This is a genomic window from Pseudoalteromonas sp. NZS127_1 (assembly GCF_015864295.1).
Taxonomy (GTDB): Bacteria; Pseudomonadota; Gammaproteobacteria; order Enterobacterales; family Alteromonadaceae; genus Pseudoalteromonas; species Pseudoalteromonas arctica.
Genome location: NZ_JADYXO010000014.1, coordinates 1 through 57,671 on the forward strand (window position 1 = coordinate 1; position 57,671 = coordinate 57,671).

At 40.0% G+C, this 57,671-nt stretch carries 43 protein-coding genes (1 of these 43 running past the window's edge); 19 read left to right on the top strand and 24 right to left on the bottom strand.

Annotated features, from left to right (window positions below; translation table 11 throughout):
• Positions 1-326 precede the first annotated feature (326 nt).
• The 9 genes from I6F50_RS13085 to I6F50_RS13125 form a co-directional block, all read right to left on the bottom strand.
• Positions 327-575: a DUF3297 family protein gene (locus I6F50_RS13085; protein WP_002963088.1), complete on the bottom strand. Its 249-nt coding sequence runs from the start codon at positions 573-575 to the stop codon at positions 327-329.
• A 231-nt stretch (positions 576-806) separates the two neighbouring features.
• A complete protein-coding gene (locus I6F50_RS13090; protein WP_007580429.1) occupies positions 807-1,016 on the bottom strand; it encodes a cold-shock protein in 210 nt (69 codons plus the stop codon).
• Between the two features lie 187 nt (positions 1,017-1,203).
• Entirely contained in the window at positions 1,204-1,413 is a 210-nt protein-coding gene (locus I6F50_RS13095; protein WP_010554515.1) for a cold-shock protein, read from the bottom strand.
• 187 nt (positions 1,414-1,600) lie between these two features.
• Positions 1,601-1,810, bottom strand: coding sequence for a cold-shock protein (locus I6F50_RS13100; RefSeq protein ID WP_010554515.1), 210 nt, complete (start codon positions 1,808-1,810; stop codon positions 1,601-1,603).
• Positions 1,811-1,996: 186 nt separating this feature from the next.
• Positions 1,997-2,206: a cold-shock protein gene (locus I6F50_RS13105; protein WP_006792548.1), complete on the bottom strand. Its 210-nt coding sequence runs from the start codon at positions 2,204-2,206 to the stop codon at positions 1,997-1,999.
• 425 nt (positions 2,207-2,631) lie between these two features.
• Positions 2,632-3,636, bottom strand: a complete 1,005-nt coding sequence (locus I6F50_RS13110) for a YeiH family protein (RefSeq protein WP_197176444.1) — start codon at positions 3,634-3,636, stop codon at positions 2,632-2,634.
• On the bottom strand, positions 3,636-4,631 hold the full coding sequence (locus I6F50_RS13115; protein ID WP_197141798.1) for a TauD/TfdA family dioxygenase: 996 nt from the start codon (positions 4,629-4,631) through the stop codon (positions 3,636-3,638). The genes I6F50_RS13110 and I6F50_RS13115 overlap by 1 nt, the downstream gene beginning before the upstream one ends.
• A 9-nt stretch (positions 4,632-4,640) precedes the next feature.
• Positions 4,641-5,603 (bottom strand): aldo/keto reductase, encoded by a 963-nt coding sequence (locus I6F50_RS13120; protein ID WP_197119534.1) that lies wholly within the window; start codon positions 5,601-5,603, stop codon positions 4,641-4,643.
• A 215-nt stretch (positions 5,604-5,818) separates the two neighbouring features.
• Positions 5,819-6,568, bottom strand: coding sequence for a GntR family transcriptional regulator (locus I6F50_RS13125; RefSeq protein WP_024589596.1), 750 nt, complete (start codon positions 6,566-6,568; stop codon positions 5,819-5,821).
• Positions 6,569-6,748: 180 nt separating this feature from the next.
• Here I6F50_RS13125 and I6F50_RS13130 point away from each other — a divergent pair, with 180 nt between their 5' ends.
• From I6F50_RS13130 to I6F50_RS13170, 9 genes are all read left to right on the top strand, one after another.
• Positions 6,749-7,516: a sulfite exporter TauE/SafE family protein gene (locus I6F50_RS13130; protein WP_331458729.1), complete on the top strand. Its 768-nt coding sequence runs from the start codon at positions 6,749-6,751 to the stop codon at positions 7,514-7,516.
• A gap of 107 nt (positions 7,517-7,623) precedes the next feature.
• Positions 7,624-9,684, top strand: a complete 2,061-nt coding sequence (locus I6F50_RS13135; RefSeq protein ID WP_197176446.1) for an alpha-xylosidase — start codon at positions 7,624-7,626, stop codon at positions 9,682-9,684.
• A 102-nt stretch (positions 9,685-9,786) separates the two neighbouring features.
• Entirely contained in the window at positions 9,787-11,526 is a 1,740-nt protein-coding gene (locus tag I6F50_RS13140) for a solute:sodium symporter family transporter (protein WP_197141785.1), read from the top strand.
• Between the two features lie 207 nt (positions 11,527-11,733).
• Positions 11,734-14,169, top strand: a complete 2,436-nt coding sequence (locus I6F50_RS13145; protein ID WP_197176448.1) for a TonB-dependent receptor — start codon at positions 11,734-11,736, stop codon at positions 14,167-14,169.
• A 184-nt stretch (positions 14,170-14,353) separates the two neighbouring features.
• Entirely contained in the window at positions 14,354-14,716 is a 363-nt protein-coding gene (locus I6F50_RS13150) for a hypothetical protein (RefSeq protein ID WP_165729361.1), read from the top strand.
• Between the two features lie 209 nt (positions 14,717-14,925).
• Entirely contained in the window at positions 14,926-16,515 is a 1,590-nt protein-coding gene (locus tag I6F50_RS13155) for an alkaline phosphatase (RefSeq protein WP_165729362.1), read from the top strand.
• A gap of 11 nt (positions 16,516-16,526) precedes the next feature.
• Positions 16,527-18,317: an alkaline phosphatase gene (locus I6F50_RS13160; RefSeq protein ID WP_197176450.1), complete on the top strand. Its 1,791-nt coding sequence runs from the start codon at positions 16,527-16,529 to the stop codon at positions 18,315-18,317.
• A gap of 139 nt (positions 18,318-18,456) precedes the next feature.
• Positions 18,457-19,170 carry a hypothetical protein gene (locus I6F50_RS13165; protein WP_197176451.1) on the top strand — a complete coding sequence of 238 codons (714 nt, stop codon included), beginning with the start codon at positions 18,457-18,459 and terminating at the stop codon, positions 19,168-19,170.
• 304 nt (positions 19,171-19,474) lie between these two features.
• On the top strand, positions 19,475-22,135 hold the full coding sequence (locus tag I6F50_RS13170) for a TrlF family AAA-like ATPase (RefSeq protein ID WP_197176452.1): 2,661 nt from the start codon (positions 19,475-19,477) through the stop codon (positions 22,133-22,135).
• Between the two features lie 99 nt (positions 22,136-22,234).
• Here the strand turns inward: I6F50_RS13170 and I6F50_RS13175 are convergent, their stop codons facing one another.
• The 10 genes from I6F50_RS13175 to I6F50_RS13220 form a co-directional block, all read right to left on the bottom strand.
• Positions 22,235-24,124 carry a monovalent cation:proton antiporter-2 (CPA2) family protein gene (locus tag I6F50_RS13175; RefSeq protein ID WP_197176456.1) on the bottom strand — a complete coding sequence of 630 codons (1,890 nt, stop codon included), beginning with the start codon at positions 24,122-24,124 and terminating at the stop codon, positions 22,235-22,237.
• 121 nt (positions 24,125-24,245) lie between these two features.
• Positions 24,246-25,139 (bottom strand): hypothetical protein, encoded by an 894-nt coding sequence (locus I6F50_RS13180; RefSeq protein WP_197161081.1) that lies wholly within the window; start codon positions 25,137-25,139, stop codon positions 24,246-24,248.
• Positions 25,140-25,348: 209 nt separating this feature from the next.
• Positions 25,349-27,352 (bottom strand): methyl-accepting chemotaxis protein, encoded by a 2,004-nt coding sequence (locus I6F50_RS13185; protein ID WP_197161082.1) that lies wholly within the window; start codon positions 27,350-27,352, stop codon positions 25,349-25,351.
• 296 nt (positions 27,353-27,648) lie between these two features.
• Positions 27,649-30,180, bottom strand: coding sequence for a TonB-dependent siderophore receptor (locus tag I6F50_RS13190; RefSeq protein ID WP_197176457.1), 2,532 nt, complete (start codon positions 30,178-30,180; stop codon positions 27,649-27,651).
• A 268-nt stretch (positions 30,181-30,448) separates the two neighbouring features.
• Positions 30,449-31,294 carry a DUF4198 domain-containing protein gene (locus I6F50_RS13195; RefSeq protein ID WP_165729368.1) on the bottom strand — a complete coding sequence of 282 codons (846 nt, stop codon included), beginning with the start codon at positions 31,292-31,294 and terminating at the stop codon, positions 30,449-30,451.
• A gap of 34 nt (positions 31,295-31,328) precedes the next feature.
• Positions 31,329-31,838: a DUF2271 domain-containing protein gene (locus I6F50_RS13200; RefSeq protein WP_024589611.1), complete on the bottom strand. Its 510-nt coding sequence runs from the start codon at positions 31,836-31,838 to the stop codon at positions 31,329-31,331.
• Positions 31,838-32,470: a PepSY-associated TM helix domain-containing protein gene (locus I6F50_RS13205; protein ID WP_165729369.1), complete on the bottom strand. Its 633-nt coding sequence runs from the start codon at positions 32,468-32,470 to the stop codon at positions 31,838-31,840. Before I6F50_RS13205 ends, I6F50_RS13200 begins: the two co-directional genes overlap by 1 nt.
• A 124-nt stretch (positions 32,471-32,594) precedes the next feature.
• Positions 32,595-32,990 carry a YbaN family protein gene (locus tag I6F50_RS13210; protein WP_007580453.1) on the bottom strand — a complete coding sequence of 132 codons (396 nt, stop codon included), beginning with the start codon at positions 32,988-32,990 and terminating at the stop codon, positions 32,595-32,597.
• A gap of 127 nt (positions 32,991-33,117) precedes the next feature.
• The gene (locus tag I6F50_RS13215) at positions 33,118-34,443 is read right to left on the bottom strand and encodes a hypothetical protein (protein ID WP_007580455.1); all 1,326 of its coding nucleotides are present in this window, start codon (positions 34,441-34,443) and stop codon (positions 33,118-33,120) included.
• 99 nt (positions 34,444-34,542) lie between these two features.
• Positions 34,543-35,025 carry a MarR family winged helix-turn-helix transcriptional regulator gene (locus tag I6F50_RS13220; RefSeq protein ID WP_010554531.1) on the bottom strand — a complete coding sequence of 161 codons (483 nt, stop codon included), beginning with the start codon at positions 35,023-35,025 and terminating at the stop codon, positions 34,543-34,545.
• A 427-nt stretch (positions 35,026-35,452) separates the two neighbouring features.
• Here I6F50_RS13220 and I6F50_RS13225 point away from each other — a divergent pair, with 427 nt between their 5' ends.
• From I6F50_RS13225 to I6F50_RS13240, 4 genes are all read left to right on the top strand, one after another.
• Positions 35,453-36,307 (top strand): D-hexose-6-phosphate mutarotase, encoded by an 855-nt coding sequence (locus tag I6F50_RS13225; protein WP_197176458.1) that lies wholly within the window; start codon positions 35,453-35,455, stop codon positions 36,305-36,307.
• Between the two features lie 21 nt (positions 36,308-36,328).
• Positions 36,329-36,862 (top strand): PH domain-containing protein, encoded by a 534-nt coding sequence (locus I6F50_RS13230; RefSeq protein WP_165740438.1) that lies wholly within the window; start codon positions 36,329-36,331, stop codon positions 36,860-36,862.
• Positions 36,855-38,402 (top strand): PH domain-containing protein, encoded by a 1,548-nt coding sequence (locus I6F50_RS13235; RefSeq protein WP_197176459.1) that lies wholly within the window; start codon positions 36,855-36,857, stop codon positions 38,400-38,402. Before I6F50_RS13230 ends, I6F50_RS13235 begins: the two co-directional genes overlap by 8 nt.
• Before the next feature lie 122 nt (positions 38,403-38,524).
• Positions 38,525-41,341, top strand: coding sequence for a PD40 domain-containing protein (locus tag I6F50_RS13240; RefSeq protein WP_197176461.1), 2,817 nt, complete (start codon positions 38,525-38,527; stop codon positions 41,339-41,341).
• Between the two features lie 29 nt (positions 41,342-41,370).
• Here I6F50_RS13240 and I6F50_RS13245 read toward each other — a convergent pair whose 3' ends face one another.
• Positions 41,371-42,531 (bottom strand): lipopolysaccharide assembly protein LapB, encoded by a 1,161-nt coding sequence (locus I6F50_RS13245; RefSeq protein ID WP_165740432.1) that lies wholly within the window; start codon positions 42,529-42,531, stop codon positions 41,371-41,373.
• Between the two features lie 316 nt (positions 42,532-42,847).
• Between I6F50_RS13245 and I6F50_RS13250 the strand changes: the two genes are divergently transcribed.
• Entirely contained in the window at positions 42,848-43,567 is a 720-nt protein-coding gene (locus I6F50_RS13250; RefSeq protein ID WP_007580474.1) for a DUF6445 family protein, read from the top strand.
• A 483-nt stretch (positions 43,568-44,050) separates the two neighbouring features.
• Here the strand turns inward: I6F50_RS13250 and I6F50_RS13255 are convergent, their stop codons facing one another.
• Positions 44,051-45,187, bottom strand: a complete 1,137-nt coding sequence (locus I6F50_RS13255; RefSeq protein ID WP_197161092.1) for a PepSY domain-containing protein — start codon at positions 45,185-45,187, stop codon at positions 44,051-44,053.
• A 290-nt stretch (positions 45,188-45,477) separates the two neighbouring features.
• On the opposite strand from I6F50_RS13255, the gene I6F50_RS13260 reads away from it, so the two are divergent.
• Positions 45,478-46,092 carry a PQ-loop repeat-containing protein gene (locus tag I6F50_RS13260; RefSeq protein ID WP_197176482.1) on the top strand — a complete coding sequence of 205 codons (615 nt, stop codon included), beginning with the start codon at positions 45,478-45,480 and terminating at the stop codon, positions 46,090-46,092.
• 72 nt (positions 46,093-46,164) lie between these two features.
• Positions 46,165-46,953, top strand: coding sequence for a PhzF family phenazine biosynthesis protein (locus tag I6F50_RS13265; protein ID WP_165740522.1), 789 nt, complete (start codon positions 46,165-46,167; stop codon positions 46,951-46,953).
• Between the two features lie 69 nt (positions 46,954-47,022).
• Here the strand turns inward: I6F50_RS13265 and I6F50_RS13270 are convergent, their stop codons facing one another.
• The gene (locus tag I6F50_RS13270) at positions 47,023-49,530 is read right to left on the bottom strand and encodes a zinc-dependent metalloprotease (RefSeq protein ID WP_165740521.1); all 2,508 of its coding nucleotides are present in this window, start codon (positions 49,528-49,530) and stop codon (positions 47,023-47,025) included.
• 287 nt (positions 49,531-49,817) lie between these two features.
• On the opposite strand from I6F50_RS13270, the gene I6F50_RS13275 reads away from it, so the two are divergent.
• Positions 49,818-50,996: an efflux RND transporter periplasmic adaptor subunit gene (locus I6F50_RS13275; RefSeq protein WP_007580481.1), complete on the top strand. Its 1,179-nt coding sequence runs from the start codon at positions 49,818-49,820 to the stop codon at positions 50,994-50,996.
• 12 nt (positions 50,997-51,008) lie between these two features.
• The gene (locus tag I6F50_RS13280; RefSeq protein ID WP_010554540.1) at positions 51,009-54,131 is read left to right on the top strand and encodes an efflux RND transporter permease subunit; all 3,123 of its coding nucleotides are present in this window, start codon (positions 51,009-51,011) and stop codon (positions 54,129-54,131) included.
• A gap of 91 nt (positions 54,132-54,222) precedes the next feature.
• Here I6F50_RS13280 and I6F50_RS13285 read toward each other — a convergent pair whose 3' ends face one another.
• Complete coding sequence (locus tag I6F50_RS13285; RefSeq protein WP_197176464.1) at positions 54,223-54,675, bottom strand: cytochrome c; 453 nt, start codon at positions 54,673-54,675, stop codon at positions 54,223-54,225.
• Between the two features lie 90 nt (positions 54,676-54,765).
• Positions 54,766-55,236, bottom strand: coding sequence for a DUF2721 domain-containing protein (locus I6F50_RS13290; RefSeq protein WP_121953461.1), 471 nt, complete (start codon positions 55,234-55,236; stop codon positions 54,766-54,768).
• A 234-nt stretch (positions 55,237-55,470) separates the two neighbouring features.
• On the opposite strand from I6F50_RS13290, the gene I6F50_RS13295 reads away from it, so the two are divergent.
• Positions 55,471-57,671: the 5' portion of a S8 family serine peptidase gene (locus I6F50_RS13295; RefSeq protein ID WP_197176466.1), read on the top strand. 1,270 nt of this gene lie beyond the right edge of the window; 2,201 of the gene's 3,471 nt are visible here — the first part of the coding sequence; its start codon is at positions 55,471-55,473; the stop codon falls past the right edge of the window.

The window sequence follows — 57,671 nt, forward strand, 5'->3', positions numbered from 1 at the left end:
TTTTTCACCCAAATTTGTATGCTTATTAGCATAACATTTCTTTCTTAATGGGTGGCCAAAATCACTGTACCACTACAAGTGAGAACGGAGCGCCAATGCGCTTAAGTTCGCGTCCCATGCCGCCATCTAAAATTGTTACCTTTTTCACTTATGGACTTCTATATGTCTAAATAATATGGCGCTATTCAAACATATTTTTTAAAAAATCATAATGAAACTTCATCAGGTTGAGCATGAAAAAAGTTCAACCTATTAAATACGCTATAAAAACGCACAAAAAAAGCGACACCTCATTAGGTAGTCGCTTTTTAGTAAGTATGATTAGCTTACTTATAAAAGGCTTCAACAGTGCCTTTTCTTGTAAGTAAAAGGGGTTGTCCGCGACGATCAAGCCCTTTTGGAGATGCAAACTTTATCCAACCTTCACTGATGCAGTATTCTTCAACATCAAAACGCTCTTTGCCGTTGAACGTGATACCAATATCGTGTTCAAAAACTTCTTCCACATGATGTGGGCTGCGTGGATTAATAGAAAGGCGATCTGGTAAAGCAGGTTTTGCGGTAGTGTCGTTCATGGTCATATTCTATATTGAATGAAGTATGCGCTATTGTAGGCAATACAAAGCTTTCGCTCAAGAGAGATAGTAGTAAATGTGTTTAAAAATGTACTAATTAATGAGTTGTGTATACAAATGAGATTGTGCTGGGGAAATATTTACAGAAGGGTTTTTGAAGATATTTGACTAAAAAATTATAAAGATAAATATATTAATGGGTTATTTCTAACCCACTAAATTGTTTAGCAATTAGATGCTAACAATGTTCTCGGCTTGTGGGCCTTTTTGACCTTGAGTAACAGTAAACTGTACACGTTGGCCTTCAGCTAGAGTTTTGAAACCGTCGCCAGAGATTGCGCTAAAATGTGCAAAAACGTCTGCGCCAGATTCTTGTTCGATAAAACCAAAACCTTTTGCTTCGTTAAACCATTTTACTGAACCAGTAGTTGTATTAGACATAATATGTATCCTAAAAAATTAATATAAGTGTGCCTGAAAAGAGGCGATTGAGCCGGAAAAAATAGTTAACTTGAGGATATCGCGTAGGATTATTACTAAAACAACTCGGTACTAACAAATAAAACAGAACTTCTTTCAAACTAGTATTCAAAATGGGTTATTGCTAACCCATCAAATTGTTTAGCAATTAGATGCTAACAATGTTTTCAGCCTGTGGGCCTTTTTGACCTTGAGTAACAGTAAACTGTACACGTTGGCCTTCAGCTAAAGTTTTAAAACCGTCGCCAGAGATTGCGCTAAAATGTGCGAACACGTCTGCGCCAGATTCTTGCTCGATAAAACCAAAACCTTTTGCTTCGTTAAACCATTTTACTGAACCAGTAGTTGTAGTAGACATAATATGTATCCTAAAAAATTAATATAAGTGTGCCTGAAAAGAGGCGATTGAGCCGGAAAAAATAGTTAACTTGAGGATATCGCGTAGGATTATTACTAAAACAACTCGGTACTAACAAATAAAACAAAACTTCTTTCAAACTAGTATTCAAAATGGGTTATTGCTAACCCACTAAATTGTTTAGCAATTAGATGCTAACAATGTTCTCGGCTTGTGGGCCTTTTTGACCTTGAGTAACAGTAAACTGTACACGTTGGCCTTCAGCTAGAGTTTTGAAACCGTCGCCAGAGATTGCGCTGAAATGTGCGAACACGTCTGCGCCAGATTCTTGCTCGATGAAACCAAAACCTTTTGCTTCGTTAAACCATTTTACTGAACCAGTAGTTGTAGTAGACATAATATGTATCCTAAAAAATTAATATAAGTGTGCCTGAAAAGAGGCGATTGAGCCGGAAAAAATAGTTAACTTGAGGATATCGCGTAGGATTATTACTAAAACAACGGGGTACTAACAAATAAAACAAAACTTCTTTCAAACTAGTATTCAAAATGGGTTATTGCTAACCCATTTTAACGAAAGCAATTAGATGCTAACGATGTTTTCAGCTTGTGGACCTTTTTGACCTTGAGTAACAGTAAACTGTACACGTTGGCCTTCAGCTAGAGTTTTGAAACCGTCGCCAGAGATCGCGCTGAAATGTGCGAAAACATCAGGACCAGATTCTTGCTCGATAAAACCAAAACCTTTTGCTTCGTTGAAAAATTTAACTGTACCAGTTGTAGTATTAGACATAATAGTATCCTAAGAATTAATAAAAGTGCGCCTTAAATTAGGCAATTTAACAGGAAGAAAACATACATTTAACTGAGGATAACGCGAAGGATTATTACTAAAACAACGTGGTACTTACAAATAAATAGGGTTTTCTGTCAACCCGATGGCAAGCAGGATAACAGTAAATTAAGTCATATACCAAGCCCTATTGTAAATTTATTTTAGAGTAAGTGCTTTATTTGTTTGTTCGTTTTTTAACTAACTAGTTATGATTGAGATGATCTTTTTAACTTATAAATTAAAGTTAAGTTTATTTTAATCAAAGCTTTACGCTTATTTTTGTACACGGTTTTAGAGTAGGTAAAATACAGGTTTTAACTGGTTAAAACATGACCTAATTACCTACTAAATTTTTTGATATATATCTTAAATAACGTGATTCATTAGCCCCAAATTACAAATCCAAGTATTAATAATGCAATCCAAAGTGTTTCAGCAACAATTAAAATAATAGGTTTTATACCTACTTCGGTAAGTTTTCCTAAATTAGTTTTCATACCAATGGCTGAAATAGCCGCAATTAAAAAGAACTGCGAAAGTTCGTTAGCGGTTTCAAGCACTATTATAGGAAGAGAAAAGCAGCTATTTATTATCATGAGTATGACAAAGCCAATTAAAAACCCAGGGACTTTAGGTAATTCTCCGTGTTTTTCTTTATTTGAGCGATTAATAACAACCATCATAATAAGTACAACGGGTAGCAGCATAGCAACACGTACAAGTTTAGTTAGGGTTGCTATATCGCCAGTCTCAGGTGATACCGAATAACCAGCACCTACTACCTGCGCTACGTCGTGTATTGTGCCGCCTAAAAATACGCCTGCATTATGGGCGTCAAACTCAAGGTAATTAACCACAATAGGGTAGAGGATCATAGCAAGGGTCGACATGGCTGTTACGCCAATAACCGTAAGTAAAGTATCGCGCTCTTTATGTTCGCTGTTTGGCATAATAGAGGAGATAGCTAGCGCAGCAGACGCTCCACAAATAGCAACTGAGCCGCCTGTAAGTGCACCAAAGCGTTTTTGTAAGCCAAATGCGCGCGCAAGTACTACGCCTAAAATAATAGTAGTAAATATAGCGCCCGCTAACATAAGTGCGGTTTGCCAACCTAGTGTTACTAAATCTCCCAGTGCTATGCGTGTGCCTAGCAGCACTATACCTACGCGCAAAACCGTGGTGCCGGTAAAGTCGATACCTTTGGCGCAAGGGCTATCGCTTTGATATAAAAATGAGACTGCCATACCCAGTAACAAAGCAAACAGCATGGCTGGCGCGCCGTAATGCTCACTTAAAAATAAAGCGGCAAGGCCAGTCATTGCAGTAATGCTGGTACCTTGCCATAAAGGTGATATTTTACAGCTTAATTTACTACTTAAGCGCTGCATTACGCTTTAGCTGCGGTAAGTGCTACTAACACTTGGCGTTTACGTTCGCCTGTAAAAGGGCGGCGACCATGCATAGCCATTTCGTTATCAACTAAAGCTACATCGCCATCTTGCCATGCAAGATCAAAGGTAAATACTTTTGAAAGCTCAACAATTTTATCAAGTCCAGCTTTAGGAATAGCACTGCCATCGCCAAAGGCAATAGCAACCGATGGGTTTTCGCGTACGCCTTTCCAGCCCATGTAAGCGGCAATCAGTTGGTTATAAAAAACCTGTACGTTGTTTTCAAGAGTTACTACAGCAGGAAGTACCGGTGTAACGGCTTTTAGTGAGCCGTCTTCAAGCCATTCCCACTCGTAACCCAGTTCGGTTAATTTGTTATGTGCTTCGTCTTTGGTTTCAACGCTTAGTGTACTTTTCCAGCTTCGGCCTTGGCCTGATGTTGCATCGTCAGCGGCTGGCATATAGGTGGTGTACTTTAGGCCTTTGTGTTCAAAGTCATGGGCAAGTTTACTGTCGTATTCTTTTAATGCGCTAAATAACTTATCTGATCGACAAAGAGGTGTTGCACCACCTTCTTCTGCGGCCGATTTACAAAAAAAGAATAACTTACTTGGCGAAATAGGCGTTTGTGCCATTTCGTGGTGTAAGTATATTTCTACATCTTTTGGCGCTTCGTTAGCTGTAAATACACGCTCGGTAAAATTAATACGCACCGCGTTTGAAAGCGACTCTTTATAAGTAAAATTGTCGTAATCAAACCCAGCTGAAAACGTATCAAATGTTTCGGCGCTATTTACAGGAAAGCCACGAAACAACACAGCTCCTGAGCTGCGAAGTTTTTTAGCTAGTTCGCTTTTATTGGCGCGAATGAAAGCTACCGCTTCTTCAACGGTGCTGGCGTTATTGTTATTAACCACAATGCACGGAAAAACCGAATCATCGAATGTTAATTGAGTTGGCACTGAGGCGTAGTTAATTTCGGTAGCTGACATTGTATGTTCCTAATCGTAAATTGGGTGAAAACGGTTAAAGGCAACTTCACAAAAGTGCCCAGGGTCGTTAAATCGGCGATTACTGTTAAGCGCAGAAATTTGCGCCATTTCTTGCTCTGTTAATTCAAAATCAAACAGTGCGAGGTTTTCTTTCATGCGTTCAAGTTTTGAAGTTTTTGGAATAATGGCAGTGCCACGTTGCACGCCCCAGCGAAGTACGACTTGTGCTGGCGTTTTGCCATGATTGTGTGCAGCCGCTTTAACAACGCTTTGCTCAAGAACCGATTCAGTTTTATCTGCCATTTCAAGCTCAAGGTACGAAAGTGCACCCAGTGGCGAAAACGCAGTAACCGGAATATCGTACTGCTTTGCGAGTCTTACTAATCGCTCTTGCGTTAAATAAGGGTGCGATTCAATTTGCAGCATGGCAGGCTTAATATTTGCGTAGGTCATTAAATCGTGAAGCAGTGCGCTTGAGTAATTACATACCCCAATGCGTTTTGCTTTGTTGTTGTGTACTTGTTCTTCCATTGCTTGCCACGTTAAATAAAGTGGTACTTTTGCAAGCTCCATTTGTGGGTTTTGTGCGTCTGGGTCAACAAACCATTCTGGTGGATAGCGGGTTTCTATTGGCACAAATGTTTGCGCAATCGGAAAATGAATTAGGTATAAGTCTAAGTAATCTAACTTTAAGTCACTTAGTGTTTTATCTATCGCGAGGCCAACATGCTCTGGTGCATGAAAGGTATTCCACAGTTTTGATGTTATCCATAATTCTTCGCGGGTACATAAGCCATCGTTTATTGCTTGGGCTATGCCATCGCCTACTTGTTCTTCGTTACCGTAGTCTGATGCGCAATCAAGATGGCGGTAACCTGCCTTGATGGCTTGGTATACCGTTTGTGCACAATCTTCTTGCGCTACTTTCCATAAACCGAACCCTACTGAAGGGATATTATTTAATGAACTCATTGGGAATTCCTGTTAAAAATGCATAATGACTTAGGTCTTGTATAAGACATAAGTTATTATACGAATCAAACAGTGTCAATACTGTGTTAACAGCAAAGCAGTAAATGAATGGGTTAAAAAACCTGCAGGCAGCAAAAAGGCAGCGTTTGCTGCCTTTAAAAAATATTTAATTATTATGCGCTAAAGTGGGTTGTTAGCACTAAATTGGCTCTTAATCAGTCGAGCTCAATTTGATAGTGGTAATGATCGCTACGGCATTTGCTCTGGCGGTATTCAATACGCTTACCTTCGATTGATTCGGTAATGCGTGATACCAGCAGCAGTGGGTCGCCAGCTTTAATAGCAAGCATTTTGGCATCATCCATTGTAGCAAGTACGGCTTTAATACTGTCTTGGGTTTTGTGTACAGTTTGGTTAAATTTGGTCTGATAGTAATGGTACAATGTATGCGGAATATCACTACTTTGATGTATATCAGGAAAGTAGCTTTGCGGTAGGTATATAGTTTCGCTCATGCAAAATTCGTTATCAAGAATACGCCTACGAACAAGCTTAGTAACTTTGTCTTTTTTATTGAGTTGTAACGCTTCTATTACTTCAACTGGCGCTGCACAAAGCTCAACCGATAGCAGTTCAGCCTTTGGTAAATCGGCACCTTTACCGTCGGCTTGTAACGGAAAAAACCTAAATAAGGCATCTTGCGCAGTATGTTGCGATACAAACGTACCAACGCCTTGGCGACGAGTTACTATTTTATTGTCGGTTAATAAGTTTAGTGCTTTACGAACCGTACCTTGGCTTACGTTAAATTCTTCAGCAAGGCGAAATTCGCTTGGTAGTGCTTCGCCAGGTACCCAACGTCTTTCAACAATGAGCTGTTTAATATAATCAGCCACTTGTAAGTAAAGTGGTTGAAAAGCCAAGCTTGGGCCACTTAATTTGTGATCAAACATAGAGTTACTCATTATTATTTACCATTAAATTTAATCCACCTGTAGTTATAGCATAGGTGAAACCTTTTACGCATATTTGCGCTAGCTCAATTAAACGTGAACTACTGCTGTAATGTTTAATAGGCGCAAAATATACATTATGCCTAAAAACAAATCGTTACACTACAATAGCTCACCCTTAGGAAATTAAAAGTGCTTAGTATTTCTTTTGAACTCATTTTGCTTATGGCGCTGTGCCTAAGCCTTGCCACTATTATGCAAACTCTTAGCGGGTTTGGCTTTGGGTTACTAGTGGTTGCAAGCTTTACATTGCTTGATGTATTGCCGCTTACAGCAACTACATTTTTAGTGAGCTTATTGGGTTTGGTTAACTCTACAACCGTGGTGGTTAAAAACCGCAGCTCGGTAAAAGTACCCGAGCTAAAACTTATGTTGTATACCGGTATTCCGTTAATGCTGGTAGGTTTTGTGCTGCTTGAGTTTATGTCGTCGCATTTAACGCACTATTTAAACTTTATTTTAGGCGTAAGCATTCTATTGTGCTGCGCTTTAATGCTGATTGGCCGCGATCGTGCTAATAAACAAAGCCGTCCTCGTTCGTTTTTAATAGCCGGTGGGGTAAGTGGATTACTTGGAGGGTTGTTTTCAACCTCTGGGCCACCGCTTGTGTTTCAGTGTTATAAGCAAAGTTGGTCTATTGAAGCTATTCGCAGTACGTTATTAGCGGTATTTACTATTGGCGGGCTAGTACGTGTAGGTATCGCTTTATTTGGTACTTTGCCAGAGCTCGACATTATGTTTTTAATTGCAGCGGCTATTCCTTTAGTGTTGCTAGTTACGCATTTTGCTCGTAAATTAACGCCCTACGTAGACGCTAAATGGATACGCATTATAGCTATTACGCTGCTAGGACTGAGCGGCGTATCGCTGGTGGCTACATCGGCGCCGGGTATATTTTAAAAATCGCGATGTAAATAATTCATCTTAGGGTTATTTACATTGACATGGGGATTACAATTATTTAACTTGTGTCTTATACAAGACTAATAATTGGTTAAGGAACTCCCATGAATGTATTTGAATTACGTGAGCCAGACTGGAACGCAATAGAGCCAGCACGCTTAACCGCACCGCCAAAGTTACAAGGTAATGTGCTGGTTTTGCCCACTCAGTTTGGTGATATTAGCGTAACGATAAGCCAGTTTGGTTTACGTTTAAATGCAGGCACCACACATGACGAGCAGTTTAAAATATTAACCACAACCCCATCAGAATATCCCCTTACACTTAGCAAAAACAATAATGATTACAGTGTAAGCGGTGGCGAATACCGCCTAGAATTTTACAGCGACCCTTTTCATTTCAAACTTTATAAAAACGATGAGCTAGTACAGCAATCAGCAACTGATGGCCACTTTGTACGCCAGCACCGTTTACCGCCACTAGCTAAAACCGATAACGGCTGGATACTAAGCCTTGAGCTTAACTACGATGAGGCAGTGTATGGTCTTGGCGAAAAGTGGGGCAAGCTTGATAAACGCGGCCAACTTATTCGTTCATATAACCACGATGCGCTGGGTGTTAACGCCGAAAAGTCTTATAAAAATACCCCGTATGCATGGAGTCCAGAAGGCTGGAACTTATTTGTACATACACCCGCGCCTGTTACCCATGGCGTAGGTTATGCATTGTGGTCGCAACGCGCTTATGTATGTTTAGTTGAAGATGACGCGCTAGATGTCTTTTTATATCAAGAACAAACACCTGCTCAAAGTATTAACCGCTATTGTGAACTAACAGGTTTTGCACCGGTGCCACCGCAGTGGAGCTTTGGTGTTATTTTATCAAAAGCGTATTACAAAGATGCCGACGAACTACTTAGTGTTGCCCGCGAAGTACGCACTAAAAAAATGCCGTGCGACGTAATTACCCTTGATGGCCGAGCATGGCAAGACACCGACACTCGCTTTGCCTTTGAATGGGACCCAACACGCTACGCCGACCCAAAACCAGTGCTTGATGAACTTAAAGCCATGGACTTTAAAATTTGTGTGTGGGAATACCCGATGATCTCGGTAAATAACCCATTGTTTGCTAAAGCGGCCGAAAACGGCTGGCTTATAAAAGACAAACGCACAGGCAAAGCGTATCAATACGAGTGGGATTTAAGTCCATTTGGCGAAGTACTTACGCCGCTGCCAGAGTCGGGTATTTTAGATTTTACTCATCCCGACGCTTACGAATACTGGCTTGAGTCGCATAAGCCTTTGTTTGAGCTTGGCGTAGATATGATAAAAGCAGATTTTGGCGAACAGCTAGAAGACGAAAATATGGTATCGCACAGTGGCGACAGCGGTATAAGATTACACAACGTTTATAGCATGTTGTACAACCGCTGCGTTTATGAAGCCGCCGAAAAATACTGTAAAACAGGGCCATTTTTATTTAGCCGCTCAGCATGGACGGGCAGCCAACGCTTCCCTGCACAGTGGGGCGGTGACCCACAAGCCGATTGGCAAGGTTTAGCGGCGAGTATTCGTGGCAGCTTAGCGTGGGGTATGTCGGGCGGACCGTTTTTTGCAACCGATATTGGCGGTTTTTACAAAGACACTCGCGACGCAGAGCTTTACGTGCGCTGGGCGCAAGCCTCAGTATTTAGCGCACACATGCGCTTGCATGGTATTGGCCCTCGCGAACCGTGGTCTTATACTGAGCAAGCAAGTGACGCGGTATTTGCAGCACTTAAACTACGCTACCAACTTATTCCTTATTTAGAACAAAGTGCAGAGCAAGCGCAGCAAACCGGTTTGCCGATTCAGCGTGCAATGGCACTGGCATTTCCTGATGATGTGCTAGCGCATAGTTTTGATCAGCAATTTATGTGCGGTGAAAAATTACTGGTTGTGCCATGTGTAGTACCAAACGGTAAAGTGAAATTTTATTTACCACAAGGCCGCTGGATTCGCTTTCCTGATAAACAAGCTTACGAAGGTGGTAAGTACTACGAGCACACACTCGCACTTGAAGAAATGGCAGTATTTATGCGCGAAGGCGACAGCCTAATGCTTGGCCCAGAGGTTCAACACACAGAACAAGACATGAGCCAATTAACGCCATGGCCTAAATAAAACTCGGCTTAATAAAAAACACACAACACACACATAACACACACAATAATAAAGATATTAGCTTACTTTTTACCGAGTAAAGTAAGCTAAAAGGGGCGCAAGATGGAAGGTATGAACATTACCATGACACTGCTATCGTGCTTGGCGTTTATGGCGCTGGTGGGATATATCTCGTACCAAAAAACCAAAGGGGAAGTTAACACCCAAGATGGCTACTTTTTAGCGGGTCGTGGGTTAACAGGTACATTTATAGCAGGGTCGATGATCCTTACTAACTTATCGGCCGAGCAACTAATTGGCCTTAATGGCTCAGCTTATGGTTACAACCTAAGCTCAATGGCGTGGGAAGTAACCGCAGGGATCTCAACCATTATTATGGCGTTGATCTTTTTGCCTCGTTATTTAGCGGGCGCGTTTTCTACCTTACCTGAATTTTTACGGGATCGTTTTGACGATACCGTACGACGCATGACGGTGATCTTATTTATGGTAGGGTATTGTTTTATAACGATCCCTTCTGTTTTGTACTCAGGATCAATTGCCGTACTTAGACTTTTTGATGTACCCACCTTATTAAATATGAGCTACCAAGCAAGCCTAATTGTGACCATTATTACAGTGGGTTCAGTTGGGGCTATTTATGCTGTATTTGGTGGTTTAAAGGCGGTTGCGGTATCAGATACCATTAACGGTGTTGGGTTATTAATTATTGGTATTTTAGTGCCAACACTGGGCTTAATTGCATTGGGTGATGGTAGTTTTTCAGAAGGGTTAAGCACCCTAGTAAACACCGACACAGAAAAGCTCAATGCTATTGGTAGTAGCGATGATCCCGTGCCATTTGGCACTATTTTTACAGGGATGATCTTAGCTAATTTGTTTTATTGGGGCACTAATCAGTATGTGATCCAGCGTACATTGGGCGCTAAAAACTTAGTTGAAGGTCAAAAAGGGGTGTTGTTTTCAGGGTACTTTAAAGTGCTAGTACCGTTTATGATGATGATCCCAGGCGTTATTGCTTACCATCTTTATAAACACGAAAGCCTGCCAACTATCGATTTAGCTTACCCACATTTGGTAAAAGAAGTACTTCCACAGTATTTATCTGGCTTCTTTTTGGCCGTATTGCTAGGTGCTGTATTTAGCTCATTTAACTCATTGCTCAATAGCGCGGCGACCTTATTTTGTTTAGACGTTTACAAACCAATGAAAAAAGACAAAGTAACAGACAGCCAACTTATAAAAGTGGCTAAAATTACCAGTATTATTATTGCCGTATTATCGTTTATAACCGCGCCATTATTGATGTTTGCACCTGAAGGCTTATGGCACATAATTCGTGTATTTACAGGTTTCTATAACATTCCGGTCATCACAATTGTATTGGTAGGTTTGTTTACTCGAAAAGTGCCTGCACTGGGCGCTAAAGTCGCGATTATATTCCATATTATTGCCTACACCTTGCTTAAATTTGTATGGGATGTAGACATTAACTTTATTCATATTTACGCCATTTTGTTCATAATTGAATTGGCAATAATGCTGGGTATTGGTTACTACAAACCACTTAAAACACCATGGCAATTTACACGCAAAGCCGAGGTAGACCTTAATCCTTGGAAGTACGCATTGCCTTGCGCCATCGTATTAGTAGGCTTGATTGTTAGCTTATATATATTGTTTTCTCCGCTCGGATTAGTGGGTGGAACCAGTGTGTACTTTGTACCAAGTTTAGTTGCTGTTTGGTCTACTGTTTTAGTGCTTAGCTGGTGGAGTGTACGTCGTTGGCAGGTTCGTTACGAAAATAGCTTAGCGCGTATTGGGGCTAAAAACGCCGCATAACGTGCGGCTATATTCTATACACCAAACTTAAATCACATTTAATTCACATAATGTTTGCATTAGTAAGATAGTTTGTTTAAATTTAAAGCTCTTATATAAGATATAAGAGCTTTAAGGAAAGTATCACACACACTGACACCGCTTTTTAGCAACTCACACAATTGCTAGCGCGGTACCACACAGCACACGCACAATATGGAGAATGACATGAGAGCTAAAAAGTCCGTCTTAAGCTTGGCAGTCACGTTAGCAATGACAACCGGTTTAGCGCTTAGCGCGCAGGTACATGCACAGCAAGAGCAAACCGAACAAGAACAACAAAAAACAGAAACAGCTAAAAACGATACATTTGAAAAAATAGTCGTTACTTCACAAAAAAGAACGCAAAGTTTAAACGAAGTACCTGTTGCGGTATCGGTACTTAATAGCGATCAAATTAATTCAGCTTTTGCTAATAACATGGAAGGCTTACAGTCACTTGTTCCTTCGGTTAGCTTTAGAAAAGGCACCACAACACGTAACTCAGCGCTAACAGTGCGCGGTATTGGTACTATTTCATTTAGTATTGCTGCCGAGCCAAGTGTGGCAACTGTTGTTGATGGCGTGGTACTTGGCCGCTCGGGTCAAGCCTTTGCCGATTTATACGACGTAGACCGCATTGAAGTATTACGCGGGCCACAAGGTACGTTATTTGGCAAAAACGCCTCAGCAGGTGTGGTAAATATTACCACTAAAGATCCGTCGTACGACACAACCGGCAGCGTAGAAACCTCGTTTTATCAAGATAACGAATACCGTTTTAAAGGTGTTATAAGCGGCGGTTTAACCGACGATTTAGCCGCTAGCTTAACGGTATTTAAAGGCAAGTTTGACGGTTACATTGATAACGTTTACAACAACGAAAAAGTAAACGGTTATGACCGCGAAGGTGCACGTGCTGTATTTAAATACGAGCCAGAGGACGACTTAAGCGTAAAATTTATAGCTGAATTTTATAACGCAGACGACGATTGTTGCGCCGACTTAGAAGCCCTGCCAAGTGGTCGTAATCCTGATTCAAAAGCAGCGCCAAACAGTAATGGTATTGTTGATGGCGTAGCCGATATTGACCTAGACCAACGCAAAGTAGACCATGATTACGAGTCGCGCACAATTGACGAACATAGCGCGTTTTCGGTGCAAGTTGATAAAACAATTGGCGACTATACGTACACGTCAATTACAGCGCAGCGCTCATGGGATAATACCGAATACCGCGAAGGCGACTTTACCTCTATTGCTGGCGACAGCAGCGAGCCAGTATTTGCCGCGCCGTTTCAACTACATGATATTGGTGCACAGCAATGGGATCAGTTTTCGCAAGAGTTTAGAGTTACATCAAACCTAGCAGGGCCATTTAACTATGTTGCTGGTTTATTTTACTGGAACATGGATTCACAACGTAACTTTACTCGTGATGCAAGTTGTCAAAACAATGGTGGCCAGCTTGATAGCGCAATGGCTTTTTACGCGCAAAATAACTTATCGGGCGCAGAGCTTGATGCCGCACTTGCTGATTTAGAAGGTTACACACAAGGGCTAGGCGTTAGCTGTAACGCAAACGATATTGTATCGGCCACTGCTTTTATGAGCACAGAATTTAACAACTGGGCAGCCTTTGCCGACGGTACTTACGATTTATCTGAAGATTTACGCGTATTATTTGGTATTCGTTACACCGACGATGAAGTGTCTTACACGCATCGCCGTGTAAGCAATGATGTATATGGCCGCACCGGTGTAGGCGTACGCCCAGCAACACTAAATACCGATGACGAAGGCAAAGCAGAAGAAACCAACGTATCGGGTCGTTTAGGTATGCAATACGATTTAGGCGATGGCCAAATGGTATACGGTACCTACTCGCAAGGTTACAAAGGGCCTGGTTTTAATATTTATTACAACTTTAATCCAGACACCGACAGCCGCGAAATATCGCCAGAAGAGTCTGATGCTTACGAAATTGGCTACAAATACGCAAGCCGCGAGTTTGTGTTTAACATGGCACTTTTCAGAACAGAAATTGAAGGTTTTCAAGCTAACAACTTTGACTGTTCAGACGGCACCTGTATTACCCGCTTAACAAACGCGGGCGATGTAAGCACACAAGGTGTTGAAGTTGACTTTATGTGGGCTGCAACAGAGTCACTAACGCTTACCGGTGGTGTCGCTTATATTAAAGCCGAAATTGACGAGTTTAATTGTCCGGCAGAAGTAGCTGCAGGTTCGTGTACTGACCGCTCTGGCTTAGATGTTCCATTTTCGCCAGATTTAAAATACTCACTAACAGCTGACTACTTTATTGAAACTGAGCATGGCTTTAACGTACACATAAATAGCTCATACATTTACACCGACGAGCAATACTCAGACTTGCCAGATAACGTAGGCGAGTTTAACCCAGCGTCGTTACTGCCAGATTACGGCATTTTAAACGCAAGTGTTGGCTTATCGTTTAAAGATGATGCGTTTAGAGTATCGCTTATTGCTAAAAACTTAACCGACGAAAGCTACGCAACTACCTACAGTGGCGATAACTTCCGTTACCAAATACCGCGTGATGCAGAGCGCTACTTTGGCGTATCGTTTAAGGCGCGTTTTTAATATTTAAATAATTACATTTAATAATTTCCCTGAAAATAAGCGCAACGTTTTACACGTTGCGCTTTTTTAATCAAAACAATCCTTTTGTATGCTTTTTAGGTTTTTTTTGTAAATTAATTGTACAGGTGGGCGTTGTTGTTCTATCTTTTTTGTACCTATTTAGGTTCAATTATTAAGGATAAAAATGAAAACTATATTAATTACTACAGGTATTATTTTGGCATCTATTTTTTCTGCACAAGCGAGTGCAGACCAAATGGAATGTTACGTAGATACTCAAGCATATGACCAATTTACTCCTAATCATTGTTTTGCTGTGATTTATGGTAAAAGAACAGCTACAGCAGTATTCAGAGTGGTAGGTAATGGCTCTGACATTGATAGTGTTGTTTGGTCAAATGCTGCGTCGTCTTGTGGCGTATCGGGTACATCATGCTCATTCTCGATAAAATCATTTAAAAGTAATAAAGCAGAAGCAACGGTATTATATACAGATGGTACTTGGAGCAAAGTTTCTGCAACGGCTTCGTTTGAAGATGGTCGTTAATAAAAATAATAACGTTTATTGAATGAATAAGCGCAACGTTTAACACGTTGCGCTTTTTTATTTTTGTGACTTATTTTTGTAATAGTTTAGTCATTTTACTTTCATCAAAATTACCTTTATCAGTCACATCTGTTTTCTATAGTGCAGCGGTTGATCTTTTTTGTGTTTACACATTTCAAAAAATAACCACTAAACAATGGGAATTACGGATGAAAATTAAAAAAGTCGCTGCGGCAATCGCGCTAACGTTAACGTTTAGCGCAGTGAGCCATGCTGATGTACTACCGCAAAGCCAAAAAGACAGCAGCTGGTATAGCGCTGCGCAAACTAAACTAACAACAAAAACAGCACAAGCGCAGGCTACACAAGCCACTAAAGCTAAAAACGTCATTTTATTTGTGGGCGATGGTATGGGTATTTCTACACTTACCGCCGCGCGCATTTTACAAGGGCAGCGTAATAACCAATCTGGCGAAGAAGGTTATTTAAGCTTTGAAGAGTTCCCATACTCTGCACAAGTTAAAACGTATAACGTAGATGCTCAAACTCCTGATTCAGCAGGCACGATGACGGCTATTATTTCGGGTGTAAAAACCGATGTGGGCGTTATTGGTGTAGACGAAGATATTGAACGCGGCGTGTGTTCAACAGTGGCAGGTAACGAGCTAATTACCGCGACTGAATTGGCTGAAATTAAAGGGCTATCTACCGGTATTATTTCTACAGCACGTATTACTCATGCAACCCCTGCTGCCACATATGCTAAATCGGCTGACCGTAACTGGGAAGACGTATCAGATATGCCAGAAGATGCAGTAACGGGTGGCTGTGAAGACATTGCATCGCAACTGGTTAACTTTGAAAAAAACCTAGAAGCACGATTTGTAGGGACCGACGTAGACGGCCTTGATTTTGTAATGGGGGGCGGTCGTCGTCACTTTTTACCAAAAGACGAAACAGCTAACTCAACAGATGCAGTAAGTGCTATAGAAGGCGACCGTACTGACGAGCGCAACTTAGTAACTGAGTGGCAAACACAATACCCAGATGCTACGTACGTGATGGATCAAACAGGCTTTGATGCAATAAGCGATGACGCCACTAAAGTATTTGGTTTATTTAACGAATCCCACATGCAATACGAAGCTGACCGCGCAAACGATGTAGCGGGCGAGCCTTCACTTACCGATATGACCACTAAAGCAATTGAAGTGCTTGGTAAAAACGATAATGGATTTTTCTTAACGGTTGAGTCGGGACGAATTGACCATGCGCACCACGCAGGTAATGCATACAACGCGCTTAACGACACCATTGAGTTTGCTAAAGCCGTGCAAGCAGCGGTAGATAACACAAACCCAGAAGAAACCCTTATTTTAGTAACCGCCGATCACAGCCATGTATTTACTATTGCAGGCTACCCTAAGCGTGGTAATCCAATTTTAGGTCAAGTAGTTGCAGTAGGTGCAACAACACCAAGCTTAGCCGCCGACGATATGCCGTACACCACCGTAGGTTACGCAAATGGTTTAGGTTTTAGAAACTTAGGCAGTGAGACCAACGCTGATGCAAGTTACACAAGTGCCGCTATTGCAGGGCGTGTTGAGCTAAATGGCGTAGATACAACAACCCCAGGCTTTCACCAAGAAGCAACTGTACCAATGGGCTCAGAAACACACGCGGGTGAAGACATATCTTTACATGCAAAAGGTCCTGGTGCTCAGCTAGCACAGGGCGTAATTGAACAAAACGTTGTATTTCATTTAATTAATCAAGCTCTTGAACTAACTCAGCAATAATGGCGGCTAACATGAACAAATTAACGGTACTTTCTTTGGCAGTAATGGTCGCGCTAGCAGGTTGCTCGAGTGACGATAACAAAAATGAAAACAATATTATCGCAGTAGATAACGCTATTGCAGTGGGCTCTGAGCAGTGTATTAATGGCGGTGTAGAGACGCAAGTAGGCGCAGATACCAATAATAACGACGTGCTAGATAGCGATGAAGTTAACTCAACTAATTTAGTGTGTAATGCACCTGCAACGTCGTTAACAAGCGAGCAGTTAGCCTCACTCACTAGTAATACTTGGTTTAGTGAAGCACAAACAAAATTGGGTGCAGCACAAACAGCCAGTAGCAACATTGTTACAGAATCAGGCAAAGCGAAAAACGTTATTTTATTTGTTGGTGATGGTATGGGTATTTCTACCATAACCGCAGCACGTATTTTAGCGGGTCAGTTAGAAGGTGAAATGGGTGAAGAACACCAGTTAAGCTTTGAAACTATGCCTTTTTCGGGCTTTGTAAAAACATACAACGTAGATGCGCAAACGCCAGATTCGGCAGGCACTATGACCGCAATGGCATCGGGTGTTAAAACCGACGCAGGCGTTATTGGTATTGATGAAGCGGTTGAACGTGGTAATTGTGCATCAGGCAAAGGGCACGAACTTGTTACCTCGTTAGAGCTTGCTGAAATTGCAGGTAAAGCAACAGGGATTATTTCTACAGCGCGTATTACTCACGCAACACCCGCTGCAACGTATGCTAAATCGGCAGAGCGTAACTGGGAAGATATCTCTGATATGCCAGAAAGTGCTGCAACGTGTGAAGATATTGCATCGCAACTAGTTAACTTTGAAGCCAACCTAGAAGCACGCTTTAGTGGTGTTGATGTAGACGGTATTGACGTAGTAATGGGCGGCGGTCGTCGTCACTTTTTACCAAAAGATGCCGCGTTTAATTCAGCTGATGCAGTGAGTGCTGTTGAAGGTGATCGAACAGATAACCGCGACTTAACCGCAGAGTGGAAAACGCAATATCCAAATGGCACGTACGTAATGGATCAAACCGGTTTTGATGCAATAAGTGACGACGCCACTAAAGTGTTTGGCTTATTTAACGAATCCCACATGCAGTACGAAGCTGACCGCGCAAACGATGTAGCAGGCGAGCCTTCGCTTTCACAAATGACCGAAAAAGCAATAAACGTACTTGATAACAACGAGCAAGGTTTTTTCTTAACGGTTGAGTCGGGTCGAATTGACCACGCGCATCATGCGGGTAACGCTTATAACGCGTTAAACGACACTATTGAGCTTGCTAAAGCCGTTAAAGTGGCAATGGAAAACACCAACCCAGAAGAAACATTAATAGTTGTAACTGCCGATCACAGCCATGTATTTACCATTGCCGGTTATCCTAAACGCGGTAACCCAATTTTAGGTAAAGTAGTTGCAGTAGGCGCAACTGAGCCAAGCTTAGCTGCCGACGATATGCCTTATACAACGGTTGGTTACACCAATGGTGGTGGCTTTAGAAACCTAGGTAGCGAGACTGATGCCGATGCAGGTTATGCGTTTGCACCGGTTACAGGGCGTGTTGATTTAACAGATGTTGATACAACAACACCTGGTTTTCATCAAGAATCACTGGTACCAATGGGCTCTGAAACACATGCCGGTGAAGACGTAGGCGTTTATGCAATGGGACCAGGTGCACACTTGGTAACAGGCACAAACGAGCAAAGCTTTTTGTTCCATGTAATGGACTTTGCAGCTGACTTTGTAAAAGCAGCAGACGAAAAACTAGCGCAATAAATATCGTCTAGTTATAAATTTAGTTAAATATATCTAAATAAAAAACCCCGCCTACTTTGCGGGGTTTTTGTCATTAAACTGACATTTATAATCGTTATGTTATTGCCATAAACTTGAAATATAAATAAGAGATAGCTAAATGAAAAAAGCGTTATTAATAATTGCCACGCTTGTGAGTACAAGTAGCTTTGCCTCGCAATGTGATATTGATGCTAAGCATTTAAAAGCGGATTATAAAATTACCAACAGCCATAAAGCGCAGCAAAATAGCGAGTCACTTACCCTTTGGCGAAACAATCAGCAAGTAGCGCATCAAAGTGAAGTAATAACCGAACTTTGGCAGCACTTAGCCAATAATCAAATACGACCAATACGTTATTTTAATGCCCAGCAACGCGGCATTGAATATCAACCATCTGAGGTACGCGGCGTACAAAACTGGAGTGCTAAAAGTCAGCTGGTGGATAATCACCTAATCGAAAAAATGACGTTAGTAAGCACACAAGGCACAGGCTGTGATGAAGTAAAAAATTATACGTTGAGCGAAAATGGCAACGACTTTAACCTCGCCTTTTATACGCATTCAAAATTAGTTAAAACATTTAGCATTAGTAATAAAAAAAGCCAAACAAGTACATTGCTAAGCCTTAATAAAGTAAGTACAGATGTGCTATTAATTACCGCTCAATTTGCACAGTGGGATCGTTTTCAAACCACCGATTACGCCGACATTGGCGATAACGAAGGCGACCCGTTTTTAGCTAAAATGATAAACCTTGGTTTTATTGAGCACAGCGCAACAGGTTTTTATAACCAGCAGGGCGAGGCTATTCAAGGCGGGCACCACCACTAGGTTTTGGAGCTTTTAAATGCTGTAGCTTATAGCTGGAAGAATGACAGTTATGAGCTACAAATAGGTATTTAAAAAGTAGATTAATTTAAGCCATTTCCACCCAAGTAATACAACAAACACTTTTCCATTTTATAAAACACACCATCAGCCGCATAAGATTTATAGTTGGTAATAATTTACACTATTTGATATTAATAGAAGTTCACACAATAGGGACATTTTGTGAAGATAAGGAAATGTCCTCAGATAAAGTTGTAAGGCCCTATGCAAATACTTGGTATTGGCTGAAACTCAAGGAGGTTACATGATTGGATCGATTTGGAGTAAGTGGGATTTACACATTCATTCTCCATACACCCATCAAGCTAATGAATATGGATCATCTACTATAGATGAGTTTGTTGATAAGATAATATCTTCAGAACTTAGCCTAACAGGAATTACTAACTATTTTTTCTTTAAAGATAACGAACTAGAGGAAATTAGAGATAAATTTCAAGAAAAAGGTATTGAGCATACAGTCTTAGGCAATCTAGAATTTCGTATTGATCAGCAAAACAAAGATGGTGAGTGGATCAACGTTCATTGTATATTTTCGGAAAATATAACTACTCAACGAATAAATACCATTTTATCTACTCTCCCTATCTCTAACACAACTGCTGATGGCAAGCATATCTATTGTTCCCAACAATCTCTTACCGATTCACAAACTAAAACATCTGAAGCTGTTGTAAAGTTTGATTCATTGATAGCTCACCTAAATAATAATTTAAAGTTCGGGATCGATTTTTTAATAGCAGCTTGTCCAAATGGATATGGTGGCTTTAGACCTGATATGAAAGAAGGTAGATCACTAGCTGTTGCACTAGAAATAGAGAAAAGGTGCCAAATTATTTTAGGTCGGCCTCAAGATAGAAATTTTTTCCTGAATAACGAAAGGTACCCATCTGCGAAGCAAAAGCCGGTTTTTTATGCTTCAGATGCTCACAAACTTGAATATATTGGCACAATGTATTCTTGGGTCAAAGCAAAACCAACCTTTGAAGGCTTAAGGCAAGCTATTATTGAACCCGACCTCAGGGTTCAGCAAACGAATGACTTTGTGGAAAAAACATACAGTAAGCCATGGTTTAAATCAGTTAAGTTAGGTGGAAAAATTTTTTCTGGTGAGGATATAAGTTTTTTTAACCAAACAATCCCATTAAATCCGAACCTAGTCACGATTGTGGGTGGGAGGGGGACTGGCAAAAGCCTTTTTCTAGATGCAATGCACTCAAGATTTAACCATCAATCTCAGCACTCAAATGCGCGGAGGGTTAGCGGTGAAAGCCTTAGTGTTGAACTAGACCAAGGTGATGGGACGGTATTAAAATTCGATTCTTCTGCAAATACGTACTCTTATTTACATGTTTCTCAAGGAGATGTTCAACATTTCAGTCAAAAGCCTGATGATCTGAGTGGCGAGATAAAAAGAATGTTAGGAATCCATGGTATAGAGTTTGATTCTGTTACCAGTTCTGAAATATCAAACAATCTGAGTAAATATCGTACGTTCGTTGAGTATTGGGAAGATGTTGATTCTCAAAGCCAGCGTATTAATACGCAACAATATCAACAAAGTGTTATTGATAGTAATGTTCAGTTAATTGGCACGCTTACTAACCCTCAAAATAAGTTGTTAATTGAACGATATCAAAATAACTCAAAGAGTATTAACGAAAAAAACAACTTCATTGATGAAGCAAGGAGTACGCTAGCTCTTTTGTGTCGCCATGCTTTAGAAATAAACCAAAGAATTACGTTGTTAAATGCCAATCATTGCTCAGTAAATAAGTCGCCATTGATTGATGAAGCTTTGGTCAAAGACCCCATTAGTAAAAATATAGATATATGTAAGAGTGAAATTCAAACATTAATCGAATCAAATAATGAAATTGCTATTCAGTTTAGACAGCAAGGTATCAATCAGGATATATCATCTTTGCTAAGCAAAGTTACTGAGTTTCAAAAGTCTATTGATCAGGCATCATCGAAATTAGATGAGATAAATCAAAAGACAATAGAGTATCAAGCGTTTGTTAGGGAGCGTGGAGAGCTTGCTTTAAAATACAAAGAGTACATTGATTGTCAAAAAAACAACATCAACCAGGCCTTTGAAAAGCTTAAAATTCAACAGCCAGGCTGGAATTTTGAGCAAAATGAATTGGTTCAGGAAATTCTTTTAGATATACATATTAATGGTAACGTCGTATTCAATGTGCAGCATTTTTACAGTGGGATGGAAGAATGCTTAAATCGTGGAAAATTTAGAAGTACAAGTGATAAATCTACTTTTGATCGGTTGCAAGAAACATTTTGCGTAAGATCAATAGATGACTTCTTCAAGCTATTGTCTGGTGAAAAAATCATTAATTGTGATGGTGTTCCAACGAGTATAGAAGAGTTCTTTTGGAAACCAGAGTTCTTTAATAAAGGAGGGCGATTTGAATTATTAAATTATCTCTATTCACCTACAAATATTAAAAGGTATCTATATGCAAATGCAGACTTCCAGTACAAGGGAAAGACTGTAAATAAGCTCTCTGTTGGCCAACGAGGCACATTTTATGTTTGTTTAAAATTGGCAACTGATCCATTCGGTAGCCCATTTGTATTTGATCAGCCTGAAGATGATCTAGACAATGAATTTATTATGTCACAGCTAGTTCCTTTATTTAGAAAAATAAAGAAATACCGACAAGTCATCATTGTTACACACAATGCGAATTTGGTCGTAAATACCGATGCAGAACAAATAATTATCGCTGACAATCAAGGTGAGAGTATCCGTTATACTTCAGGTTCTGTTGAAGATGGTAATGTTAAGGAAAACGTAGGTATAAGAGCAGAGATTTGTAATATTTTGGAAGGTGGTAGCTATGCTTTCGAGAAGAGAGAGCGTAAGTATGGTATCCAAAAGTAGGTTTAACAAGTCACTACACTTGAAAGCTTGATTTGCTTCACTCCTCCGAACTCCGGTGAGTGAAGCGTCAATACCCGCTAAGACAACAGATACTAATTACTACTCCAAATGAGGATCATCAGGCTTTTTAGGTTTACTCGCTACTTCTGTTAAGCCGTCTTCGCAATCACCGCTGTCGCAGGTATTTAAATCGCTTTGTGCTTGTTTATCTTGTTGCAGCACTTGCTTTAAATCTTCCATGCGTTGGCGCACGGCTACGCCGTAGCTGGCGTCGTCTCCCCATAATGCAGCCAGTTGCAGTACTGCAGCGCGGTCGTGGTCTCTAAACAGTTTACCAGCACGCTCTGCATCTTGCTTAGTGTTACCTAGTAACTCGAGTGCTTCTACGGCAAGGTTAATAGCTGAGTCGACTGTTTCGCGGTTAAACGCATCTACTTTTAAATTAAGTAATTGATACGCATGGCGACGGTCGATTGCGCGGGCAACAATTTTAAGTTGCGGGTAGTTTTTATGGGCGAGCTTAATTATCTCTATGGTTTTATCGGGGTCGTCTATTGCTACTACCAACATTTGTGCGGTGTGCGCGCCTGCGGCTTCAAGGAGTTCTTGGCGTGCGGCATCGCCATAAAATACGGTGTTACCAAAACGGCGCAGTAATTCTATTTGGCTAGGGCTGTGATCAAGTACGGTAATTTCGTAGCCTTGAGCGTGCAGTAAGCGCCCCATAATTTGGCCAAAACGTCCGTAGCCGGCAATAATTACGTGTTTAGCGGTACTTATTTGTTCTGGCTTATCAAACTCAGGCATAGCACTGCTGCTGCGTTTTTGTATTTGCTCATAAACCATAAGTAGTAACGGCGCTATTAGCATTGATACTGCAACAACTAAGGTAACAAGACTGGTTTGCTCGGGCGTTAAAATGCTTAAGGTGGTGGTTACGCTTAAAAGTACAAAGGCAAACTCACCCCCTTGGGCAAGCGCTAAGGCAAATAATAACTGCTGTTTACTGTTAATTTTAAAGGTAACGGCAAGGGCAAATAAAATGCAGGCTTTAACTACAATGAGTAAAACCACTAAGCCTATAACGGTACTAAACTCGTTAAATAGCAGTTCAAAGTTAATTGATGCGCCAACAGTTATAAAAAACAATCCTAAAAGTAAGCCTTTAAAGGGTTCTATATCGGCTTCTAATTCGTGTCTAAATTCGCTCTCGGCAAGTACAACGCCGGCTAAAAAAGTCCCCAGCGCAGGCGATAAACCAATACTTTGCATAACCAGTGCAATAGCGACCACTAAAAACAGTGCAAAAATAGTAAATATTTCACGCATGTGGGTTTGCGCTATATATCTAAATAACGGTGCCGATACATATTTACCGCCGGCAATAATAGCGGCAATAACCGCGACTGATACACATACTTGTTGCCATACAGGCCAGCTTGCAATAATCGAGTCGCTGATTTCTTTTGTGCTAGTTTGCGGGGCAAATGCAAGCAGTGGCAATAGGGCTAAAATAGGAATAATGGCGATGTCTTGAAACAGCAATACCGAAAATGCGTTTTGTCCGGCTTCTTGCTTTAGCCAGCCTTTTTCTTCAAGGCTTTGCAGTACAATAGCGGTAGAGGAGAGCGCCAGCATTAAACCAATGGCGAGTGCGGTTTGCCAATGCATGGCAAAAAACCAATAACAAAATGCAAATATAGCCGCTGCCGATAGCACAACCTGTAAGCCGCCAAGCCCTAAAATAGAGTGGCGTAATGTCCATAAACGCGAAGGTTGTAGTTCAAGGCCCACTAAAAACAGCATCATTACTACGCCAAATTCAGCGAAGTGCATTACATCGGTTTGATCGCCCACAACACCCAGCGCATAAGGGCCAATGAGTATTCCGGCAATTAAATAACCTAACACAGAGCCAAGTCCGACTCGTTTTGCAATAGGGACAGCTACAATGGCTGCTGCTAAGTAAATTAAAGCTATTTCTAACACGCGTTTATCCTAAGTCATTCTATTTATGCTCAAGGTATTTGAGCATAAATAGAATGACTTAGGTTCTTATAAAATACAATGATTCATGTTGCTGAAAATACGTTATTTTTAGCTCATACTGTTAGTCAGCTACTTTTACAGAACCGCTAATATTATCAATGCTCACATCGCCAGAACCTGATTCAGTAATAGTTAGCCCTTTTGCATAATTAACACGAATATCGCCAGACCCGTCTTCGATAGTGACGCTTGAGCCAATATGCTCAATAAGCATGTCGCCAGAATTATCATCTACATTAACAGCTCCGTTTATATGGCTTATTACTATATCACCCGAGCCATCTTCAACGTTTAGCGAACCGTTTACATTACTTACGTGCATTTCGCCTGAACCATCTTCAATAATTGCATTGCCGCTTACATTATTTATATGAATGCTGCCAGAGCCGTCGGTTAGTTCTACATTACCTGCGATGTTTTCAAGGTTTACTTCACCAGATCCATCGTCAATAGTTAGGTTTTTAGCACCGCTTATAGTTAAGTCCCCCGAGCCGTCTTTTACATTCATATTGCTTTGCATTGCACTTATAACAATGTCGCCAGAGCCATCATCAATATCTAAATTAAGATTACTTGGTACGGTAACAACTAAATCAATATGTGGTGATTGACCACTGTAAAAGCTAATACCATTACGACTTTTATTTTGAGCAACAAGCTTTGCCTGTTTACCGTCTTGCTCTAGTGTTAGCTCGTACTCATCTTCAATATCGGCTGTGTAAATAGTGGCATCAACACGAATGCTGGTGGCTGTTTGTGAGCCTTTTATTTCAAGGTTGCCTGCGCCACTTAAAACATTTAAATACTCAAGATTGTTGCTAGGCAATGTGAGCTGTTGTGTTTGTTTTACAGACGCCACGCTTGGCGATATGTGAAACACACAACCACTTAATAATAAAATACCGCTAATTAGCGAAAGTGGTTTTGTAATGCGAGAGACTGTTGATGAACTCATATTTAATCCTTTGATCTTTATTGTTTGAATTTAGTATGAGTACAATAGAGCAAAAAGGAGACCAAAAGTTAATCCTTTGTTTTATATTGGGTTTTATTTTTTATGAAAATAAAAATAATCAAAAAGTAGTTAAAAAAACCAAATTTTGATAAATAATAAAAAAGGATGCGAAGTGCATCCTTTTTTATTAAGTGGCTTTAACCATTGTATTAATGTGCTCTAAAGTAGCTTATTTGCTGTTTGATTTTTTCAGCCAATGTCATTAATTCACTTGCCGAATTTACAGTGCTTTGCGTGCGAGACTCACCTTCTTTAGCGAGCTGGCTTATAGAATGTAAATTTTGAGTGATTTCTGCAGCAACGGTGCTTTGTTGATCTGTTGCCTCAGCTATATTGTTTGATGAGCGCGTTAGATCGCCAATACTTTGAGTGATAAAGTTAAGTTGCTCTCCGGTTTTTTCACCTTCTTCAGCTGATTTAATACCCAACTGGCGGCTTTGTTCCATTTGTTTAGTTGCGGCGGTAACTTGTATTTGTAGTTGCTCAATTGTTTGGCTAATTTCTAAAATTGATTTTTGTGTACGCTGCGCTAAGGTTCTCACTTCATCGGCAACAACTGCAAAACCTCTACCTTGTTCGCCTGCTCTTGCTGCTTCTATAGCGGCATTAAGTGCTAGTAAGTTAGTTTGCTCAGCAATACCATTAATGACTTCAGTTACTTTACTTATTTCGTTACTTGCTGTGTTTACTTTTTCAACAGAGTTATGGCTATCATTTAGCTGCTGGCTTAGCTGCATTAAGTCATTAACAACTTGGGTTAATTGTGTACGACCTAATTGAGCTTCTGCATCTACTTGTTGGGTTCGTTGAGCGCCTTCATTTGCGTTATTGGCTACATCTTTAATTGATACTGACATTTCTTCGATGGCGGTGGCTATTTGGTCTGTTTGCCCCATCATTGCATGCGCTTCTTTACCATTAGTGAGGGCGTGCTCTTTAGAAGTGCCTGCTTGGTTTTCCAGTTCAATTACTGAATCTTGTAAAGCGAGTATTAGTTTTTTTAGCTCAACCGACATGCTACTTACACTCGCGGTAATTAGGTCTATTTCATTTTCACTATTTGTATTGGTATTTACAAAATGTTGTGACAAATCACCTTTACCTAATGCATCAACGCTACGTGTTAATTGTCTTAATGGGTTAAGTGTTTTTACTAGCACCCAAAATAGTAAAATTGAGATAGCAAGAATACCCCCAACAGACGTTATGCTGTTAACTACCATTAGCTTTATGCTCTCTTCAGTGAGTTCGCTTTCTTTTACACGACCAAGTAAGGTCCAATCCCACCCAGGTACTGTTTTGCTGTAAGCAAACATAGGGGTGTTATTTTCACTATTATATTTTAATGACTGACCTTTTTTAATTGCCTCTAGATTAAGTCCATCAAGCGCTTTGGAGTTCACTTTTGAGTCAACTGCGGCTTCTTTCCCTGCTATAACTACATCATTTGTATTTCTGAAAACAAATAAGTTACCGCTTTCTTCAATTACTATTTTATTAACAGACCCTCTAAGAGATGCCAGTGCGTCGTTTATATTAAAACCTATGTATAAAATACCAATTACTTGGTTTTGTTTATTTTTAATTGGTTGGTAAACAGTCATGTATTCGTTACCGAATAATTTAGCATAGCCTTCATAGCTTTGACCGTTCATAAGAGGTTGATAGCCTGGGTGGTTTTTTCCTAGGTAAGTACCAATAGCGCGTTGTCCATCACTCTTTTTTAAAGAGGTAGTAATACGAAAAAAATCATCCCCATCTCGCATAAATACCGTGGCGTTACCTCCGGTTAATTTAGCGTAATTTTCAACAATATCGATATTGTTATTAACTTGTTCGTTATCATGTAAAAGAACGGGCACCATAGTATCTACGACCAATACCTTTTGATCGCTTTTTTTAAATTCACCAGGGTACATACCTTTAAATACAGTGGCATTACGCTTTGCTATTGCCAGCAGGCTGTCGTATTGAAGTTCTAAAAGATCTGAAATAGCCGTTATTTCAGATTTTATTGCTGTTTCACTTTTTTCAGAAAGTGTATTAGCCGAAATTAAATAGGTAGATAGCCCAACTAAACTAAATACACATAGCGTTAAAGTGAATGCAAGCGCACCAATTTGTTTTGATATTGACCAGTTTTTATAGCTCATACTTCACTCCAGAGAAAGACGGTATTTATGCGTGCTAAGTTTAATTATAGGCATTTTAAGTTGTTTTATTTGATGACTCGCTAGTAACGAACTTTGCCTGATAATCAATTTATCATATAAAACAAACAATACATTAAATGATAATAAAAAATTAATAGTTTGTGACGAAAGTGTTTTTTGTAGTTTGTTTGATTATAGCTAGGGTGGTTATATTTATTGCTGTTTTTTAAATATAAAAAATCCGATAGGGCATGCCATATCGGATCTTTATTTAACTCATTTAATTTAAGTATAAATTAAAAACTGTAGGTGATGTTGCCATATAAAAATCGACCATCTAAACCGTATGGTGCATACGGCGTATACGGGAATATTTGGCCAAAGTCAGAGTAACCAATGTTATCCACGGTGGCTTGTGGGTACTGATCGAACAAGTTGTTTGCACCAACGGCAAATTTCCAATATTCGTCTGGACGGTATGCCACTTCTAAGTCGGTGATCCATTTAGGGTCTAGGTATTCATCGCGATCAGCTGTAGTTGATATATCAGCGACTTCACCATAACGTGTGGCACGAAGCGTTGTTTGCCATTCGTTAAAGTTCCAAACAGCAGATAAGTTCCACTTGCTATCAGGTGTACCTTCTTCAAAACGACCCACTTCGCGACGAGCAAACACTACGTAGTCATCACCTAAAGAGTTAAGCTGCTCTGGGTTGTCGTCAACATGAGTAACTTCGGTGTCGTTAAAGTTAGCGGCTGCATTTAAACGTAAATCGCCTAGGTTATCTAATTCAAGCGTGTACGTTGCAACTATATCTATACCCTGTGTACGTGAGTCAATCGCGTTGGTAAAGTAGCGTACGCTTTCGGTATTTAACTCACCCGCATCGGCTAAAATTTGTTGTACAGCTTCACCCGATAAATTTTCAGATAAAACAACACGATCATCAATATCAATACGGTATGCATCAACCGTAAGGCTAAAGTTACCTTGAGTGTATACAAAGCCTGCTGTTAAGTTTACAGAATCTTCTGCATCTAGCTCTTTTGCGCCCAATGCTTGTGCTGCTGGCGCGTCACTTGGAAACAAGCCAACTTCAAATGGTTGATTGTTTTCAAGCACAGTTGAAATTTGACGATATGAGCTTTGTGCTAAAGACGGCGCGCGAAAGCCTGTACTTAGCGCACCACGTAACGATAGATTATCGGTTAGGCTGTAACGTGTTGCTAGTTTTGACGTGAACGTATCGCCAAAGTCGCTGTAATCTTCGTAACGACTCGCTAAAACAACATTCCATTTTTCTGTTAAGTAGGTGTCAAATTCAACAAAGAGGGCAACGTTATGGCGGCTTTCGTCAGTTACGCTCTCAGGACCAAAACCAGATAGTACTTGTGCGCCGCCGGCAGCAATTGGGTTGCCGTCGCTATCTAGCGCAGTAATATAAGAGGCTTCTTCGCCTTGTTCTATTTTGTAGCTTTCGTGGCGGTATTCAGTACCTACGGTAAAAAATACGTCATCAGGTAAGCCTAAATCGAGAGTGGTATTGGCAGTTGCGTTTACTAAAAACTGATCGTAAACCAGTGCACCGTTATCAAATTCAGTTGGGCTGTCGGCACCTAGTGATGTGTTAATACTATTTACAACACCGAAACCAAAGTCGTTACGGCCGTAGTTGGTACTTACATCCCATGTCCAGTCGTTAGTTTCGCCTTGTAAGCCCAGTGCAAATGAGTAGTCTTGTACGTCTGTTTCAATTTGCGGCAAAAAGCCATCTGGGTACACTTCTAAAACGTTACGGCTGTCTTTTGCTCGGCGGTAAAAACCACCTGAATTACCTTCACGCTTTGAGTAGCTACCAAATGAATAAAGGTTTAAGCCGTTATCTAAATCGTAACCCATGTTGTAAAACAACGCGTAATCTTCAAGGTCGGCTTTACCAAAACGGTGATTGTAACGATCGATAGTAAATTCGCGTGGGTCTAGGCTGCCATCATCAAGGCGACTGTATTGTTCGCGAGGGTCAAAACCTGAGCGCTGAGTTGAGTCGTTATCACGGTATTCAATTGATACGTTTACAAAACCGTTATCAGATAACGCAAAACCAGAGTTTGCACTAACAGTGCGTGTTGCACCGTCGTTTACTTCTCTGTCGCCACCGGTATTAAAGGCTAAGTCGCCGTTTGCATCTGCGTAGGTGCTGTCTAGCTGAGATACACCAGCCATTTGAGTATCGTATTTACCGTACGTTACGCTTACGCTACCGCCTTCTGAGGCATCTTTAAGTACAATGTTAATTACCCCAGCAATTGCATCAGAACCGTACTGTGCGGCTGCGCCGTCACGTAGTACTTCAACACGTTTAATTGCAGAGGTTGGGATCATGTTCAAATCAACAGCTGTAGAGCCTCGGCCAACAACGCCCGCTAAGTTTAATAGCGCACCAGCGTGGCGGCGCTTACCGTTTATAAGTACTAGTGTGTGATCGGGTGCTAATCCACGTAAAACAGCTGGTTTTGCATGGTCAGTACCATCACCCATAGTGGCACTTGGGTAGTTAAAGCTAGGTACTTGGTTTGCTAGTATTTGGCTTATTTCTAGCTGACCGGTACTTTGCATATCACCGCTGGTAATAATATCTACAGGTACGGTGCTTTCGGCAATACTGCGTAGGCTTCTGCGAGTACCGGTAACCGAAATTACTTCGATATTTTTTTCTGCTTGATTATCTTGCTCTGCGGCAACGGCCATAGAGTAAGGTGTGCTAAGTGCAGTGGTAACGGCCAAGCTAAGTGCGAGTTTATTTGCAGATAAACGCTTAAAAGTCATTAATTGTTCCCCAAGAGCTGCTAGTCGAAAAGGAGCGCATCATATAGAAGCGACTACCCTAGTGCAAAGATAAAAACTATCTAAGATATTCTAAGTTGTTAACACATAAGATCACTGTTTACGCGCGATATAGGCGTTTGGATCGTTGTAGTTGCAATCTTGTGTCGAATGGTTGCGAATTCAAGGGAATTTTAGATAAAAGTTAGTAAGACGTAAAAAGGCCAAGCAAATGCTTGGCCTTTCAATTTTTTAAATTTAGTGATTTAAATTATTCAGGGGCAACTTCAAGCGTTGTAAATAATGCATAACGTCCTGCATCTACGCCTTCTTCATTTACGGTAACCTTGTTAGAAGTTTCGATTAGGTATAGGCCTGGTTCTTTCCACGTAATTGTAAACATACCTTCTTTATCGGTCGTTACTTTTACTTCGCCACGGTCGTTACGGTAGCGTGTGTCGCCTTTTAAAATACTTACTTCAACGCCTTCACCAGCAGATTTACCATCTTGTAGTAACTGAAAACGTGCTTGTTCACCTACAAATAAATCGTTTGGATGCGTTGGACCGCTAAGCTCTAAGCCTAAACCTAATAGGGCAGGCTTTGAGGTGCCATTTCGGCTTACAAATGTATCTACTGTTGAAACAACCTTCGTTGTAGTTACATCTTTTGCATTGCTAGGTAACTCGGCGTCTGTTTTCTTACCAAATACACGCTTGCGCTTACCTTCTTCGTTTTTATAGAAGGTCATGTACATTGGCTTTTGGGTCATTGCAATGTGATAAGTGCCTTGCTCTGTTAAGCTTACCGCAGCTGAGCTTTTACGTTTTAAGTAATAAGCACGGATGGTTTCAGATACTGGCTCACCATTAGGCGCAAGTGCCATTAATAATGTGTCGTCGTACTCGGCGCCTTTTTCTTTAGGTTTAAAGGCTTTGTCTGGTGCAAAAATTTCGTTTGAAATACTTGCGTCAATCATTACGTAATGCGCTTTATCGCCTGATAAAGATGTATGCGAAGGTAGTAACCAACGTCCGTGTGCACTTGCCGAAGTTGACACTAAAGCAGATAAGCTCAATGCGCCGATTAATGCCGTTTTTAATAAATTAATTTTCATTGTATTTCCTTAAATTTAAATGATTAAGTAGCAGCTACTTAGTGCTTACAGTGACGAAGCTTTTAGAAAACTCGTTTTTACCATCAATTGTTAGTTTGCCTGATTTAGTTAAATCAAGCTCAACACGGGTGTAGTCTCTGCCGCCTTCTTCGCGTACAACTTCAATATTTAGTAAGTATTTACCTGGTTTTACTGGGTTACCGTCTAAATCATTACCTTGCCAGTTTATGGTGTAAGTACCCGCGCGCTTGGTTGCGCCGCTAATGCCATCAAAGTTGGCATCGCTTTTACCGGCTTTACGCCACCATTGGCGTAAGTCTTTAAACCATTCTGCTTTTTGTACCCAAAGTGCAAGCGTTGTAACGTGTTTGCGCTCTGGTGTTTCAAGCCAAACTGCAACGTATGGACGGTGATACGGTTGTACTTCTAAGTCGGGAAGCGTTAATTCAACCTCTAGCTGTGGTGTTTGCGCATGCGCCGTTGTTTGAAAAAACGCAGCTACAAGCAGTAATGCGGCGCTTATAAATAATTTAAATTTAACCATTAAGACACTCCTTTTATTTGTGGAACCCAACATAAATAAATAACCAGTGGAGTTGCGACTCCTAGTAAGGTTATCCATATTCCTGCTAAGCGTTTTTTTCTATTTTGAAACAAAATAATCATGCCGGTGATGGCAAATAAAATCATTAGTACGGCAGATATATCAATTACCCAACTCCATACTTCACCGCTGTGGCGGCCTTTATGTAAGTCGCCAATGAGGCTTAAAAAGCCACCTGTTTGGTAATCAAGGTTTAACTCGCCAGTTGTAAAATCAAGCTCTGCGTAGGCAAACCCTGCAGGCAGTGGGTAGTCGAGCATGACAAGCGCGTCTTCTTTTTCCCACTCAATGCTTTTTACTTTTGTAAGTGCATATTGCTCGGCTAAGTAAGCTTCTATTTCTGGGTAAAGCGTTGGCAAGGTATTTAGCTGCTCATTTGCTTTGGTAACTAGCTCTGCAGGAATCGTTGCGGTTACTTGACCGTTATTTTTATCGTTTTTAAGCCAATCGACGTGATTAAGCACAATGCCGCTAACGCAAAATAAAATAAGCAAAAAAAACAAAGCTGTAGAAATATAAATATGTAGAGCACGGCTTGTACTATACAAAGCCCGCTTATTAATAAACGACATAAAAACAGTAAATAAATTAAATTTACAACATGATAATGATTTGCATTAGCTATTACAAATTTACTTACTTATCTTTACATAAAAACTTTAAAACAGAGGTGGTATGCAGGTAAAAAATGAATATTTAATGCTTAGGGGGGCTGGAGGGTCTTAAAATAAGGTAAATCATTACCGATACTTCTATTACTGCAACGAGATAAATAACCCAAATAGGGGCGGCTGAATACAGTAAAAATATAAATCCAATTAACATGCCAATGGCGGCGTAGCATTTGGCTTTAACAGGCACTACTTTATGGGCTTGCCATTGCTGCAGAGTTACACCGTAACGAGGGTGGTTTAACAGCCATTGTTCAAGCGCGGGTGATGAGCGAGTAAAGCAGGTGAGCGCTAAAATAAAAAATATAGTGGTAGGCATGACCGGTAACACAATGCCAATAATACCCAAGGCTACAAGTATTAAGCCAAGCGCTTTAAACCATAAGTTTTTATAACAAATAAACACTGCTTTTATATTCACTTAGGCTCTTTTTAGGCGTGTTATGGTATCTCTAATTGTAGGCTAAATAGCTATTAATTCGAAGCTTAAAATCAATAAAAAAGGGCAAACTAAGTTTGCCCTTTTAAAAATAAATGCGGTTAACAGTTTAGAAGTAGTAACCAATATTTATGTTGAAGCGACGTTCTGTATCGCCATCACCAATAATTGTTCCGCCAATAAATGGCTGGTTACGTGCTTGAATAAAGTCGAAGTAACTAAAGAAACCACCTGCAGCAACACTCATACCCGTTACGTTCATCCATGTATCTGCGCTATCGTCAGACTTGTCATAAATAATGCCGTAATCGTTGTAAAATTGAATGTCGGTAACTGGGCCCCAATCAAGCGAGTAATTATAAGCAACGTTAAAGTTAGTCATAGTTGCTTCGCTAGATACAGTGTCATAATAAGCATACGCACCAACAACAAAGCGGTCGCTGCTGTCGTCTAGATCGTAGTCGTATTCACCGTGTTGAAATTGGATATTCCAGTTGTTAATTGTGCTATCAACATGAAATGCCCATGCACCGTAGTTACCTGCACGATCGTTACCGTCATGTAAACCACCACTTAATAATGATACACCCACATCGGTAGTTATATTTTTGCTGTGCTCAATTTGGTATGTTGCACGCCCGGCAAACGTATTGTATTCGCCTATGCGAGAGCCTGGTGCATCGTATGTACCTTCCTCTGCTGAGCGACTACCAATAATGTCGTAAGAGTAACGATGGTTAATATCTGAAGAGCCACCGTCTATACCACCTAGCTCATCATTTTTGAAAAAGCCTAGGTCTAGTTTCCAGTTATCTTTAAGTTTACGTTTTACTACTACACCTAAATCAAAATCGTCTTCTAGACCTACGTAATAATTAGTACTGAAAAAGTAGCTGTGTGAGTTGTATGGGCCATTACCAAAAGGCACGGGTGCAATACCTGCTTGTCCTTCCCAGCCATCTGCAAACTCGTAACCTAAGTAAGCATACTTAACAACGGTCATGTAATCGTAAAAACGTATTTCGCCGTTAAGTGAAATATCGTTAATCTCACCAGATACATTTATACGGAAAATATCAAAATCAAAATCGCCACCGCGATCTTGGGTATCTTCATCGTATGTGTTGGTGCTGTAATTAAAGCGTATTGCTCCACCAACTTTAATGCCTTCATCTTTTTTCTCAGGTTCAGCTGCGGCAACTTCAACTACTTTTTGATCAGATTTTTTACTGATGTTTGCAACTTGTTGTTCGTGCTGCTTATTAATTTGCTGTTGTTTTGTTTTTTCATCAGCTAACTTATTTTCAAGCAATTGCATTTGTTGCTTTAGCTGTTTAAGTTGGCTTTGTAGTGTGTCTAGATCATCAGACGCATAAGAAGTGCTTGTAACACCACCTAGGACTAGTGCTAGTGTTAATTTTGAGAGTTTAGTCATAATAGCCGCTCTGCTTGTGATTAAAAAATAAAAAATTCAAGACGTCAAAAAACGCCTTACGTTTAGAGTAAGTACAAAACTATGTATTTTTTTTATTGTTTATTCTTTAGGAGCTTGAGTAAGTGCACCAACTTCTAGAAGGGGCGATGCATCTAATTTATCTGCATCCATCATCGCGGCTACACGCTGCATTGATGAGAGTAAAAGGCTCTGTTCCCACTCAGCAAGCGCAGAAAACTTTTCAATAAAGTGTTCTTGCAATGGCTGAGGTGCTTTATCAAGTAACTCTTTTCCTTTCTCGGTGAGGTATAAGCTCACTCTGCGTTTATCCATTTGACTGCGTACGCGTGTTACTAAGTTTCTGCTTTCTATTCTGTCGAGAATATTGGTGACCGTTGCTGGGCTTAAATTTACGTTTTGAGCAATACGGCTCGCCGTTATCCCATCGGTTTTTTTAACTTCTTGCATTATAAGCAATTGTGGGCCAGTTAAACCCGAAGTTTTATTTAGCTGCTTAGAATGTAAGTCAATCGCGCGGATCACTTTACGTAAAGAAACCAATAACTCGTCATATTTTTGCATTTGCTTATCTCATCGATGGGGCGGTAGTTTGCCGTAATCGCGAAATGTTACACATCAAATAAATTGAATTCAAACAATATATTGCACATTAGGCCGCTTTTGTTGGTTTTTAATAGTTAGAGCAGTAACTAATGTAAAATTATATTGTTTAAATTATAGTAAATTTTCTTAGCATCTTGTGTGCATTAAGTTGCGCACAGTACGTATGTTGTGAATAATTGGCAAGTCTTATTGTATAGACTTTAGTATTATTCATTTACAGCTGTTAGTACAAAGTAATTGTTTGTGAGTTTACTGTATATGTATTAATCGGCAATGAACAAATTCAGCAATCAATATTTAATATCAATAGCGTATACTTTAAGCATGCATTATTGTTTCTGCACAAATATTAAAAATCTTTAGTATCAGTATTATAGGGGAAGGTATGAAATTATCGCCATCAGTTAGCATTGAGCAAAGCGAAACCGGTCTTGAGTTTATTAAAGTAGCTAGTGCAAAGTGCGATGCAAAAATATTCTTGCAAGGTGGGCAAATTACCCAATTTACCCCTAAAAATAATGAGCCGCTTATTTGGGTATCGCAAGAAGAAACCTATCAAGAAGGGGCAAGTATTCGAGGTGGTATTCCTGTTTGTTGGCCGTGGTTTGGTACACACGCTAATGATGGCTGGCCTGCTCATGGTTTTGCGCGCACAAGCGTGTGGCAAGCCGATGAAGTACACGAATCTGATGAGCAAATTACGGTTAGTTTAAAGTTACCTATGAAGCTAGTTAATACAACGTATTGGCCGCATCAGTCAGCATTAAAAGTGGAGTTTATATTAAGTGATAAGTTACAGGTTCGCTTAACTACGACTAACTTAGGAAATACGCCATTTAGCTTTACTCAAGCGCTGCATACCTATTTTCCTACATCAGACATTACAAATACCCATGTTGATGGTTTGCAAGGCGCGCAATATATTGAGTTTAGTGAAGGGCCATTTGTGCAAAATGACGTTGTAAGTTTTGAGCGCGAAACCGACATGATTTATACACAAGCAAGTGCAGTACAAACTATTAATACGCCAGAAGGTGTTATTAATGTGAACCGTGAAAATTCAAACTCGTGTGTACTGTGGAATCCATGGATAGAAAAATCCAAACGCTTATCTAACTTTGCTGATGATGAGTATAAAACAATGCTCTGCCTAGAGGCTGCTAATGTACTGACAGATAAAGTAACGCTTGAGCCAAAGCAAAGTCATACATTAGTAACCACCATTAGCTGGGTTAATTAATAATCCCGATAGGATGCAATTGTGTTTAACAATCAACAAATAATGGATTTACCAGCGCACACCGCCATTAGCTTTAAGCCTTTAGCTGACAAGGCCTTATTACATACTCAGCTTAACTGGCTTACATTTTATATTCCGTTAATTGGGGTACTTATTGCGGTTTGTTATTTTAACGAAGCTTTTGCAGAGAGAGCGCAAACTTACTTGCTAATTGGTATGCCCGTTTTAGTAGCTGTATCCATGTTGTACAACATGGTTAGCATAAGGCTGCAAGGTTTTGCGGTACGAAACCACGATATTGCTTTTAAAAAAGGCGTTATTTGGCAACAAGTAACGGTATTGCCTTTAGCGCGAGTACAACATATGGAAATACATCAGGGGCCAATAGAGCGAAAGCTTAGCCTTGCGAGCATCAAATTATTTAGCGCAGGCGGCGTAAGTGCCGATTTACAAATTAGTGGGTTAACCCATGATGATTGTAAAAATATGCGCCAATTTGTACAGAACTACCGTCAAGACGATACGGCTCCTCAGGCGGTTTTAGTTGATGAGTAATAGTATTATTGAAGAGCAAACTAGCTCAAGTGATTGGCAAAAAGTATCGTCTTGGGCGCTTTTATATTTTGTTGTGCATTTTAGTGTGCGCTTTGTAAAAGATGGCCTTTTAAACTTACTGCCTATGTTTGTAGTATTTGTTACTCAAGTAGAAAATAAATTATTTTGGGCGCAAGTTGCAGGTGGTATTGCGCTGATTTCGTTGCTTGTTTACTCATTTTTATATTATTTAAATTTTAAGTTTTGTATTAGTAGCGATAACGAAATATTGCTTAACAAAGGCGTATTTAAAAAAGAGCGACTTACGCTTAAATTTGGCCGCGTACAAAATGTTAATATTGCCGAGCCATTTTATTTTACCCCCGTAAACTTAGTTAATTGTATTTTTGATGCTGCAGGCAGTGTGTCGCAAGAAGTTGTTTTACCCGGCGTCACTAAAGACTACGCACAGCAAATGCGTAAACAAATATTTGCTTTTAAAGCGCAGCAACAAGAAGAAATACAAAGCACTGAGCAAAGCGAAGTAGATACTATTGAAAATAGCCTAAGCATTAGCAATAAAGAAATAGCCAAATTTGGTTTAATGTCGAATATGGCTATTTTAGCAATCGCTGCTTTTGCCCCTTTTATAAACCTGATTGTTGATTTTTTAGAGAAGCAAATTATTGCTAAAGTAGAAGGCTTTTATCAGCAAGAGCTTGGCATGCTGGCAAGTGCTGCTACCTTTGCGATGATCACCTTAATTGTTTTGCTAGTTTTGGTAGCGGTGATGCTATCGGTGACTATGTCGCTTATTCGTTTTTATAATTTTGAGCTTTACTTTAAAGGTCAAAAATTTAAACGTATTGCAGGCTTGTTAGAGCGCCATCAGCTTTCGATGAGCATGGATAAAGTGCAATCTATTGTTATAAAGCAAAACTTAATGGGCCGATTACTAAAGCGATTTACTGTGGAGTGTTTGCAAGCAAGTAGCGGTGGTTTAGTTGCAGGTGTTGCGGCTAAACAAAATAAACAAACCTTAGTGTTACCTGTATTAAATAGCGAACAAGTTGATAGCGTATGCCAATGGATTTACCCGTGGTTTAACAGTAAAAAACTCGCTTTTAAGCGCGCAGAGCGAGCGCTTTTGTATAAAAATTTAGGCTTTTATTCATTGTTACCCAGTGCGCTAGTGTTTGGCTTTTGTTTTATTGCCGATATTAACACTTTGATTAGCCTTGGTGTTTTGGTGGTGTTTTCTGGCTTGGTAACCTTATCGTATCAGCGTTATGGTTATTACATGCATGAGGATAATGGTCGATTTTACATGGTTGTACGCAAAGGGTTGATTGGCGTTCATTACCGTGTTTTTGAGCTTTATAAAGCGCAAAGTGCATGCAGTATAAGTACGTACTTAATGCGCAAATCAGGCTTAAAAAGCTTATACATACAACTTGCTTCGGGCTTTGTATTTATGCCCTACATAAAGCAGCAAGATGCTGACTTTATTATTGATTTTACAATTAAGCAGATTGAGTCAGATACTCGCAGCTGGATGTAAACTCCCCTAATAAAACATGTGTAAATACACATTTGCACATGCTTTATTACACTTTCTTACTGCCCATGAAAGACATTTAATAATACCCTAGATAGTATTAAGGAATTCTTTTAGGGACGCTCATGAAAAAAACACTTATCGCATCAGCTTTATTACTAGCAGCACCAAGCTTTGCAGCCGATTGGCAAACTATTCATACCGAACATTTTAATATTCACTACAGTATTGAGCATGCTGATTTTGCTAAATCAACTGCAACAGAGCTTGAAATAGTTCGCACTAAAGTGCTTGAGCAGCAAAACCGAGCACTTGATAAAACAGTTGATGTAGTGGTGTTTGATCCCCTAAATGCAGCAAACGGCTTTGCGCTACCTACCTCAAGTAACCCTGTAATGGCACTTTTTACAACCCCACCACAATCCGACACAGTTATATCAAACAGCTCTGGCTGGCAGCAGTTGCTTGTACTGCATGAATATATTCACTTAGTGCACTTAGCACAGCCTACACGCAATCACTGGCAGCAGAAAGTACGTGGTATATGGGATTTATACGACTTAACCTACAGTGATACGCCGCGCTGGGTAGCCGAAGGTTATGCCACATTGATTGAGTCTAAAATGACGGGTCGTGGACGTTTGTTTGATAACTACTCAGAGTCCATACTGCGAGAATTTGCTCAACAGGGCGCACTGCCAACCTATGGGCAGTTAAATGGCGAGCAGGGCTTTATGGGCGGCTCAATGGCGTATTTAATGGGTAGTCGCTTTTTAAATTGGTTAGAGAAAAACTATTCAGAACAAACACTCGATAGTGTTTGGACGCGAATGCAAGGCGTAAAAACGCGTGATTTTGATGAGGCATTTAGCGGTGTGTTTGGGCAAAGTGCAGCCAAGCTATATCGCCGATTTATAGCTGAATATACCTATAAAGCAATGCAAATAGAGCAAGGGGAGTCGTTACTTAATAGTGAACTTTGGCTTGAGCTTAACTTATATGCAAGTAACCCAGTACTTTCAAAAGATGGTAGTAAAATTGCGATTGTTGAGCGAGATAAAGAGAGTAATACCAAGCTTATAATTTATAGCACGGATGACAACATTAAAGCGCAAGAAGAGTTTACTAAAGCGCAAAAAGAGCTACTCGAAAACGATGCACAAGATATTCCCGATACAGCGCCCAGTGTGTTTAAGCGCGAACAAAAGCAAGTGCTTAATCAAATAAACCGAGCCGGTATTGCAAATCCTCAATGGGTAAATAGCACAACTTTATATTTCAATGCGTACAGCAATGAAGAGTCGGGTATTTATAACAAAGTGTCTGACATATTTAGCTATAACACTGACACTGGAAATATTACACAACTTACCGAACTTGCTGGTATACGACGATTTAGCGTAACCAGTAACGGCGAAACCTTGTATGGCGAGCAAATAAGAGATGGCTACTCTGAATTAGTAAAGGTTGATCTCAATACGCAAACCATCACACCATTATTTACAAAAAGCCTTGAGACAACTTACGATTACCCAATACTCAGTCCTGATGAAACTAAATTAGCTTATTTATCAACGTCATTAAATGAAAATTGGCAATTGTATATACAAGGTATAAACGGCGAACAACAGCTATCAGTACCTATGCCAAACGGGTATCAATATTTAAGTCAGCCAAGCTTTAGCCATAATGGCGAGTCACTTTACTTTGTTGCAGGTTTAAATAGCGCCACCGATATTTATAACTACAACATAGAGAGTAAAACACTCACCAAGTTAACCCAAGGGCAAGAGGCCGTTGCCCACCCAATTGAAATGGCTGATGGCTCGTTACTCTATTTTTCGATAACTGCAGATGGGCCAAATGTAAAAACACTGCCAAAAGCTATAAAAAGCACTGTAGTTACTGAGTTTGCAGCTAACAAAAAAGCACCGCTGCTAATAGTAAACGAACATACACTTCCAAAAGCTAAAATATATAAGCACGAAACTACAGAGCAAACAAATTACAACGTGCTCGACCAGCACGCTACTTTCGCGATTGGCTCTCAATATTATTCGGCTTCTACCAGTTTGTTAGATTTAAGCATTAAAAGTAGCGACTTATTAAAGCAGCTCGACTTACAAGCGGGTTATAGCACTGATTTACACGATGGGGCATTGCACGGTGGTTATGTGCAGGCAAAATATAATGCGCTTGATGTAAAACTGAAACTTGCACTGTTTGACTACAATTTAGATACATCGCGCCAGTATCAGCAAAGTCTAAGTGCAGACATGGATGCCCGTGGTGGTTTTGCCGCAATAAGTTACCCCGTTAAATTTGGACAGTTAAGTTTAACGCCAGAGCTTGCCTACAATTACACTGATTATAAGCAAAGCCATAAAAATTGGACGCGTTTAGGCGTTGCTCAAAATTGGCAATATGATCGTCAAGACTTTGCTATAGGCCAAAGTATTTATGCGAGTTGGTACGATGGCGGTAGCAAAAGTAATAATTGGCAAGGTTACGATTTAGCCGCCAAAATTTTTGGTAAAGCGTTTGGTATTCCTCTTTATGCAAACTTTGATCAAAAGCAACGTGACGACAGCAGCCTTGCATTAGGTGGCTTTAGCTCAAATCTTATTAATCAGCAGCAAAATAGTGAATATGTACTTTCATCTGAGCTGCCTTTTTACAGCGCAACTGCAAAGCGCTATCAAGGCTACGGTGGCGGCTTTAGCTTTAAAGAAGGCATGCCGTGGCTTTATTATAAGCAACATCAACTCGACGACACCGTATATGCACAAAGTTACGGCTTAAAGTACCAAGGTGATTTTAGTTTTGGAATGGGGCCTGCAGGCGTAAATGATTTAACATTTAATATGGGACTGTCGCGAGTAGAAGGCGACAGTTTTGAAGATGAAATGCGTGCTTGGCTGAGCTTTTATTACTCCCTTTAGCGTTTAAAGTTAACCACGGTTTGGCTAAGTTATTTGTCCATTTGTAACGACAGTAACTTAGCTTGATATACATCGAGTTTTTGATTATCACGTTCTAGTTCAATTGCTTTCTCAAGTAAGGTTTGTGTTTGTTTAATATTACCTTGTTGATAGCGAACTTTTGCGAGTTCCAAGTATAGCTCAGCAATGTAAGGCGCTTTAGTAATAGCTTGCTCAAGGTGTGCTTTAGCCTGATGAGCGTGGCCAGCTTGTAAGTTGTTTTTAGCGATCACTAGTAATTCGTATGGGTCTTTCTCTTTATTAACTAATTGTGAGGTGAGCTCTTTAACAAGCTCTTTGTCGCCTAACTTTTTAGCTAAAAGCTGATAGTTGCTGATTAAATTAATGCTTATTTCGTTATTACTAAGTGCTGTTTGATAGATGTTTTTAGCGCTTTGTAAATCACCAGCTCGGCGATGTAAAATGCCAGCTATGTTAAATAGCTCTGCATCATTTGGTGTAAATTTATTCGCTTGTAGAATAAGTGAGTAAGCAATATCCAGCTGTTTGTCTGCTAGCGCTGTTGCAGCTAAATTACTGTAAAACTTAGAAACTAAATCGTTATAGTCTGCGCTGCTTGAATAAAAACTGCGACGAGTAGGGAAGTAATCAATTAAGGTGCCCGCTCTGAAAAACTCAATTATATTATCATCTTTTTTCTCTACTTTTGGAGCATATACTTTTGTTCTAAAGTGATTAGCGACATAAACAACATTATTTTCTTTTGCGTATATGGGCTTACTTGTAACTTCTTGAAAGCTTGTTTCTAACCCAAGAGCTTGTGCGTAGCTTTGCGTTAAAATGGCTAAACTAATGCAATTACCTTGCGAACGCTTTAGGGTTTGAGCTGAACTAAGTGTATCGCCATGGTATTTAAAGTTAGCTATCTGGCTTTCGAGGTAGTTGTAAATTATGCGGTCATCACGGATTTGGGATAGCTTTTGGTTTTCGGCGTAAGCTAAAAACATTTCTTTTTCAGCATCCGGTAACTCAAAAATACTGTGCTCGGAAGGTGTGTCGAGTTTATTAAACAAAGAATGGTTTAATAGTTGTTCAAGCCCTACTTGTTGTTCTACTTGCTGAACCTTGGTTGTGTTACATCCAACTAAAAATAAAAAGGTAATACTAATAACTATTTTGATAAATATCATAACCCACTCCTTTGTTAATTTTTACATTACAATGTGGTGGGTTTTTAATCAATGTTATAGATTTTTTTTCTAAAAATTTTATAAATGGACTAATGCTAAATTTACGATGTATAAAATTTTGGCTTAAATACTAATGTGACCATAGTTTTATAATGAAACACTAATAAACTATGCCCTCAGCCCTAATACAGAGCTGTAGGCAAAATAACGGTAGTAGCTTTGGGTATGCGCTAAGTAGAGTTTTATTATTCACTTTAAATGACTGTTAAGTAAATGTTATATTCTGAGCTGTTTTAATAAAATAAGTATTTTGACAATGTCATTTAAGCATCAGAAAGTTCCCAAGAGCGTTGTACTTCCAAGCGTCCCCTCCGACGCACCTGGTTTAAGGTATGAAAAGCCAGAACTAGGTAGTAACTATTGGGTTGTTGATGAGTTTTTTAAACATGAAGAAGCAATGGCTATTCGTTCTTCATGTTTAAAAAAAGAGGTTTGGAAGTACGGTAAGCCGTATACCAAAGAACTTTGGCCTGGAATGCGCACTCCTAATGCTCTAAATAGTAAACAGCTTAAAAAAATAGAAAAATATGTTAAGTCAGTTATCAAAAAAAATAAATTATGGGTTGCTGATTCCAATAAGGTTGTAGTTGATACCAATACTGCAATTTTAGTGGGGGCTGAAGAAGGGGCTTCTAGGCCTCATGTAGATAATCGTTATTTATGTAGATACGCTGCTGTTTTGTATTTAAATCCTGATCCAATTACCTCTGCCGGTACCTCTTTTTATCGTTTAAAGTATGCAAATGAAGCGGCAGGAGGAAATATTGTCGATCCTCCTTATGCTAACCTTGTTGATGCACTTAATGTAAGTAGCCTTCCATATAGCGCATGGTATAAAGACATAGATATTGAGAATCGCTTTAATCGTTTAATTATATTTAAAGGTAGTATTGTTCACAGTGCATCTGAGTATTTTGGAGATGATTTAAATACTAAAAGGCTGGCGATAACATTTTTTTGGATGTGCGAAGATTAATTAATAATTCTTTTTAGGCAGAAAAATCTTGTCGATAGTAAGGCAAAAATTTCGTTATTTAGTTGTTCTAAATGAGACGTTTTTAATGCAACTAGCGTTAGGTTTACTCCCTCAAAATGACTAAGTATTATTGCGCACTCTCTTCTATAAATAATATGTAGAGTGCTGTTTTTATAATTTATAAATAGCTTATTATTAAATGAATCATAAGCTATTATTTTTAAACGCTAGGGCATGTTGAACTTTGTGGATTGAAATTTGTTCAATCTAGGGGCGATTAAATCGCGGCGCGAGGTTTGTAACCTAGTGGGCTAAGTAAAAACCGAGCAACAAAGAGTCAATCGTCCCTAGAAAGAACCCTTAGGGCAGCGCATGTTTGGTATTTATGCTGCGTTATCGCCTATTCATGGGGAATAACCACACTACATAGGCTCCGCCTTGCCTAAAAACCAAACATACTGCTGCAAATTCACCCACCAAAGATCAACACGCCCTAGTGACTTGGCGTTTATTTAAACGGTTTTTTTGTGATTGTTTTTTACGTTTTCGGCGAGTAAACCATAAGTAAAAACCAGTACCTGCTAGCCACACTGGGCTTAAACCAATTACGCACCACAGTATTTTACTTATTAGCCCTGCAAAGTAGCCAAAATGAAGCTTTCTAAAGCTATCAATTACCTGCCAGCCAACGCCTACTTCGCGAATATCCCAGTTAGCTATGTGCTCGCCTGTTAGCTTGTTATAGCTAACCGTATTGGCATACTCACTAGCAAGTGGGTTGGCGGTATCGACTTCGCCGAATAAAGTAATATTTTCGTCAGGTTCGAGTGGCATAACTAAAAACGTGCCGTTAAAAGTGGGTATTTGCTTTTTACTGTCATCAAGTATGCGTTGAAACGAAATATCGCTACTGTGTAGGTTTTTGGTTAGTACAAAGTGCTCTTCATCTGCGTGTTCAATAACTTCGTGATACCACACCGCCCAGTTAAAGTAGCCACCTGTGATAGCTAAAATAATAATGATGGGAGATCCTATAACCCCCGTCATTTTATGAATGTCGCTAAGTACAATTTGCAGTGTTGCACGCCAGCGCACACTAAATAGACGCTGCCAAAATTTACGATAAATAATAAGCCCAGTAATACCTAATACCAATAAAAACAGAGCAAAAAAGAAGCCTAGTACAGTGCCTGTTTGCCCTGGCAGGTTTTTAAAGTCGTTCAGTAAAAAAGTGTAATGTAGTTCTAAAAACCAATCGGTAAAATAATGGCTGGTACCAACAGGTTCAGACAAAATGTCACCCGTATACTGGTTTAAATGAAACTTATACCATTGCTCTGTGCCGCGTTTGACTAAGTAAACCCGATCAGCTGTATCATCGTTAAATATTTCCCAACTACCTACTACATATTCAGGGTAAGCATGCTCTGTTTTGGCAATTAACGTGTCGATTGGCATGCGCTCTGGCAGTGCATTTACAACAAAGTGGCTGCTTGGCATAAGTAAGCCATCTATTTCACTTTTAAAAACTAATACGCTCCCTGTAATACTAATAACAATCAATGGAATGATAGCTATTAGAGCGATCCAACTGTGAATTTTAAAAAGAGTTTTTCTCATAGGTAGTTTTATATACAGCAGTTAATGACTTGCGCATGATAACAACTATCATTTTTATTTAATAGTTTGACGGTGAGGCTTTCTATTAAACCGGTAAACCGTGAACTTAATTCTACGGTTTTTGTATACCTAGCTTGCCAGTACCTAAAACAAGAATTTCTTATTTAGTTGAGTTAAATTTACGCGGCTCTACAATGCCGCGCTCATAGTAAAAGCCTTTTAAAACAAATGTTTATTAAATGTTTTTATTTCTGCTTTTAATTAACATTTATGTAACGAGCGAGGTTGCTTTGGCGCATTATTTGCCTATATTGTCTTCATTTATTTTGGCTTTTAGTTTTTTACCATTACTAAACAAAATTCGAAAAAATCGTAGTGTCTCAGGTTTATCACTATTGATGATGACGTTTGGGTTAGCACAAAGCCTTTATTTTATAACCTACAATATTTATTTTGAGCGTTTTTATATTGCGTTACCATTTATTGTAACCGGTGCGTTAAGCGGACTTATTTTGTATTTTTTTGCACGTTATAACGCAGCTAAACGAGAACGGGTACAGTTGTTTACTATGCTAGGTTTTTCGTTACTGCCTTTTTCACTACTTTTGAATTCAAGCCTTGATACTGCAACGGTATTAAGCGCTTTAACGTATGTTGGCCTTGTGATGAGTTCGGTACGTGTTATGCCGCAAACTTATAAAACATTGCGTACGGGTAATGTAAGTAATTTAAGCGCGCGCTACTTTAGCTTGCAGTTTATTGCTGGTATTTGCGGCTTAGTTGTTGAGCTTACAACAGCGGCTCCAAGCACGGCGCACTTACTTATGTTTATTATGCTGTTGCTTACCAATGCTGTGCAATTTGGTTGTATGCAATATTATAGAATGCGGCCTGTAATGGCTTAAAGCCAAAATAAAAGTGCTAATTTAGTTTAGGTATGGCAGTTTTAAGCTATTAATCATTACAAAGTTTAAACAATGCAATTAGCTATTCATCAAATTGATGCGTTTACGAATGAGTTATTCAAAGGTAACTATGCGGCAGTGATCCCACTAAAATCGTGGTTAAGTGACGATTTAATGCTAAAGATTGGCGCTGAGAATAACGTATCTGAAACTGCTTTTACCTGCCTGCAAGACGATGGCAGTTTTGTTATTCGTTGGTTTTCGCCGTTAATGGAAATCGATTTTTGTGGTCACGCCACACTTGCGGCTGCCTATGTTTTATGTGAAGAGCATAACATATCGCAAATTCGCTTTATTGCTGATGCGGTGGGCGAGCTAATCGTTAATAAAAACGCTGATGGTAGCTTTGCAATGACCTTTCCAAAACAAGCACCGGTTGAAGTGCAAAATGTGCCTCAGCAACTGCTTGACGGCCTGTCTATACAACCGAGTAAAGTGCTTAAAAATCGCCAAGCCTACTTTGTTATTTATGAAAACGCCGATCAAATACTTGAATTAAAAACTAGCTCAGAGCTTTTAAAAACGCTTTATCCACTTGATGTAGTGGCCACTGCTGCAAGTGCTGAATATGATTTTATATCTCGTTATTTTTGGCCTGCAAGCGGTGGTGACGAAGATTATGTAACAGGCTCTATTCATACTGGCTTGGCACCTTACTGGGCGCAGCAATTGGGTAAAACTACGTTAAGCGCTTATCAGGCTTCAAGCAGAGGCGGGTATTTACTATGTGAAGTGGGTGATACAACCGTCACCTTAACGGGGCATGCTGTAAGGTATTTAAAAGGCACTATTTATATTTGATCTGTGAATTAAGTGATAAAAAAGGCCACGTTAAACGTGGCCTTGGTTTACTCAATTAGTAGAGATATTTTACGCTTCTAGTGCCTTTGCAATTAAGCGATCAATATATTTTTTATGCGCTTTAGTTGCTGTATCTGCACCCCAAGCAATACTGGTATCGGCTATTTGAGTTAGCTGATATAACGCAGCTGTTTTAGCTAAGTTATCGTACTTACTTGCTTTGCCAAGACCTGCAATTGCGATTAGCTGGTTAACATACTCAATTTGTAAGTTGTGACTAATAGAGTTTGCGTCTTTGCTTTTCACAAAAATATTAGCGGTTAAATCTTGCATAAACTGAGTTAGGCTATATTCATTACCGTACAAAGCAGTATCAGAAATACGCAGTAATACCGCTGGGTGTAATAGCTGTGCAAGTACAGACTTTTGCATCCCTAAAATCATTTGGTGTGCTTTAGGGTCTTCATTTTTACCAAAGTGATTAAAGCCACGACGTTGCAGTTGCAAGTAGCTATATAGAGGTTGCATGTTTTGTAGTACGTCTGGTGCAAATACAAACTTTGCGAGTATATCCATCGCTTGTGTTTGACGCTCAAGCGATACCGGTGTAAATGGTTTATCTGCGTTTGCATCACCCACTACAGCACGCTCAACGTACACACCACCAATTTGGCGAGAAACAACACCCGCTTGAGCTCTGTACTGACCAAATAAGCTATTAGCAGAGGTAACAAGCTGTTGGTAAGACTCACCTTTAACTGTTGCTTTATCTTTTAGCTCAGTAAATAATTTATTAATTAACGCCATACGATCTGCGCCATAGGCCGCAGGATTTGACGACAAATCACCAATCATTACACGTGGATCGATATGGCGACCTGGTGCGCGCATATCGTCTGCATCGTTACCAAAGGCAAGGGCATGTTCACTTGAACGAGCAAGTATTTTTTCAAGTCTAGCTTGCTCAGCAGCTTCATCTGCAAGTGCTACGCTGTAGCCATAGTTAATTGCCCAATCATCGTAAGGACCTGGTTTTGTTTGAAAAATATCACCTTGCTGCATACCAATTGGGGCAATGTTAGCCGGTGCATAATCCATAACAGAACCGGTTACTATGCCTTGGGTTTTGTTTTTGTCGTGTACTTCTTTTTCATCCCACAAAATAGATGATTTCATATTGTGGTTAAGACCTAAAGTATGGCCAACTTCGTGAAGTACCAATTGCGTTAGACCTTGGCGAAGCATTTCTTTATCTTCAATTTTGTCGCCGCTAGCAAGACCTTTGGCAAGCATTAGATTTTGTTGAATCTCATGCCCTAGTGAGCAATTTAGCTCACCGGTATTTGTTGTTTCACCGTGGCTCATTGTTCCTTGAGTGAAAAGTGTGTCATAAATCCAGCGGTTTTTCATAAATACAAACTCAAGCATAATGTCTGAGCCCAGTATTTCGCCTGTTAATGGGTTAGCAAGTGCTGGTCCGTATCCGCCAAATGGAGGCTTAGGTGACGAAGTCCAACGCAGTACGTTGTAATTAATATCGCCCGCATCCCAGTCTGCATCATCTGGTTGTACTTTTACCTCTAAGGCATTTTTAAAACCGGCTTTTTCAAAAGAAGTATTCCACGTTAAAACAGCGTCACGAATAGTATCGCGCCATTGGATAGGTGTGGTGTTTTCTATCCACCAAGTAATTGGTTTTACTGGCTCTGAAAGTGCTGCACTAGGGTCTTTCTTTTGTAGATCCCAACGTTTTATAACATCTTCATAAGGTGCCCAATCGGTAGATGTCATTTGATCAAATTGATTTGTAAAATAACCAATGCGCGCATCATCCATACGTGGTGCGTAGTTATTGCTAGGTAAAGCAACAAACGAGTGCTGAACTTTTACCGATACGCTACGTGGGTCGCTTACTGCATTTGAGCCACGTACCGTTGGGCTTGGGTTAGTAAATACGTAATCAACAACCACGTCTAGATTATTAGGGTATGGGCGCTGTTTAATAATGCGTGATTTTTTATCGTCTAATTTGCCTACTTTAAAGCGCTTTTTGGCGTTTTTATCAGCTGGATTTGGCGTAGGTGATACTTTATGAAGTGCTTCGCTTAAAAATAACTTATTTACGTTGAATGCTATTTTACCGTCTTCTTCTTTTTCTATTTTAATGCTCGCAAGTACCGCTTCACTAATATTGGCATCACTCGCTTTTGAAATTGCACTGTTTTCGTCAAATTTGTAGCGAGGTGTTTTGCTAATGATATCGATACGATCAAAGTATTTTCTAAATTCAATTAACTTAGTTTCACGGTACGAACCACGATAATGGCCTGCATCTGTAACGCCATCGACAGTGTGCGCAAAATATACAAACGGCGTATTAAGTTGGGACTCGTTAATCACCATAAGGTGCTTACCGGTTTTTTCGTCTTGATAAAGGCTAAATATACCGGCAAATTCGGTTTGTCCTTTGATCATTTCGCTAAGTGTTTTTGGCTCTTTTTCGTCTTTTTTATCGGCTGCAAATGCATGGCTGCCAAACGCTAAGCTAAGCGCAAGGGTGATGGTCGTTAATTTCATTTTGAGACTTTTAATATTTGTTAATTTAATTGGACTGTACGTAAATTAATTTAATTTCGCACATCTTCGCGACGAAATTTAAGTGTACAACGCTAATTAACTGATATTAATAAACAAAAGTTTGTAACAAAATATAACAAATGAGGTGAGCTGCATGCAAAGTTATTTTTATAGCCCTAAATAGCAGTGGTTTATATGTATTTGCAACAGTTGCTTACAAATGTCACCTTAATGTTTCATATGGCTCTGGTATTATGACGTTAATAGAATTTTGGGGATAATAGGATATGCAAACAAATTCACTTAGATGGGTTTTTCCATTTGTAGCGCTAATTGTTGGTGTTGTTGGCTTTATGGGAATAAATGCCATTGCACAAGAGCCAGAAAAAAAAGAAGTAATTGATACTCGTCCAACAGTGCAAGTTGAGCCAGTGGCTGCAAACGATCATCAAGTTATTATTAATAGCTACGGTGAAGTAAAGCCTCTTGAAAGTACACAGCTTTCGGCGCAGGTGTCGGGTGAAGTGTTAAGTTGGCATCCTAATTTTGTAGCCGGCGGCATCGTTGCTCGCGGTGAAACGTTATTTACTATCGAAAAAGACAACTACGAAGCAGCAGTACTTGTTGCAGAGGCAGAAATTGCTCGTGCACAAGCAGGCTTAATTGAAGAGCAGGCCCAAGCTCAAGTAGCCGCAGATGAAGCAAAGCGTTTTCCAAGTAAAGCGCGTACCGACTTATTTTTACGTAAGCCTCAAGTGTTAAGTGCGCAGGCATCTGTAAAGTCGGCGCAAGCTGCATTAAAACGTGCACAACGTGACTTAGATAATTGTGAAGTAACAGCCCCTTACGATGCATTGGTTATTAGCCGAAATGTAGGTGTTGGTCAATTTGTCACTATGGGTTCGCAAGTTGCTGAGCTCAATAATATTGAAACTGCTGAAGTGATTATTCCTATAGCAGGGTTCGATAGCGTTTTTTTACCAGAGCGTATTAAAGGTATTACCGCAACGATTATTCAAAAAGGCCTAAACAGCTTCACCCGTGAAGGTGTAATTGACCGCGACCTAGGGATTGTTGATAACGCTACGCGTATGAGTAGTCTAGTAGTGCGTATAGAAGACCCATACGGTCTTAAAAACATACAACCAGCCATTAAGTTTGGCAGCTACGTACAGGTGAATTTTGCAGGTGCAATGCTTAATAATATTTACCGTTTACCGCAAGCTTTAGTTAACAATCAAACTGTGTGGGTAGTAAACGAAAATCAAGAACTAGAGCCTCGCAAAGTAACGGTTATTCGAGAAGAGGGTGAGTATTTTTATATTAGCAGTGGTTTAAATGCCGATGACAAACTCGTTATTACTTTACCTGAATACCCGCAAAAAGGAATGCAGGTTAAAATTGCAGGTGTAGCTGCAAAACCTGAAAGCTCAGAAACGAGCACTTCAAACACGCAACAGCTGTAGGGTGTAATAGTTATGAGCGAGTCAATACAACAAAAACAAACAGGGCTAATTGCCTACTTTGCTAATAATTCAGTAGCCGCTAATTTAATGATGTTTTTTATCATTATTATGGGGGCTATAAGTTACTTTACGATTCAGCGTCAAATGTTTCCTAATGTAGAGATTAACTACATTAATATTGAGGCTAATTACCCAGGTGCCTCTCCTCAGGAAATAGAAGAAAGTATTCTTATAAAAGTTGAAGAGTCACTTAAAGATATAACCGAAATTAAAAAAGGCGTGTATCGCGCATTTAGAAATGGCGGTACAGCCAGCCTGGAAATAAACACCGATGCAAAACTTACCGATGTGCTTGATAAAGTAAAGTTGCGTGTTGATGGTATTGCGACTTTTCCGGCGGGTATGGAACCGGTCACCATAAGTCAGGTTGAGTTTAGGCAAGACGTAATAGGTATGACGCTCGTTGCTGACTTACCACTTACAGAGCTTAAGCCTATAGCAAACCAAATAGAGGATGAGTTACTACAGTTATCTAACGTGTCGTTAGTGGTAAACGATGTTCCTCTTGATGAAATAGCAATTGAAATAGAGCCCGATACGCTGCGCCAATATAATCTAACCCTTAGTGATGTGATGAATGCGGTACGCCGTTACTCAGCTAACTTTTCGGCGGGGCAGCTAAAAACAGACGCAGGTGTTATTTCTGTTCGCGTCGAGAATCAGTTTTACTCGGGTGAAGAGTTTAGGCAAATTCCGGTAAAAATTGGCGAGTATGGCGCTAAAGTTTTACTGCAAGATATTGCAGTTATTAAAGATCAATTTACCGAAGGTGAGCGCTACTTTAAGTTTAATGGCGAAAACGCGGTGTATTTATCGGTAAAAGCAACGCAAGAGCAAAACATGATTCCCGTTGCGGATTCGGTTAAAGCGTTTATTGATCAAAAAAATAAGCAGCTACCGCCAGGTATTCGATTAGAGCCATTAATGGATATGACCTACTACCTAAATGCTCGCCTTGATATGATGAAAGCTAACCTGTTTCAAGGTGCTATTTTAGTGGCAATTATGTTGTCGTTATTCTTGCGTTTTAAACTAGCGCTTTGGGTAATGATTGGCTTACCTGTTTGTTTTTTAGGGGCCATGATGATGATGCCACTATTTGGCATTAGCATTAATATTATTTCGTTATTCGCTTTTATAATGGTGCTTGGCATAGTGGTGGATGATGCCATAGTGATAGGGGAAGCTGCCTACACCGAAGTTGAAAAAAGCGGCGGTGGTGTAGAAAATGTTGTGCGTGGCGCTAACCGAGTCGCGACCCCTGCAACCTTTGGTGTGTTAACAACAATTGCTGTATTTGCACCATTCACAATGTCGAGCGGGCCAGAAAGTGCCTTCTTTTATGGTATAGCCGTTGTAGTAATGCTGTGTTTAGTATTTAGTTTGATTGAATCAAAGCTGATACTGCCAGCTCACATTGCTCATACGCACTTTTCGCCGATTAAAAAAGGTGGTTGGCGCGATCGCTTCAACACACGCTTTTTTGGTTTCGTAAATGGGCCATACAAACGTTTTATTGCTAAGTGTGTTGATTGGCGCTGGACTGTTTTGTTTGCTTTTATTGCAATGTTTATAATCAGTATTGCACTTATTACGTCTAATAAAGTACGTACAGTTCCAACTCCTAAAGTGCCGCACGACTTTCCACAAATTCAAGTAGAAATGAACGACAACGTTTCTGACTTACAAACCATTGCTGCTATTCGTGAAATAGAAGCTATGGTACTTAGAGTCGATGAAGAAACTGAACGTGAGTTTGGCCAAAAAATTATTCGTGATGTATTGGTATTTAATCAAGGCAGAACCGAGTCGCAGTTACTAGCTCCATTAGTTGACGAAGATTCACGTCCATACAATGCATTTGAACTTTCGCGTCGCTGGCGTGAGGCTATGCCGACTATTGCTGGTATTAAGTCGTTAACTATTCAAGACGATGTTGGTGGCGGCGGTGGTAATGGCGGCGGCGAGTTTGGCTATTTACTGTATGGCTCAGACATAGATACTTTAAATCAAGCGGGTCGTCGTTTTATTCAATTACTTCAACAGCAAAAAGGGTTGTTTGATATTAGCTCAACCATAGATCCTGCGAGCAAAGAAGTGCAAATGAGCCTTAAACCCGTTGCTTACGATTTAGGCTTAGATTTAGCCGGTATTGCAAATCAAGTGGGTGCTAGTTTTTATGGTGGCGAAGCACAGCGTGTAATCCGAAACGGCGAAGAAGTACGCGTAATGGTACGTTACCCTAAGCTGACTCGTGAGGCATTTTCATCGCTTAAACACACCGTTGTTACTACCCCACAAGGGCGAGAAGTACTTCTTGGTGATGTAGTAGAGCTAACAGAAACGCCAGGTATTAGCTATATACGCCGCGAAGGTGGTTACCGTACCGTGTATGTTTATGGCAATATTGATGAAGAGCAAATTGAGCCAGGCGAAGTGGTTAAGCAAGTAAAAGAAAATCTACTGCCACAGCTAATAGAAGAATTCCCAAGTGTTAAATCAGAGCTTGGTGGCGCAATAGAAGAGCAGCAAGCTCAAGCTAATGAGCAAATAATGTTTTTTATTGGCGGAATGATTTTAGTATACATACTGCTAGCTGTGCCGCTTAAAAGCTATTCACAACCGCTTATTGTAATGTCGGTTATTCCGTTTAGTTTAACCGGGGCTATTTGGGGTCATTACTGGTTTGATTTAGATATGAGCTTAATGTCGGGCTTTGGCTTAATTGCCGCCGCAGGTGTTGTGATAAATGACTCACTTGTAATGACCGATTACGTTAACCAAGTTCGCCGCGAAGGTGTTAGCGTTAAAAATGCAGTAATAGAAGCTGGTTGTGCTCGCTTTAGAGCAATACTATTAACGTCGATAACAACTTTTGCCGGTGTGCTACCTATTATGTTTGAAACAAGCTTGCAGGCTAAGTTTGTAATACCTATGGCAGTAGCACTTGGCTTTGCTGTTATGTTTGCAACGTTAATAACGCTTATATTAGTGCCATGCCTATATATTATTTTAGGTGATATTGGTGCGGTGTTTAAGCGCCCATTTAAAAGCCGAGCTGTGAAAGTCTCGTAGATAAAAAACATAAAAAAAGCACTGACCGTAATTAACGCTCAGTGCTTTTTTATTATCTAGTTATTGTGACTTAAGTCGAAACAACTAAATATTAATCTTTAAATTGCTTATGGCAATCTTTACAGCCTTTAGCCCAAGCGCCAAAAGCTTTACCAATTACGGCTTTATCGCCCGATTGAGCAGCTAACGCTAGCTTGTCTGCATTTGCTGCAAAAGCATTTGCTTTTTCAACAAAGGTTGCATTCTCGGCCCAAACAGCAGCAAGTGCCGCTGTATCGCCTTTATCAGTACCTTCGTAAAAAGCTTCCCATGGCATTTTTGAAAGTGCTGCAGCGTTGTTAGCGCGTTTTTTAAATTGTTCTGCGTCAAAAGGTACTTTACCTTTTAACATTGCGCCCATATCGCTAATTTGCACTGAGATCATTGAAAACGCTGCTTGGCGGTATTCAATTGCGTCACTTGGTTCTTTAAATGCAGAATTTGCCGATACGCTAATTGCACATGTAGCTAATGCTATACCTGCTAATATTTTTTTAAATTTCATAGTTTGCCCCTGTTGAATATTATTCCTAATTTAATATCTTGTATGTAACGTCATTTTTATTCAAGCGAATACGATGGATTTAATGAAAAGTTAATCATTAATGCCTATATCGGCAAATATCATGCCTCGTCGCATGCTGCGGGTTGCTAAAAACACTTCACCTAATAACGAAATAAATGCACAAATGAGCAGTGCCATTGCAGCTACAAAACAACAAGCAATGGTCACGCTTAAGTTAATTGATTGAATGTGCGACAAGAATAAAAACATAACCACAGCACATACAAGTAAGGCACTTAATACACTTAAACTAAAAGCAATATGTATACATCGAGATCGTTTTAATAAAGCGCGGAGTTCTGTTGCTAGCGACTTATTAAAATCGTCATCTGTATTTACTTTTAATCTTCGCTCCAATAAGCGCGCTCTGTCGGTAATTCGTGCTAAGCGATTAGATAAAACACCTAAAGTTGCTGCTATACCTGTGATTAAAAATACGGGAGCAACGGCCGTTTGAATCACTTTAGCCATAGTTAAAATGTTAATTACTTCACTATTCATTTAATTCTCGAGAAAAAGTTAGAGTTGTTTACATTAGTTCACAAATGTTTTATTTATATTTATTGTTTAAAATCAACTTGCTGAGTTGGCGTTCTCTTGTTTTTCAATTTTATGTCATGTATTTGTAACCTAAGTGTTGCTTGGGTTGCACCGAAAGTTTTATATTCACCAGTACAATATAATCATTTTGATTACTACAAATACAATAATACATAACCTATCTGAGGGAAACTCATGGCTAAAAATATAATAAAAAAAACTGCTATAGCTACGGCAGTCTCAAGTGCATTTCTTGCTACTTTTGTTAGTGCGGCAACTTTACCTAATGCAACGATTGCACCTCAAGCTGCAGAGCAGCTGAAAGAATTAGCATCTGAGCAAAAGCAGCCTTCAGCACATATGATTGTTTTACGCGCTGCAACTTCTGTTGATGCTGTGGCTGCTGGCACTTATGAAGCGTCAAGCAGTCGTGAAATGATTGCTAACGTTGAACTGCTTCAAAACACGATGGCCATTGAGCTTAGTAGCTTAGACTTTGATGCAAAAATAATTGGTAAAACAAAAATATTAGCACCAACATTAATTGTGCAAGCGACGCCAGAAGCTTTAGAAAAAATTGCTAAGGACTCTCGAGTAGCTAAAGTACTACCGATGTTTGATTACGAACTGCATGTAGCTGCAACATCTGATTATATTAATGCTAAACCTCTAATTGTTGATGGCATTGTAACTGGTAAAGGTCAGCGTGTGGCTGTACTAGATACTGGTATTGACTATACCCACAAAGCATTTGGTGGTGAGGGTACTGTAGAAGCATACGAGGCTGCTCAAGCTGATCCTACAACGGTTGATTGGCCACAAGGTATTGTACAAGGCGGTTACGATTTTATTCGTGACGATGCTGATCCAATTGAAAATGATGCTGCAAATTCTCCTTCTACAGGTGATGCAACGAATCATGGTACGTCTTCTTCAAATTCAGTAAATGGTATTGCACCAGATGTTGAGTTATATGTTTACTCTGTTTGTGGTGGTGGCTGTCCAAGTGCCGCTCAAGCTGCGGCACTAGAAGCTGCAATGGATCCAAATGGCGATGGTGATATTTCAGACCGCGTAGATGTTATGAACATGTCATTAGGTGGCGAGTTTGGCGATACATATACAGGTGGTGGTGCGCAATACCTAATTCAACGTGCTGTTGATTTAGGTGTGAATATGGTTATTTCAGCTGGTAATGATGGTGATCATCCATTCCGTATTGGTGGCCCAAGCACGACACCAAATGCGTTATCAGTAGGCGCAATGACTCATCCTACAACTGAGGTTGGTACTGCTACAGGTACTGTTGCTGGTATCGAAGGTAATATTCAAGCATCAGGCTTTGGTCCGCAAACTGATTTTGTAATTACAGGTGCAGATATCGATTTAGTGTACCCTGACACAAACCAAGATGGTTGTGTTGATTTTGCTGATGATGTTGATTTTACTGGTAAAGCGGTTTTAATCGACCGTGGTGCATGTGCATTTACAGTTAAAGTACTTAGTGCACAGAAGAAAGGTGCTGAGTTTGTACTGATTGCAAATAACACAGATGATGGCACTCCTGCACCAATGGGTGGCAGTGATGACAATGTAACTATTAAAAGTGTAGGTATTAATTTTGCTGCAGGTGCTGCTTTAAAAGCTCAATTAGCTGCAGGCGATACGGCAACATTTGATATTGATGTAAAAATTAAAACTACAGCAGGTGCAGTAGCTACGTTCTCTTCTCGTGGCCCTTCGATGGATGGTTTATTAAAACCAGAAATTACTGCTCCTGGTACTAGTATATTAGTTGCAGCAGCAGGCACGCAAGATGGACTAGCTCCTGTATCTGGAACATCTTTTTCAGGCCCTATTACAGCCGGTGCTGTTGCGATGGTTCGTGAAGCTCACCCTGAACGTAATGCATTTGAGATTAAAGCTACAATAATGAATGCAGCTGACTTAAATGTAACAAATGAGCCTTTAGCAAGCAGTCCTGACTCAGAACTGGCTCCAATTAGTATGATTGGTTCAGGCTTGGTTGATGTAACTAAAGCAGTCAACTTACCAGTTGCTGCATGGGTTAATAATACACAGTTTAATACTAAACAAGCGGCTCTTTCATTCGGCCTTGTGTCAATGGCTGGAACGGAGTCTCTAACTAAAACAGTGACTGTTAAGAACTTCTCATCAGATGCTAAAACGTATGCGCTGCGTACTGAAGCTCGCTACCAAAATGATGACGATACAGCTGCAATTAGCTGGGATTTCCCTGAGTCGGTAACAATCCCTGCAGGTCAGTCAATTAACTTTGATGTGACGCTAACTGTTGATCCAACAAAACTACCAGCGTGGGAATTAGAAAACCCATTTAGTGCAGACGACATTGCTGCAAGAAGCGCTGCACTTAC

Coding starts and splice junctions, on each gene's coding strand:
- I6F50_RS13280 (WP_010554540.1), top strand. CDS start 51,009: ATGAGCGAGTCAATACAACAAAAACAAACAGGGCTAATTGCCTACTTT.
- I6F50_RS13265 (WP_165740522.1), top strand. CDS start 46,165: ATGCAATTAGCTATTCATCAAATTGATGCGTTTACGAATGAGTTATTC.
- I6F50_RS13270 (WP_165740521.1), bottom strand. CDS start 49,530: ATGAAATTAACGACCATCACCCTTGCGCTTAGCTTAGCGTTTGGCAGC.
- I6F50_RS13205 (WP_165729369.1), bottom strand. CDS start 32,470: ATGTCGTTTATTAATAAGCGGGCTTTGTATAGTACAAGCCGTGCTCTA.
- I6F50_RS13100 (WP_010554515.1), bottom strand. CDS start 1,810: ATGTCTACTACAACTACTGGTTCAGTAAAATGGTTTAACGAAGCAAAA.
- I6F50_RS13250 (WP_007580474.1), top strand. CDS start 42,848: ATGTCATTTAAGCATCAGAAAGTTCCCAAGAGCGTTGTACTTCCAAGC.
- I6F50_RS13160 (WP_197176450.1), top strand. CDS start 16,527: ATGAACAAATTAACGGTACTTTCTTTGGCAGTAATGGTCGCGCTAGCA.
- I6F50_RS13165 (WP_197176451.1), top strand. CDS start 18,457: ATGAAAAAAGCGTTATTAATAATTGCCACGCTTGTGAGTACAAGTAGC.
- I6F50_RS13240 (WP_197176461.1), top strand. CDS start 38,525: ATGAAAAAAACACTTATCGCATCAGCTTTATTACTAGCAGCACCAAGC.
- I6F50_RS13145 (WP_197176448.1), top strand. CDS start 11,734: ATGAGAGCTAAAAAGTCCGTCTTAAGCTTGGCAGTCACGTTAGCAATG.
- I6F50_RS13140 (WP_197141785.1), top strand. CDS start 9,787: ATGGAAGGTATGAACATTACCATGACACTGCTATCGTGCTTGGCGTTT.
- I6F50_RS13135 (WP_197176446.1), top strand. CDS start 7,624: ATGAATGTATTTGAATTACGTGAGCCAGACTGGAACGCAATAGAGCCA.
- I6F50_RS13105 (WP_006792548.1), bottom strand. CDS start 2,206: ATGTCTAATACTACAACTGGTACAGTTAAATTTTTCAACGAAGCAAAA.
- I6F50_RS13215 (WP_007580455.1), bottom strand. CDS start 34,443: ATGACTAAACTCTCAAAATTAACACTAGCACTAGTCCTAGGTGGTGTT.
- I6F50_RS13115 (WP_197141798.1), bottom strand. CDS start 4,631: ATGTCAGCTACCGAAATTAACTACGCCTCAGTGCCAACTCAATTAACA.
- I6F50_RS13235 (WP_197176459.1), top strand. CDS start 36,855: ATGAGTAATAGTATTATTGAAGAGCAAACTAGCTCAAGTGATTGGCAA.
- I6F50_RS13285 (WP_197176464.1), bottom strand. CDS start 54,675: ATGAAATTTAAAAAAATATTAGCAGGTATAGCATTAGCTACATGTGCA.
- I6F50_RS13290 (WP_121953461.1), bottom strand. CDS start 55,236: ATGAATAGTGAAGTAATTAACATTTTAACTATGGCTAAAGTGATTCAA.
- I6F50_RS13110 (WP_197176444.1), bottom strand. CDS start 3,636: ATGCAGCGCTTAAGTAGTAAATTAAGCTGTAAAATATCACCTTTATGG.
- I6F50_RS13220 (WP_010554531.1), bottom strand. CDS start 35,025: ATGCAAAAATATGACGAGTTATTGGTTTCTTTACGTAAAGTGATCCGC.
- I6F50_RS13200 (WP_024589611.1), bottom strand. CDS start 31,838: ATGGTTAAATTTAAATTATTTATAAGCGCCGCATTACTGCTTGTAGCT.
- I6F50_RS13255 (WP_197161092.1), bottom strand. CDS start 45,187: ATGAGAAAAACTCTTTTTAAAATTCACAGTTGGATCGCTCTAATAGCT.
- I6F50_RS13170 (WP_197176452.1), top strand. CDS start 19,475: ATGATTGGATCGATTTGGAGTAAGTGGGATTTACACATTCATTCTCCA.
- I6F50_RS13155 (WP_165729362.1), top strand. CDS start 14,926: ATGAAAATTAAAAAAGTCGCTGCGGCAATCGCGCTAACGTTAACGTTT.
- I6F50_RS13275 (WP_007580481.1), top strand. CDS start 49,818: ATGCAAACAAATTCACTTAGATGGGTTTTTCCATTTGTAGCGCTAATT.
- I6F50_RS13190 (WP_197176457.1), bottom strand. CDS start 30,180: ATGACTTTTAAGCGTTTATCTGCAAATAAACTCGCACTTAGCTTGGCC.
- I6F50_RS13225 (WP_197176458.1), top strand. CDS start 35,453: ATGAAATTATCGCCATCAGTTAGCATTGAGCAAAGCGAAACCGGTCTT.
- I6F50_RS13245 (WP_165740432.1), bottom strand. CDS start 42,531: ATGATATTTATCAAAATAGTTATTAGTATTACCTTTTTATTTTTAGTT.
- I6F50_RS13085 (WP_002963088.1), bottom strand. CDS start 575: ATGAACGACACTACCGCAAAACCTGCTTTACCAGATCGCCTTTCTATT.
- I6F50_RS13090 (WP_007580429.1), bottom strand. CDS start 1,016: ATGTCTAATACAACTACTGGTTCAGTAAAATGGTTTAACGAAGCAAAA.
- I6F50_RS13195 (WP_165729368.1), bottom strand. CDS start 31,294: ATGAAAATTAATTTATTAAAAACGGCATTAATCGGCGCATTGAGCTTA.
- I6F50_RS13150 (WP_165729361.1), top strand. CDS start 14,354: ATGAAAACTATATTAATTACTACAGGTATTATTTTGGCATCTATTTTT.
- I6F50_RS13125 (WP_024589596.1), bottom strand. CDS start 6,568: ATGAGTAACTCTATGTTTGATCACAAATTAAGTGGCCCAAGCTTGGCT.
- I6F50_RS13095 (WP_010554515.1), bottom strand. CDS start 1,413: ATGTCTACTACAACTACTGGTTCAGTAAAATGGTTTAACGAAGCAAAA.
- I6F50_RS13120 (WP_197119534.1), bottom strand. CDS start 5,603: ATGAGTTCATTAAATAATATCCCTTCAGTAGGGTTCGGTTTATGGAAA.
- I6F50_RS13180 (WP_197161081.1), bottom strand. CDS start 25,139: ATGAGTTCATCAACAGTCTCTCGCATTACAAAACCACTTTCGCTAATT.
- I6F50_RS13185 (WP_197161082.1), bottom strand. CDS start 27,352: ATGAGCTATAAAAACTGGTCAATATCAAAACAAATTGGTGCGCTTGCA.